This window comes from Paenibacillus sp. FSL H8-0168, from assembly GCF_038592955.1.
In the GTDB taxonomy this organism is placed as follows: Bacteria; Bacillota; Bacilli; order Paenibacillales; family Paenibacillaceae; genus Paenibacillus; species Paenibacillus polymyxa_B.
Window position 1 is genome coordinate 5,626,542 of sequence record NZ_CP151948.1, and the last position, 56,868, is coordinate 5,683,409.

A 56,868-nucleotide genomic window follows, 5' to 3' on the forward strand; every position below is an offset into this window, starting at 1 on the left:
TCCACACTCTTATATGTTCATTAACATTTTTTATTTTGTTATCGTTACCGGGATGGTCTTTGCCTTTGCCCGTCTGAAACAAAAATCGGAGACCATCATGAGCGTTGTCTTCTGGTTTATTTTTATCGGCTTCAAATACTATGATTTATTGTGGACGCTACTGTATAAATCTTTTACGCTGGCGCTACTGGGGATCATTGCGCTCGGAATTACCTGGTGGGCGGATCGGCGAATGGCCCATAGCGGCAAAGCAGCATTCGATACCGACCACCGCAGCTTTAGCTTCATGCGCTTAAGCCCGTTACTCATCGCCATTGTCATCGTGCTACAGCTGGGGATCATCGGCTATCAGACGGCGAGAAGTGAAACCCTGCTCGCCACAGGGGCTTCCATTAAGCTCAAACTGGCTCCTGTAGACCCGCGCTCCCTACTGCAAGGCGATTATGTGGCACTGAATTACGACATATCTACCCCGCCTTCCAAGCCCCTTCTTCAGGAGGAGGAATGGAGCCGAGGCAAGGTCAAAGTCGTTCTCACACCTGATAGCCAAGGAGTATACGTCGCGGATCGCCTATATCAAGATGGTGAAAAACTTGCCAGTCATGAGGTCATTCTAAATGGACAATGGTATGGTTCTCGTATTCTGTACGGTATTGAGAATTATTTCATCCCTGAGGGAACCGGACGTACTGTAGAACAGAACGCACATTTTGCCCATATTCGGGTGAGCCGCAATGGGGACGCGCTGCTGGAACGTTTGGCAGAAAGCTGACCGGATCGGCGAAGGTAGTAAACAAAGCAGGCTGAACCAAGCCCCTCCGTTACTGGAGCACAACTTGGTTCAGCCTGCTTGTTTTTTTTCGGACCATCGTTTATCTCCGTTTATACATCTCTCGTCCATGATGCTATTTCCTCAATATCCAGCGGCTGAGTCCGGCAACAACCGCCAATCAGACGAGCTCCCGCTTCATACCATTGGCGGGCACTTTGTCCGAATGTCTCTGTACAAGTGCTGCCATGCCATGTCTTGGTGACCGGGTCATATTCCTCCCCCAGATTGGGATATACCACCACCGGCTTATCTGTGTGGCTGCGTATTTCGTGAATAAGCGATGGAACGAATTTCGGCAAAGTGCAATTGATTCCTACGGCCGCCACTTGCTCATGCCCATTCAGCCACTCAGCACATGCAGCGGCAGACTCACCATTGCTGATATGCTGTCCATCCTTTGCGCTAAAGCTGATCCAGGCGTACGTGCCAGGAAATTCCTTCAGCAATCGGACGATGGCCTTCGCTTCAACCAGACAGGGTATCGTTTCACAAGCTAAAATATCTGCACCCGCCTCGATCAGAGCTTTCATACGTGGCCTGTGAAACTCCACTAGCTGTTCCTCGCTCAGCTTGTAATCGCCACGATACTCTGATCCATCTGCCAAAAACGCCCCGTAAGGGCCTACAGAAGCCGCGACTAGCGGCTTGGGACGATGTCGCTGACTTGCAGTAGCCATCACGTCAGCCCAAAACTCATCGCGTGCCTGCACAGCAATCCGCACCGATGATTGAATCAACTCCAGCGCCTCATTTTCGCTTAGGCCTCGTTTAACATAGCCTTCAACGGTAGCCTGATAGCTCGCAGTAATCGCACAGTCTGCCCCAGCCTCAAAATAATCTCTATGCACACGCTTGATCGACTCCGGATGCTCATGGAGGATTTTAGCTGACCATAAGCTATCGTTTAGATCATGTCCATGACGCTCCAGCTCGGTCGCCATGGCGCCGTCCAGCACGATCAGCTGAAATTCGTCCAGTATATGTTGTATCGGATTCATGTGGCCCTCCTGCTCGTCTTTTCTATTTAACCCACTAATCAAGTGGGTTTTAATGATTTACATTATAGCACGAATGTTGATGAGCACTCACAAAGCCAAGAAATAATCATTCCGTGAAGACGTCCCCTTTCGTTTCATTTGCCATCTGATGTAATGTATAAATTTTTTAAATTAGTTTCATAAGTTAAATTAATTAGATATTGTTCTTTTTTTCACAAAGTCATTTTACTATAAAAGTGCAAACCAACACTTTGGCCAAAAGATCAGGGAATTGCATCGTCACATTCTGCATCGTCATTTATGTGAAAAAAGGTACAAGAGAGGGTTTTATCTATGTCTTTACTAGAAATGATTACAGCGACCTTAACAGATAACAAAATTGTCAGTTCTATCGCTTCCACCGTTTTTATTATCCTTCTTGGTTTCTTTTGCCGGAAGAAGGGGATTTTTAACGCAGCAGTAGGAAAGATGTTATCCAAGGTTGTTCTAACCGTGGCTCTACCAGCACTAGCCTTTAATTCTTTCATGCAGGATATTAATCCTACAATGTTAAAACAAGGCATGAATGTTTTAATATGGGGAGTTCTAATTTATATTATTCTCATCTTTATTTCTAAACCGTTCTTCCTGAGCTACAACAAGGATAAACAGGATGTTTTGCGGGTGTTAACCATTTTCGGTTCTACTACTTTTTTCGGAATTCCAATTGTCGGAGCCATTTACGGTCCTACCGGAGTGATGTACAGTTCCATTTTTAACATAGGGTACCGCATTTTCTTATACTCCTATGGCTATATCAAAATGAGCGGCTTAAAAATGGAGCTTAAAAATCTCAAAACCATGTTTTTGAATCCCATCGTTATCGCCACGTTTCTAGGCTTGTTTGTTTGGTTGTTTCAAGGTTATTTGCCACAGATGAGTGTAGCTACAGAGGATGGGGCCATTCAGCAGTTCGCCTTTCTAAGAATTGATCAAACCGCTGTCTGGCTGTTCAAGCCCATGACCTACCTAGCTGGACTAGCTTCTCCATTAGCCTGGTTATCGATTGGCTCGACATTAGGGGAGATCAGCTTCAAGTCGGCAGCTACTGATAAGACCTCTTGGTATTACAGCATAGTTAAGGTTTGGCTTGTACCTATTGTTAACATCGTCTTGCTGGCTTTGTTGACTGTATCTCATATTCTGTCAGTCGATTCAGTCGCTTTAGCTACTATTGTCATCATGATGGCTACTCCTACAGCTACCGTAGCCGCAGCCTATGCCATCAGTTTTGATAAGGAAGCCATATTGACCTCCAATGCATCGCTTCTATCAACTATTACTTCTGTCGTCATGATTCCAGTGTGGATCGTTACGCTCAATGTCATTGATAAAATTGGAATTTTCTAAATCAGGGGGAAAATAACATGTTAAAAATCATTTGCTATGGTGTCCGTTCTTATGAGAAACCCTATTTCCAGGATCTCAATAAATATAACTTTCAACTAACGCTGGTAGAAGAGTTGTTAACCACTAGCAATGCAGAATTGGCACAGCATCACGATGCCGTTTTGCTAAGAGGAAACTGTGCTGCCAATCGGGAAAATATCACAAAATTCAATGAATACGGCATTCGATATGTTTTTACCAGAACAGTCGGAATCAACCACATTGATTTGGATGCCTGCAGCGAATTCGGAATGAAGGTGGCACGCGTGCCATCTTACTCTCCGAATGCCATCGCCGAGCTCTCCTTAACCTTAGCAATGATGCTGTTCCGACACACCGCTTATATGACTACCAAAAGCTCGTTCAAAAATTTTATTGTGGATGAGCATACATTCAGCAAAGAGATTCACAATTGTAAAGTTGGGATTATTGGGGTCGGCCGCATCGGTCTGACGGAAGCCAAATTATTTAAAGGATTAGGCGCTTCTGTTATCGGCTATGATGTGTACCAATCGGACGCGGCCAAGGAAGTCATTCCATTCACAACCTTGGATGAATTACTGGCAGAGTGTGATGTCGTTAGTGTGCATGTTCCTTATCTGCCGGGACAGAACGACAAAATGATTAACGCCAGCTTTTTAGCAAAAATGAAAAAGGGATCTATTCTCATCAATACATCACGTGGAGAATTACAAGATAACCAAGCCATTTTGGACGCTTTGCTCAGTAACCATCTGGAAGGCTTCGCTACGGATGTCTTCCCTAAGGAAGATGAATTATTCTTTAGAGCATTTGAACCATGGCAAATGCTCCCGGACCCAACGATCCAGAAGCTTGTGGAGCTGTATCCAAGAGTTTTGGTAACGCCTCATGCTGGCTCGAATACCGTTACGGCGTTATCCAACATGATTGAAACTAGCTACGACAACTTCCATGATATCGTTACAACTCATTCTTCGGATAACCTAGTCCCACTTCCTGTTCTCTCTATGAAATAATTAGGAAGCTCGGTACTCTTGTTGAACAAAAAAGAACCGCTATTTCCAGATTACAATGGAAATGGCGGTTCTTTTATATCAGGATTCAACTGATAGAGCATTAGCGGCCTGCCAACCTTGTGGTATTCTATCGATTCAACCAGAAAGCCATCGTCCACCAGGAACTGAATATATTTTTTTACAGTGATACGGGACAAGTCCACTTCTCTGGCTAACGTTTCAACCGAGAATGGCCCGTCCAGCTCTTGAATACTCTTCAGTATCGTAGTCATGGTCAGTTTGGACAAATTTTTAGACAGGTTTTTCGGTAGATTATGCGATGGATGTTCAACAGGTTTTTTCTTCTCCACACCCGTATACTCTTCTTTATTAAAATAATGGTCAATGACAGCTTGATTAATTCCGTTCCCTTCCTCCATCACCGTGGCTAGGCGCTGGATTTTCTCAACAGCCAGTCTAAAGCGTTCGAATGTAAAGGGTTTAATTAAATAGTCTGCAACACCATAAAAAACAGCTTCCTTCACCGTCTGAATATCTTTTGCAGCCGTAATTAAAATAACCGAAGCATGGTACTGATGCTCCTGCATATGGGATAGCAAGGTTAATCCGCTTTTTCCGGGTAAATACACGTCCAGCAATACCAAATCCGGTGTGTGTTTCTGAAGATAATCCTGCGCTTTCTGGACGGTATCTGCTTTACCTACCACATCCAAGTTGTCCATACGCTCAATAAACTGTTGGTTGAGCTCAGCAACCATGGGATCATCCTCAACAATGAGTACCTTCATTCACTCGTCACCTCCAATGTACAGGGCAACTCTACATAGATACTTGTTCCCAGGCCAGGTTGGCTGTCAATTTCAATGATGCCCTGGTGATTATCCACCATGGTTTTAACCAGATTCAAGCCGTAACCCCTGTCCTCTCCTTTGGTTGAGAAGCCATGCTCGAATATTCTTTGTTGCATTTCGGAATCAATCCCCATACCATTATCCTTCACTTTCAAAATGAACACATTTCCCTCGCACTCATAATTCAATTTTAATTCAATTTTGCCGGGTTGTTTTTTTTGTAAAATGGAGTCTATCGCGTTATCAAAAAAATTGCCCAATATGTGTATAACATCATGAACAATGTCCTGCATCTCTACATTGGAGACATTCGAGCTTTCTTCCAGTAACACCGAAATATTCTGCTCGCGTGCTTCGTTGATTTTCCCCATAATAAAACCTGCTAACGCCGGAACCTTAATTCTCTCTGTTAGAAAGCCTACTTCATTTTGATACCGGTGATTTAGCTGCTGAATATACTGACTGACCTCTTCATATTTCCTCATCTCAATCAGTCCGGAGATCACGTGCATTTTGTTCATAAACTCATGCGTCTGTCCGCGAAGAGAGTTAATATAATATTTGGTGCCACTTAACTGATTACTAAGATGAATCATTTCGGATTGATCGCGCAGTGTGGCAACTGCCCCAAAAAACTCATTTTCAACATGTATAGGGGTTACTGTCGCAATGACTTCTATACCATTCACATAAAACGAGCGATCCTTGATCTTCTTCTTATCATCAAACACTCTCTTGAAGAGCACATTATAAAAGTTGGTATCTAGCTGCTCGCCAATCGGGGCTTTCATCTCTTGGTTCGCCAGTTGGTACTTGGCCTGAGCTTCTTTGTTCATGAGCATAATTTTCTTGTCCGCCGAAATGGCTATAATGCCTTCAGCGACCTCATTTTCAATAATTTCTTTTTCGCGCAATCGTGTTGCTATCTCTTGCGGCTCAAGCCCAAATAAAATCTTTTTGATTTTCTGAGCCAGAATGATCGCCCCCAGAACTCCACTAAAGAGCCCCAGCATCAGTCCTCCAAAAATGGTATACTGCGCCTGCATCAAATCATGATTTAGCGTTCTCATGGTCAGTCCTACACATACAATGCCAATGACCTCATTCTGTTGATTGAATATCGGCGTAAAATAACGGTAGCCTTGACCCAAAACACCGATATTCTCAGAGAAATGTCCCTGACCGGATAGCGCCTTTCTGGCATCATTCAGATCAGAGAACGGCTTGCCAATCATGGTTGCATTAGGATGGGATAGCCGAATTAAATCGTGGTTCAGTATGACTACAAAATCTACATTAACGTTATGCATGACTCCAAGCGAGTAATCCTGGATCTGTCTCACAGGAACTCCTCGCTCAACATTACGAATCACATCGTTGTCACTGGCAACCACCTTGGCAATACCCGAAAGTTTTTCCTTCGTATTATCAAAATGCTTGTTAATCACGAAATTACGAATGAGAAGCAAGGATATAATCAAGGAAATAATAATAACTAAAACAACCAAAATAATAATCATGAATTGTAGCGAAACCTTGAATTGTCGTCTCGGCTTCGACTTACCTATTAACTGCAACCCCATCACCCAGCTTCTTTGTCAAGCTCTCCATTAGGAAGAAGAGCCTATCTCTGTCCCTATATTTCCTTGATATTCGACATCGTTTGACAATTTCCTTCTTATTTCGCAAGCTCTGCGCGCTCCACCGACAACAAACGTAGCCTTTATCTGAAATAAAACGATATGCTGAATAAGGAAAGATCAATTCTCCATAATAAGGACGTACACCTAATGAAATGGAGGATATCGGATGATTGACAATCTCGAAAGCAATTACAACTGCGCTAATGCAGGACAAGACCTTCATCAGCTCAAGCAGGAACTCGCTGCGCTTCAGGAACAAGGTGCGAACGACCAGGCGTCCGAGGAAGCCATTCATCGGCTGGAAAATCAAATTTCGTTCATCTTGAACAAGTGCGATATTAACCATTAGTCGAGTTTGGCTGTTGAGTCAAATAAAAAAGATAACTTTTAGCTACGACCTTTTCCTGGTACTCTGCCGAGAAAAGGTCGTTAATTTTTTCAGGAATCGCTCCTGGTTAAACAGTAAACTGCAAGATCGTCATCAAGTGTCCAGTTTAAAATTGATCTGACATAAACAATATCTTCTTTCTGTAAATAATGTATTGAATACATCTTAATCCATACAGTAAACTCTAAGTTAAAAGCTTGTTAAATCCACCATTAGACTAGGGTATCCCCTTAATAATCAGCTATTAATGCCAGTAATATGGAAATGAATGAAGGATAAAGGTTAGAGTTTACTTTGATGACTGGAGGAGAAAGTGATGTCCACGATTAAAGAAATTTCGGAGAAAACTGGAATTACCCCATATACTCTTCGGTTTTATGAACGGGAAGGAATTCTACCATGCGTCAAGCGCGATTCGAGTGGCAATCGATTGTATGACGAAGAGAGTATGGACTGGTTGAATTTTGTGTTGGCGCTGCGGGCGACGGGCATGCCACTTGCCGAGATCAGGAAATATGTAGATTTATACCAAAAAGGCGAGAACACGCTTAAAATACGTAAACAAATGATGCTTATGCACAAGGAAAAAGTGGAGAAGGACCTCTCGGAAACTATTAAATATTTGGAGCAAATCAATTACAAGCTGGCATTATATGACATGCAGGAAAAAGGATTGACCAAGATGCTGCCCTAGATCGTCTTTTTGCAACATTTCACTCTAAGTGGAGCGCGTTCCCCGGATGGAGAACGCGTCTTTTTTAGCGCATATATTAGAGTAAACTCTAATATATTTCATGTAGTTGTTTTCCGTTTTTTCCTATTTATTATTCTTCATTATCTAAAAAACCACGGATTTGTGGGGATTTTGCCTGTGCGAATTATTAAATCATTGAAGCTTGACTTATATTAAACTCTAATTGATAACCTGGAATCAAGCCAACGATTACTGGCTAATATAAGAACAAAGGGGAAGTACACATGAATACAAAAGTAGCAATCATCACAGGTGCAAGCAGCGGAATGGGAGCGGCAACGGCTAAACTTCTCGCTCAACACAACATTAAAGTCATGCTTGCTGCTCGCCGGGAAAACCGATTACAGCAACTTCAAGAAGAAATCCGTAACGCTGGAGGTGAAGCCAGCTACAAGGTGACTGACGTCACCTCGTTTGCCGACGTGGAAGCATTGGTAGATGAAACCATTAAAGTCTATGGACAAATCGACATTTTGATCAATAATGCTGGGATAATGCCACTTTCGTTCTTCAAAAATTTGAAAGTTGACGAATGGGAGAGAATGATCGATGTGAACATTAAGGGCGTCCTCTATGGGATGGCGGCAGTGTACAAACATATGGAAGAACGTAATGAGGGACATATCATTAATTTCTCGTCCATTGCGGGACATATCATCTTCCCTTCAAGCTCTATTTATAGTGCGACTAAGCATGCCGTACGGATTTTAACAGAAGGTATGCGAACCGAATTAGGACCCATGCAAAATATTCGGACGACTCTCATCTCCCCTGGCGCGGTGGAGACCGAGCTGTACGATACCATCACCGACAACTCGATTTATCCGGCATTGGAGAAATTGGGCAGCCAGGAATGGAGTCAACTTGACCCTAGCGACATTGCGAGAACCATACTGTTTGCGATCCAGCAGCCGACTAACGTAACGATTAACGAACTGATTGTCCGCCCCACGTCTCAAAGCTTATAAAGCTGTCGCTACAGCCGCAGCGGTTCCAATCTTCTCCTCTAAAAAAGATAGAGAAATTACAAGTAATTCCTCTGAGGAAGGCCAGTTTGTACTGATGTTGTCCCGACACTTGTCGAGGACAAGAACATGGTACCGTTGAAAGTCGCTATTAGGTCATATTCCTGTAAAGTAACAGGGCTAAAAGACACTTTGAAGCAGCATCCGTTTCTCGGTATTCAACCGGGGAACGGTTGTTCATTTTCCTGGAATCCACTTTGGTTATACAATGAGATATATTCATATACCTGTTGTTCTGCCTCGGCTAAGGTTTCAGGTTTGCTTATCTGTGCAGGCATTGTCCAGACAGTTTCCTCACCTGGAATGGCATTCGAGGATTCCGAGCTTTTCCCTCTCCAGATTTACATCCTTACTTAGTGTGTCTAGTGTTTCGTTAACGAGGAAGATTGTTTCGTTGTGAAGGACGCCAAGCGACGATTTGCTTCTAAAATCTCAGAGTACTGACGAAAGGCTTGTCTTTTTTGTCCATGAAGAAACCCCTCCGTTCAACAAGATTAAATCCATCTATCTTATCAGATGTCTTTTTTCTCTTGTCTACTTAAAGGGGATAATACCAGTTTTGTATGCTTTTGTTTATGCATAAGCAGATACCAAATTACAAAATTCCTCGTATCTCATCCAATGACTGCACCTTTTCCAGCTGCATCCATTGTTCAAGGCCATGTACCAGCTCAGCCCCTGCATGTAAATGAACAAAATTGTACGTTCCCACCTGAATGGCAGCGGCCCCTGCCATGGTGAATTCAATAATATCCTCCACCGAGCTAATCCCACCCATCCCGATCACCGGAATCGACACCGCCTGTGCCACCTGGTGAACCATGCGCAAGGCAATCGGTTTAATTGCCGGGCCGGAAAGACCTGCATACGTGTTGGCGAAGACACTGCGACGCCGGCGTATATCTATTTTCATTGCAGAAAATGTATTGATCAGCGAAACTCCGTCTGCGCCTTCTTCCTCGCACATAACCGCCATCTGCGTGATGTTCTCAGCATTGGGAGACAGCTTGACAACCAACGGAAGCGCCGTCACATTGCGCACCTGACGCACAACCTCCCGCGCTACCTCCGTCTGGATACCAAATTGCATTCCACCCTGCTTCACATTGGGACATGAAATGTTCAATTCCAGCATATCAACGCCTCTGCGGTTCATCGTGCGACGCTTTTGTGCGTTTTCCGTAATCATCGCTACGGCCTGAACATATTCCTCCAGATTGGAGCCGCCCACATTGGCAATAACAGCCGTGTTCCAGCGTGTCATGTCATCCAGCTCATCCTTCAAAAAAGCGGCAACACCCGGATTCTCCAGCCCCACACTATTGAGCATGCCGGATGCTGTCTCATGTATTCGTGATCCTGTATTACCAGCCTTCGGATGCAGGGTCAGTCCCTTGCCGACGATACCACCCAATAATTCAGGAGAATAAAATTCCGCATATTCACGTCCGAATCCAAACGTACCGGAAGCCATGATGATCGGGTTCTTGAACGGTACACCCGCAATATTACACGCCATGGAGATCATCAAACTCCACCTCCTCCACCGGGAATACAGGCCCTTCTTTACATACCCTACGATTGCCTCCACGGGTACGCATCGTACAGCCCAAACATGCGCCAATACCACAGGCCATGTGTCTTTCAGTTGAAATATATAAGCGGGATGACGTATCCACCGTTTTCATGGCGAGTGCTTGCAACATCGGAGTTGGCCCGCAGGAGAACATATTTGCATAAAGCGTCGGATCGACCTGTTCGACGATGCTTCCCCCTACCTTGACCTGTACAGATGCCGCCACAGCTTCGAACGCTTCAACCCCGAAGGCTTGCTGTGCAAACCCCAGATAAACATGCGCATGCGGGTAATACTTTGCAGCCAACAGCAACGGAGCAGTACCCATGCCACCGCCGATCAAAGCCAAACTACCCTCTACCTGCGGAAAACCGTTTCCGAAAGGTCCTTCTAACTGAATGTCCTGACCAGGCTGTAATTGGGAAAACAAATTGGTCCCCTCTCCAACAACCCGATACAAAAAGGAAATACTCTCTTCCCCGATATCATAAATGCTGATGGGTCTGGGCAGCAGTGGGTAACCTGTCCCGCTGCGCAGCATGTAAAACTGCCCCATGTTCCCTTTAAACTTTCCCTCTATTTTCATCACATAAATGCCCGGAACGAGCGCCACATTCGAAATTACGTTAGCCATATAACCCCTCCACTAACCACTCACTATAACGTAAAAGCAGCAACTATTACGTGACTATTTTCACATTTTCGGGTAACGTTTCGCCCTGCGGCTCGCGATATAAAAAAGCGTACTCCTGTTAGAGAGTACGCTTGTGTATTTAACTAATGGCTTCGCGCTCCGTATTGCGGCTACCCTTGGCATCCTTGCGGATTTGCTTGCTGCGTAGCTGTCCGCAGGCTGCGTCAATATCGACTCCATGCTCCAGCCGAACACTACAGCTAATGCCTTGTTTTTTCAGAACATCATAGAAGCCCGTAATCGACTCCGACTCACTCCGCTGGTATTGACTATGCTCATCCACAGGATTGTACGGAATCAGGTTTACATTGGCCAGATTACGACGATGGCCCACCAATTCAGCCAGTTCGAGCGCGTGCTCCTTACCGTCATTAACATCCTTCAGCAAGATGTACTCCAGCGTAATCCGACGATTTGTTTTGTCCAAATAATAATCAATCGCCTGCATGAGTTTCTCAATCGGAATCGCCCGGTTGATCTTCATAATGCGAGTACGAATCTCATTATTCGGAGCGTGGAGGGAGATCGCCAGATTGACATGCAGGTCGGAATCTGCAAATTCAATGATTTTATCAGCAAGTCCACTTGTGGAAACGGTAATATGCCGCGGCCCAATCGCTAGCCCTTTGTGATCCTTAATGACCCGAATGAAATCGGACAGGTTCACGAAGTTATCAAACGGTTCGCCAATTCCCATCACCACGACATGACTGACTTGGTCGCCCGGACGTTCCTGATCCAGATACAGCTGAACCTTCATAATTTGCTCTACAATTTCACCGCTGGACAGATCACGGCTCTTCTTCAACAATCCGCTCGCACAGAAGCTGCACCCAATGTTACATCCTACCTGCGTAGTCACACATACGGATAAGCCAAACTTATGCCGCATCATTACTGTCTCAATCAAATTACCATCCTGAAGCCGGAACAAGAACTTGACCGTCCCGTCTGCTGACTGTTGCTTCACGTGTTCTTCAAGTGTTTCAATGGAAAAATGCTCGGCCAACAGGCGAGTACAATCCTCATGAACCTCTGCCATCGCTGCAAAATCAGTAACCCGCTTCCGGTACAATGCGTCCCATACCTGCAATGCCCGGGATTTCTTATGTCCATGCTCGATGAGCCATACTGTCAATTGATCTAGCGTTAATCCATAAATGGATTCTTTTTTCATGTTCGATCCTCTTTTCAAAACATTCAAATTCGTCTTCCTCTATATAAAACTAAGCACGCACCATTCGTCTCAACCATCATTGCATCATAGCATGTTTAAGCAATCTGCGCTATTTAAACGCCTCTTCCATTGTCCCAAATTTTAATTATGAACACAAGGGGGCAGGCACATGGTTTCTCCAAAATGTTAGCGTGAAATTATGTCTGTCTTGAAACAAAGTACAAGCCACATTAAACTATGCGACAGAACCTGTTCAACAAGAGCACGCAAAGACAGGATTACAGATACTCCTAATGATATGATTACAAATAAGGAAGGTGATGCGGTTGGAATGGTTGCTTCGGATCAAGAACGCACTCGATCTGATGGAAGAGAGAATGCAGCAGCCACTCGATATCGATGAAATTGCAAAGGCAGCTTACTCGTCTCCTTTCCATTTTCAGCGTATGTTTCATATGATAACCGGCGTTACGGTTGCAGAATATGTGCGCAAACGTCGATTGACCTTGGCTGCTCAGGAATTGAGTCTTTCTTCCGCCAAGGTGCTGAATGTAGCGTTCAAATACGGATATGATTCCCCCGAATCTTTTTCTAAAGCGTTCCGTAAGGTACACGGTATTTCTCCCACTGAGGCCAGAAGCCCTGGGGTGAACCTGAAAGCCTTTCCACGCATCACCTTCCATCTATCGTTGAAGGGAGATCAGGAAATGGATTACAAAATTGTAGAGAAAGCGGCCTTTACGGTCATTGGCAAGTCCATTCAAGTCACCACTAAGAACGGCGATAATCTTCGAGAAATCCCAAAATTCTGGAACGAACTGAATGCGGATGGTACATCGGATCAGATTCATGCCTTGGGAACAGGCGACGATATCCTCGGTATTTGTTTGGACTTCAAACATGGAGAAGAGAAATTCACGTACCTGATTGCTGCAGAAGGCAGCGAAGACGTAGCGACCGCGAATGGGCTGGAATCCAGAACCATTCCGGCTTCAACCTGGGCAGTATTTACATCCATCGGCCCTATGCCTCACTCGATCCAAAAGGTATGGCAAAGAATTTTTCAGGAATGGTTCCCTGCCAGTAATTATGAGCATTCAGGCGGCCCGGAACTGGAAGTGTATACTATGGGCGATTCACATGCTGAAGACTACCGAAGTGAAGTTTGGATTCCGATTAAGAAAAAGTAAACAACGAACCGACTGCGTATCGCAGTCGGTTTTATACCGTACTGCATTTACATCATAAGGTGGCAGAAAACACAACTCCCTGCATACTCCCTACTCTAGCTTAATGCTCCCAGGCAACTCCCCAAGCTCCTGCTTCAACAGAGAGTATAGCCTTGAACCTGCCGGCTTTAGCGGATAGTCTGTTGCTTTGCAAAGAAGGCCGAAGGTCATATCGATCAGGCTGCCACTTAACTCCCTCACCGCTGTTCCTGTCGGGACAGAACTGACCAGAATTTGTGGCACAAGTGCAATACCTAAATCGCTCTCCACATAAAATTTCAGAGCCGTCATGCTGCCAATTTCCATCGTGTTTAATATGGTTATTCCATATTCCTTCATGACCATTTCAAGTTTGCGACGATATGGACAGGTGGCCGACGTAATAAGCAACCGCTGCCCCTGTAAATCCTCCGGCCCAATGTTTTCTTTTTCCGCAAGCAGGTGATTTTCAGGCATTAAAACTACAAATTTCTCCCTAAATAAAGGTTCAAAATATAGCTCTGTGCCCACATCCGGTGCGGAACACAGCGCTAAATCAATATCCCCCTTGAGAACACGCTCGCTTAGATTAGGGGTATTCCCAAACTCAATAGAAACTCGAATGTTCGGATAATGGATTAAGAATCGTTTTAAAATTTCTGGTAGTCGGTAACTGGCAGTCGGTTCGGTCACTCCTATACGAAGGTCGCCTGCGGTTCCTCTTTGCAGATTGTCCATATTTTCCTGCAATTGCTCCATATTCTTTACAATATGTAGACTTTGCTCGTAAAACATCCTGCCCGCTTCAGTTAATTTTATTTTCTTGCCCCGTTCGATCAGTTGAATTCCCATATCGGACTCCAGCTTCTGTATTTGCATCGTCACGGTAGATTGTGCATAATTCAACTCTTCCGCTGCACGCATAAAACTCCCGTAATTCACAATCATTTGAAATGTTTTGAGCGTTTTAATGTCCATTTCCAGTCTCCTATATGCACAATTAATTCAATTTTATTGAATCGTAAATTCAGTTAATTCAATTATACAGAACAAAATACATCCTCTACAATGATACATATCAGATCATATTATTTTCAGACGCAAAATGAACTGGTTGGAGAAGGAGCGAATATATATGGATTTACATCAAAAAGTAGCACTGGTTACAGGTGGAGGTACAGGAATTGGGAGAGCCGCATGTATGGCCTTGGCAGATCGAAAAGCTACGGTTGTCGTAAACTATTCCCGCTCTAAAAACGATGCTGAGGAAACTGTACGTATGATCCTTGAAAAGGGTGGACGTGCTATCGCATTACAGGCAGATGTTTCCCGAGATCAGGAAGTTCGAATTATGGTTGACCAGATTGTCCAGCAATTCGGTACGATTGATATACTTGTGAATAACGCTAGCATTACGTATCACATTCCTATGGATGATCTGGAGGCAGCCACGGAAGAGATATGGGATGATCTATTTAATGTAAATGTAAAAGGCATGTTTTACTGTGCCAGAGCCGTAGCTCCTTTTATGAAGCGTAGTAAGCAAGGAGCTATCGTCAATCTTGGAAGTATAGCAGGACAAACAGGGCTAGGTTCCTCTCTTCCCTATGCGGTATCCAAAGCGGCCGTTCACGGGCTGACCAAATCTTTAGCACGAGCACTGGCACCGGATATTCGCGTCAATTGCATCGTGCCGGGAGCCGTAGCGACAAGATGGTGGGCAGGCCGAGAAGAACAAATGAAGCAACTGTTTCCTCATTTGCTCCTACAGCGCATTTCCACACCTGAAGATATCGCCAGCATGATCTGCTCTGCTTTGGAACAGGAAGCCATGACAGGCCAGATCATTACGGTGGACAGCGGACAAACGCTGTAAAGATACTGGGACTTCTGCGTAAAAACAAGCCGCCTTCTCAGACAAAAGGCGGCTTCTGAGCTATCGTATACCGTCGTTGACTTCGTTTTAGCTTAAAGATACCGCAATTCGTGTACCTTTCACGAATTTAACAAATAAGTACCGAACAAGCGGCCCTACAATTAAGAACTGCAGAGGGAAAGCAAAAATGAAATTCTTAAAAACTAAAGATAAGTAATTTTTAAATAATGAGTCTCCCGAAAGACCATTAAAAAAGTAAGCTGTCCCCAATCCATAAAGTGACATACAAAAAACCATTCCAATGACCATACAGCATGAGAGGGACAGAATCACAAATACCTTTTTAGATTTGTCGTATGGTAATGAGAAGGCTATTGAAGAAACATTACTTTTAGAGATATTGTGCCAATCAAGTCATTTGTATATAGATTATAAAATGTCATGAATACGACCATCCCCAAGCACATCATTAAACCAAAATAAAAATCTTCTTTCTTCGTTGTTGGCAATTCCATCATCCCTTCTGTGTACCTTGGTAATTATATAAATAGTCAAAACCTCCACATAAGTGAACTTTCTGTGAACTTTATAGTAAGCGCTCCCTTTTTTGTATATAAGAAATAGGCATCGTTCATCTCAACGATACCTTGGAATACTGCGTCATGTCCCTCAATGATCTGCTTTTAAATCTAAGCCAAATCTCTTCAGCTCAATAAAAACACCTTCCAGTCGCTTCCCTTTTTCCGTTAACGAATATTCAACACGCGGGGGAACCTCGGCATATACCTTTCTTTCTAACAGGCCGTTATCTTCAAGTTCCTTCAGGCGTAGGGAAAGCGTTTTGGGGCTAATCCCTTTCATGGATTTCTGAAGTTGGCTGAATCTCAGTGTTCCTTCGATAAGCAGGTCGCGGATGATTAAAAAAGTCCATTTCGTTCCGATCAAATCAAGTGTTTGGGCAATAGGACACGGCTTGCCTGGTACTCCTTTGGTCAATTCAATAGGTTCTTGGGCGTGCATAGGAACTCCTCCAAAAAAAATATCTGTTAAACCCAATGGTATCACAATAGTTCCTTTTAAGAAACTATATGAATTAAATATCACTACTTCCCTATATGAACTTACTACATATACAATATCGCTGTAGCAAGTCATGTTTTCTCTAATACGAGGAGGTGAAGAGATGAAAAATATACTAATCATTAACGGTCATCAAAAATATGATTCGTCTGAAGGGAAATTGAACCAAACATTGATGGACAATATGGTGCGTCTCTTAAGTGAAGAGAACAAAATCAAAACAACGTCTGTTCAAAATGGCTATACCCTCAGCGAAGAACAAGAAAAATTTTTATGGGCGGATGTAGTCATTTACCAAACCCCTATCTATTGGTTCAGCGTTCCTGGATTATTAAAGACTTATATGGATGAAGTCTATGCTTACGGTGTATTCTTCACGGGTGCTCATAAATATGGTAGCGGAGGTTTATTAACCGACAAGAAATATATGTTCTCCACGACTTGGAACGCTCCAGAAAAAGCTTTTAATGATCCAAATCAATTTTTTAATGGCGCTAGTCTAGAAGCCGCACTCAGGCATTTGCATTCTGCACATACATTTCTCGGCATGGAGCCTTTGAAAAGCTTTGCATGCTACGATGTTATTAAAAATCCAAATATACCTAAATTTATTACTGATCTTGATATACATCTACAAGCCGTATTACATGATTAACAAATCCAGAGGAACACTAGGAGGGAATCCATTTGCAAAACCAAAATATTGTCATTATTGGTGGAAGCTCAGGTATCGGTTTAGAAACAGCTAAGCAAGTCATTTCGCTTGGAGCGGAAGTGGTAATCGCCAGCCGCTCGGAGGATAAATTGCACAAGGCCAAAGAAATGCTGGGCCCTCGTGCTGCAATATATGTGCTGGACACGTCAGATGAGCAGCAGGTAAAATCTTTCTTCGGAAAAGTTGGGCCCTATGACCATCTTATCGTTAGCGCGGCAGAAACATCAGGTGGGTCATTCCTTCAGTTGGAGACGGATCAAGCCCGCAAGCTATTCGAAAACAAATTTTGGGGCCAGTATTATGCAGCTAAATACGGAGCTTCCCAACTTTCAACCGAGGGTTCCATTACCTTATTCTCAGGAGTGGTGGCATATAAGCCGATGATTGGCTCCTCTGCGCTCGGTGCTGTGAATGCAGCGGTTTCGAATCTTGGTCAAACCTTGGCGTTAGAGCTTGCTCCCATCCGCGTGAATGTCGTCTCACCCGGCATTATTGATACACCTTCACGCAGCAAAATGCCTGAAAATACGCGCAATCAATTCTATGATACGGTCGCGCATAAGCTTCCTGTAAAGCGAGTTGGACTTGCGGAGGATGTTGCACGAGGTGTAATTTATTTGATTCAAAATCAGTTTGTGACCGGAACAGTCCTTCATGTGGATGGCGGACACATTTTAACATAAAAGCTTCGCCTTAAATCTGTCAGTCATTTAACAAAAAAAACGGAGAACGCTCCCGCATCTTTGCTTGGGCGTTCTCCTCCTTTTCTTATCAATGAATGATTTCACATACTTTATCCTAATGATGAATACGACGTTTGTTTCTCAAAATGTTGCGAATCATCTTGTGATTGGGGAGCTGCCTGAACAACATATGTCCGGGATGCGGATTAGCCTCGATAATCCAGATTTGACCGCTCTTTTCAATAGCAAGATCGATGCCCAGCTCGCGAACCGGATGATTTTTATCTATCGTGTCGGCAATGATTCTAGAAAGCTCGATGATCTGGTCCAGAATCTCTTTCATTTTTGTTCTGTCATTTTTAAAGACCCTTAAAAGCACTTTGGACAACGGCGCCGCATGTCCTCCCTTCCGATAGTTGGTAACGACTTTTCGAGGTGCAGCGACACGGCCGGTTATTCCTGAAATGACCCATTCCGATTCCGGCTTCTGCATATACACTCTGGCATCAAAAATCGAACCTTTGTACTTGGCTAACTTAAGTCCTTGCTGTACCAAATAACGACGATGAGGTCTCCGATAGGTTCTAACTGCTCTTCTTACGGCGTGGGATCTAACGACTCTGCGACTGGAGCCACAACGAACCTCATATTTCCTCCCCAGCTTTTTCGCACGTATGATGCCAGTTCCTCCACTCCCATAATTAGGCTTGATGAAGACTGTGCGATAGGTATCCAGCATCCGTAAAGTCCTTGCATTACTGATCCAGCGGGTTTCGGGCAAGTGAGAACGTAAAATGGGATGTTGTCGCATTTCCTTGTATTGAATCATCTTTCCAATGGGCACGAATATCCCTCGATTCTGTTGGGTTTTTGCACACATTACATGAATATGCATCTATATTCTATCTTGGTAACGGCGAATGCCACAGTTTGCTATGAAAGAGGCAAATCTCCTACCTTCTTTAAGGCGAGTCTTCTTTGATTTCAAGAGAGAGATGGACAATGTGTTCTGCATGACGAAGTTATTGTAAATACCTATAAAGTTGATTCCAATAATATATTAGACCAATAAAAATTCTGGTTATATGATGTATTAAAAAATAACGTGAGGAGGAACGTTAATATGTCTATTTATGATTTTCAGGCAACTTCAATTAACGGGAAACCGATTGAATTCTCAGACTACAGAGGAAAGGTTCTCCTCATTGTAAACACAGCCAGCAAGTGTAGCTTCTCCAGTCAATTCGCTGATCTGCAGAGGCTCTACGAGAGACGGAGGGAACAAGGCTTTGAAATCCTTGCGTTTCCTTGTAACCAATTCAATAAAAAAGAGCCGGGTAGCAATTCGGAGGTTCAGGGAATTTGCCAAATTAACCATGGAGTAACCTTCCCACTATTTGAGAAGACGGATGTAAGAGGCTTATCTCCTCATCCTTTATTTCAATATCTGACCCAACAGGCACCATTTCAAGGCTTCGATACCCAGACCAAAGACGGTCAATGGATGGAGGATTTCCTGCGGGATAAGTATCCAGAAATATACGCTGGCGACGGTATCAAGTGGAACTTCTCTAAATTCTTGGTCGATCGCGATGGCCATGTAAAAGGAAGGTTCGAAGTAACAACGGAGCCCTGTGCCATTGATCCTGTCATCGAATCACTATTGTAATTTTCCTGTTCACTTCTTTGGATTCTTTAAAAAAAGAGTATCAAATGACAAAAACGAATATTTGTCATTTGATACTCTTTGTGTTATCCTGACTTCAAGGAGGTGACTCACACGGCATTTGACCGTGTCCCTATGGAAAAATCCTCAGATGTGCTAACCAAGGAAGAGATTCTCATCGCTACAGAAGACACACTTAGACGTTTTGGTGTAGCCAAAACCTCCGTGACCGATGTTGCCAAAGTATTGGGAGTAAGTCATGGCACCATTTACCGACACTTTAAAAGTAAAGCCGAGCTTCTTGAAGGCGTGACCGAAAAATGGCTGAATGAAAAGATTATTGGCCCGTTAACGGAGGTCTGTCAGAATTCATCTATACTGGGAACGCCACATTTAAAACGATATATACGGACCTTGGTCGAACTTAAGCAGTATTATGCCCGCGACGACGAGGAAATGTTTGAGATGTATACGAGGGTCACCGAGCAAGCCGCTGATTTAATCGACCAGCATATCGCCCACATTGTGGATCAGCTCGCTGACATCATTGCACGCGGGGACATCATATCAGATCAGCCAGCCCAACTGGCGCGTACCCTTTTCTATGCCACATCCCGTTTTCATCATCCCGCTCATGCTTACGAATGGAAGAATCCCGTAATTAATCAGGAGTTTTCGGATGTGTGGATGCTTTTAGAAAAAGGAATCATTAAAATAGATATGGAAGGAAGGACAAAACACATATGAAGCATTTGGACGGAAAAACAGCAATTATTACCGGGTCCTCTAGAGGAATTGGACGTGCCATTGCCGAGCAACTGGCTGATCTGGGCGCTAATGTAGTCATCAATTATGCCAGCAGTCCGGACAAAGCCCAAGAAGTCGTGGAGAGCATTATTCAAAAAGGTGGCAAAGCCATAGCACTTCACGCTGATCTGAGCAAAATGAGTGACATTGAGGCATTATTTACAAATACGATTGCTGAATTCGGTAAAGTGGATATTCTGGTTAACAACGCTGGGCTGATGATCACCCAACCTCTGGCTGAGGTATCCGAAGCTGATTTTGACAAACAATTTGCACTGAATGTAAAGGGCACCTTCTTTGCCTGTCAGCAAGCCATGAAATATATGGAAAACTACGGAAGAATCGTGAACCTGTCCACATCCGTGATCGGACAAATGTTCCCGGCCTATAGCGTATACGCAGGTACCAAGGGCGCAGTGGAGCAATTTACCCGCCAGCTAGCCAAGGAGTTCGGAAGCAAGCAAATTACGATTAACGCTGTGGCTCCCGGTCCTGTGAACACCGAGCTTTTCCAAGCTGGAAAAACCGAGCAGCAAATCGAAGGCATGAAAAAAATGAATGCTATGGGTCGGCTCGGGGAGCCGGAAGATATCGCTGATGTGATTGAGTTCCTGGTCAGCGCCAAATCACAGTGGGTTACCGGGCAGACGATTCGCGTCAATGGCGGGTTCATCTAAAAGCTGGAATACATGGAATGGAGGCTATACACGTTCATGCTATTACACAAAGGCGAGACCTTATTTCGACAAGGGGAATCTGGCCCTTTATATCAATTAAAGAGCGGCTTGTTAAAAATTATCCGCGTCCATGAAGACGGATCGCAAATTTTAGTTAATGTAATTGTGCCCGATGAAATCATCCCGCACCACTCCCTCATCAGTCCCAATCCCTATTACGGTACCGCGATGGCGCTGGTCACCTCTGAGGTTGAGGTTCTGTCACAAAAAGAATGGTATCAGGCGCTGGAGCAAGATCCGACTCAATGTCGGGCTATCGCTTTACAGCTACAGGACAAGTTGCGCATGATGCAGCAACGAATTGACCAGCTCACCGAGGTGTCACCTGCCGAGAAGCTTCGGAAGCTCCAACGCTGGTTCCACTCCTACATCGCACCCGCCACGTTAACGGACGTGCTGACGCAGGAGGAAATCGGCCAGTTTATCGGGCTGCGTCGGGAGACGATTAATCGGCTATTGCGTGCTTCAAGCGCTCCTTCTGCAAAAGATGATGACGATAATGCATCTCGATAAGCGCAAACCACTCTCCAGCATTCAACGCGCCGAATCTGGGATGAGAGACGGTAGACGGCCCTGTTGACTTTCCAACGGTCGGCTCAATCTCTCTCATCTTGCGGATCACCACGTTTAATCCCTCCACAATTTCTTCTTTGCTCGTCGGTTGTGGGGGACTGTATTGTGGGGATGGTGGGACTTGGATACGTATGGGTGGGAATCCCCCCAGATTAAAAACAGCCGTACCTGCCTCCGTTTTAACTCCTGTCTCCCCATTAGGTTGTAAACAAACATCAATGTTCTTCAGATGCATATACAGAGCAGAGTTCACCAAATGAAGATACATTTGTCCAAGCGACCATTGATCCTCCTGCGGTGTGTACTGCAATTGCTCCAAGCTAAAGCTGTCCAATTCCAGAAGATAGTGTTGTACCGTTTCTTCAAAACGCTGCAATGTTTCAGTTGTATTCATATATTAGTAAAGCCCCTCTCTATCAAAGTAGCTTTACTATACAAAAATGCTACTGACAGCATTATGTCAGTAGCATTTCAACATTTTTTCCACTTCCGTACGTACCCGCTCCCGGAGCGATTCAGGCTCTAGCACAACCACATCTGCACCCCATCCAAGTATCCATTGCAGTAGTTCCTCCGGCTGTCTGACGCGGAAGAGTACATGCAGTCCATCCGCACGCTCCTCTATGGCCTCCATATAAAAGTTGTTCGCTTCCTTCACCTTATCTGCAATATCTGAACTTGCTAGTATGCGAACAGTTACATGACGGTCATCGGTTTGCTTGTAATCCTGCAAATGAAAATCGACAGGCAACTGAAACCTGTCCTCCAACACGATAAGCTCGTCCATACGTGATAGACGGAAATGGCGAAGTTGCTGCCGCAATTCGCATTGCCCAATTAATACCCAAGAACCACGGAGCAGTACAAGGCCATAAGGAGCGACCACACGCACACTTTGACGATTCCCGTCAGCCTCTGGCATTCTTTTGGAGTAGCCAAACTGTACTTTCCGTTTTTCCAATACAGCGAGACGCAGCATTTCCAAACAGGCTTTCTCGCTATGGTTTGTCCCCTCACCCACCGCAAGCAATCTGATGGTCGTGCGCACCCGGGAAACTTCCCTGCGAACGCTCTCCGGTAAAATGGCTTCAATCTTTCTGCGGGAAGCTTGCGCCTTGATCCCGTAGTCTGTATCAAATTTTTGTTCGATAAAATCCGTCCCAATTAGCAACGCCACAGCTTCTTCTGCGGTAAAGCTCACTGGGGGCAGAAAGTACCCCTCCATCAAGGAATATCCAATGCCCGGTGCTCCTACAATCGGTACGCCCGATTCACTTAGAGCCTGAATATCCCGATAGATGGTTCTCACACTCGTTTCGAATATGGCTGCCAAATCCTCGGCTCGTAAAATATCCTTACGCTGCAACTCTAGCAAGATCGCTAGCAAACGATCTGTTTTGTTCATACCACGGCCCCTCTCTGGAAGGATCTAAAATGCAGAAATACAAAAAAGCAATAAGGGCAGTACAGTCACTGCGACTTATTGCTCTTTTTTTTCACACGGAAGTTACTTCATTACTTAAAAAATACTTTTTCGACGTTATATTTAGCCTTTTGTGTATTGATGATGTAGGTTTCATAAATTTCTCGCTCTACCGCATCTTCCACAATACAAACCTCAATAATCGCTACTTCATTTCGCTTGTCCTTGATCGGTGATACGTTATCTTCAAAATGCTTTTTGATTCTTGGTCTTAGCTTTCTTGCTTTACCAACGAACAGCAATTCCTCCTGCGCATTGTAGAACATAAAGATACCTGCCTTATCCCTAGGGATCAGGTGAAAGTCGGTAAATCCGTAAATATGGCTGAGCTCAGGGTTGACCTGCTTGCTAATCGTGATATCCGGAGTTGGAATTGTTATATTAATCACTATGTCACTTCCTCATTCTATATAGGTGTAAATATTATCACAAATCCCGTGGTAACACCATTTAATAATCCTTACCCATCCCCTAAGCAAAGATACTCGAGGATTGAAATAAAACCCATTCCAACCCAAAACAAGATGGTAGAAATTTTATGAATTACCTACTATGCGTGTACGTCGGTTTCCGTTACAATATGTCAGTGTGATTCTGGCATCGGCAGATTGACGCGTACTTGAACATTATTGGAGGCTTCTATTTTTTCATGCAAAATGAATCTCATTCTAACGTAAAAATCATAACGGCCGATCCGAGTGCGATTGGCCTGTTTGGCTTGGCTATTGTAACGCTTGTGGCTTCATCCCAAAAGCTTGGTCTCACTGACGGCTTAAGCTTCATCATCCCTTGGGCTATATTTCTCGGTGCTTTTGCGCAGCTGTTTGCCTCCATTCAGGATGCGAAACACAACAACACCTTTGGCATGACGGCATTTGGTGCTTACGCCTTCTTCTGGTTAGCCGTAGCTAGTAGCTGGATGATTAAAATGGGCGTATTCGGCTCAGAGCTGGCATCCGCTGTAGATGGCAAACAGCTCGGCTTTGCCTTTGCGGGCTATCTCATCTTTACGCTCTTCATGACTATTGGAGCGATGGAGACGCATAAGGTTCTATTCTTTATTTTTGTGTTGATTGATTTTCTGTTCCTCGGTCTTAGCTTCGATGCATTCGGCGTTGCACCAGAGATATTCCATACCATCGCCGCTTATGCTGAAATGGGCATTGGTCTACTCTCACTGTATGGTACAGGAGCTGCCGTTCTGAATGCTCATTTTGGCCGTACATTCCTGCCTGTCGGACGTCCTTTCGGCATTTTCAAGCCACGTCCTTAGCTGTATATGTAAACCTACAAAGCCGCCTTTCGCGCCGATCCGCGTTAAGGACGGTTTTGTTTCTTTTCCATCACTCCCTCCGTATCAAAAAAATACTAAAGAGAGTCGTTTAGTGAATATAAAAGCCCACAATGATAACAATATACATAAATTGTAATCAAAGGGGTATTTGTAAAAATGACACAAGGCGAATCTCGTACCACATTTCCGCAATTTCCCGAATCATATTGGTTAGCTTCAACTGACATCCCCAACTTTCCCAAGCTTAGTGAAGATATTCAGGTGGATGTTGCCATTGTAGGTGCGGGGATTACTGGTATTACCACTGCTTATTTACTTTCTAAAAAAGGACTAAACGTCGCAGTCGTCGACGCAGGGCGGATACTTCATGGAACAACGGGCCATACGACCGCCAAAATTACCGCACAACATGATTTGATCTACAGCGAGTTTCTTTCACATTTTGGCAAGGAAAAAACCCGGCTCTATTACGAAGCCAACCGTGATGCTCTTCAATTTATCAAGCAAACGGTAGAAGAGTTTAATATCGATTGTCAATTTACAGAAGAAGATGCCTACGTTTATACATGTGCGGATACGCATGTGGAAAAAATCAACGACGAATATAAAGCCTACGAGGAACTTGGCATCCCGGGAAGTTATGTCGAACAAACGCCTCTGCCGTTTTCAACTAAAGCAGCTATTAAGATGAATAAACAAGCCCAATTTAATCCGGTACCTTTCTTAAGATATTTGGCAAACCAAGTCATCCGTCAGGACGGGAAAATTTATGAACAAACCACCGTTGTAGGTGTGGAAAAAGGGAACCCTGCCATCATTACAACAAGCGACGGGCACAAAATCACCTGCAACTATGTCGTATCCTCCTCGCATTTTCCGTTCAATGATCCAAACAGTCTTTATTTTGCGCGATTGCATGCCGAGCGGTCTTATGTACTAGCGGTCAAGACGGACAAAACCTATCCGGGTGGTATGTACCTAAGTGCGGAAACCCCCAAACGTTCGCTTCGCTCCGTAATGGTTAACGGAGAACCGATGGTTATCGTCGGTGGGGAAGGCCACAAAACGGGACAAGGAATCTGTACTTTCCAGTACTATGAAGCTTTAAAAAAGTTCGCAGAGCAAACATTTGGATTAAAGGAAATTGTTTATCGCTGGTCGGCTCAAGACTTGTATACGCTAGACAAACTCCCTTATATTGGGCAGGAACTATCTAACACTTCTAACATCCTCGTTGCTACGGGGTATAGAAAATGGGGGATGACCACAAGTGTAGCGGCAGCTTTATTAAATACGAATCTGATTACCAGAGAGGAAAGCCCGTATCAGGATCTTTTCTCCCCTTCAAGATTTCATATGGACCCCGACATTAAAACATTTGTGACTCAAAATGCGAATGTGGCTAAACATTTGATTGCTGGGAAATTGGGGATCAACTACAAAAAAGCCGAAGAACTGCAGCACGACGAAGGGGCGGTCATTCGGGTGAACGGCAAAAGAGCGGGCGCATACCGAGACCCACAAGGAGCATTACACCTAGTGGACACAACATGCACCCATATGGGTTGCGAAGTCGAGTGGAATGAGGCGGAAAGAACATGGGATTGCCCTTGTCATGGCTCACGCTTTTCATATCAAGGCGAAGTCATTGAAGGTCCGGCCAAAAAATCGCTTGGCAAGGTTGAAGGGGAATAGCACCAACCTTTGTATGCTTAAGGAGACTCAAGAGCACAGGCCTTACTGGAATCGCTCGCTGTTCTTCCAAAAGAGTCCCCCTCGTTCGGTAACCCAACCTTTTCATAGCTCTGAATAAACATAGTTACGCTGGACAACATACCTTTGAGAATCATAAAAGAAAGGTGATCCTATGATAAGCCAACAGTCTGCATTAGCGGCGCATGAGTCTCTAGAGATCCACGAAGCGCTTAATTTTAAAACGTTATGCTTAGCTAAGTCCAAATTAATGCAGGGCTTGGTATTCGATCAAGAGCTAAAGGATTTAATGGAAAAAGATGTTCAGCAATCTATACAAGCTATTGCCGATTTGCAAGCATTGTATGTTAAAGCACCGTTTCAGGCACCTGTTCCAGAATTCCGACCAACACCAATTTTAAATTGAGGTGAATGATGTGACATTAAATCAGACCCAGTCCGCAAGAATGGATTATGTGGATCCAAAAAACTCATTAAATATGCCGGAAATGGCAGACATGACATTTGCGATGGACTTTCTGATTCGCGTCAAGGAAGGGGTTCGAAATACAGCCATAGCCTTGACGGAAACCGTCTCTCCAGATGCTAGAACTCTGTTGCGCAATCAATTGCATCAAGGCATCGCGTTTCATCAGGAAATCACTGATCTTATGGTACGAAAAAAATGGTTTCATCCCTATGATCTGCAAAAGCAGTATCAATTGGATCAACTATCAGCCAACAAGACGGTGGACATCAGTAAAATGAAACTGTTCCCAGACGATACCACCCGCAAGGGTATGTTTGATCGCACGCCGGACGAACATATGGGAGGAAACCAGGCATGAAAGCAGTGACCTACCAAGGTATCAAAAACGTTGTGGTTAAAGATGTTCCGGACCCGAGTATTCAAAAAGCCGATGATGCGATTATCAGACTGACAACAACCGCTATTTGTGGTTCAGATCTGCATCTCATTCATGGAATGATTCCGAATCTACAAGAGGATTATGTAATTGGGCATGAGCCGATGGGGGTTGTAGAAGAAGTCGGCAGCGGCGTAACCAACTTGAAAAAGGGAGACCGCGTGATCATTCCGTTCAACATAGCGTGCGGTGAATGCTTTTATTGTAAAAACCAATTGGAAAGTCAATGTGATCATTCTAATGAGCATGGAGATATGGGCGGTTTTTTCGGCTATTCAGGAACAACTGGTGGATATCCGGGTGGACAAGCTGAATATTTACGTGTGCCTTTTGCCAACTTCACTCACTTCAAAATTCCGGAGAGTTGTGAACATCCTGACGAGAAGCTTTGCCTGATTGCTGATGCCATGACTACTGCATTTTGGAGCGTCGATAATGCAGGAGTGAAGAAGGGGGATACTGTCATTGTTATTGGCTGTGGGCCGGTAGGTTTGTTAGCGCAAAAGTTCGCCTGGTTCAAAGGGGCAAAACGAGTCATTGCGGCAGACTATCTGGATTATCGTCTGCAACATGCGAAGCGCACCAATCACGTGGAGATCGTTAATGTGGAATCGCAAGAAAACGTTGGCAACTACCTGAAGGAGATGACCAAAGGAGGCGCGGACGTAGTTATTGATTGCTCCGGCATGAGCGGTAAAATGTCTCCGCTGGAATCCTTGGCTTCTGGTCTCAAACTTCACGGTGGAGCTTTAGGAGGATTGGTCATAGCCACACAAGCTGTCCGCAAAGGCGGGACCATTCAAGTTACCGGGGTATACGGCGGACGATATAACGGTTTTCCTTTGGGAGACATTTTTCAGCGAAATGTTAATTTACGTACGGGACAGGCTCCCGTTATTCACTATATGCCATATATGTATGAGCTGATTGATACGGGAAAGGTGGACCCAGGAGACGTTGTTACACACGTCATTCCGTTAAGCGACGCCAAACGTGGATATGAAATTTTCGATACCAGACAAGACAATTGCATCAAAGTGGTGCTTAAACCTTAACTATATATTGGAGTATTGGAGGTAAACGTCATATGGTGTATGGCCTGCACGAAACCCTTGAAGTCCATGAACTGTCAGCGTTCAAAACAGTATGTCTTACCAAGTCCAAAACAATGCAAGCATTGATCTCTGATCCGACTCTCAAAGCTATATTACAGCAGGATGTTGACTTATCGACCCGCCAATTACAAGAACTCGGCACCCTCTTAGATCAAGCCAGTTCACAGGAGGTTAAGCCATGAATACACTATTGGAGCATTTGACCGGACTGAATACCTTAACGGACCAAGTCATTGCAGCCGATTTTCTGAACGCGGCCAAAAGCGGTGTGAGAAATTACGCTATGGCCGTAACAGAAGCGGGAACTCCAGAAATTAAGGAAATTCTTACAAAGCAACTGGATGAAGCTATTGATACGCATGAGCAAATTTCCACATACATGATTGAACGCGGCTGGTATCACCCTTGGAATGTAAAAGAGCAGCTTTCGATGGATCTGCAAAATATCAATACTGCATTGCAAGCTCCCGTTTTGTAAAAAGAAAAAGTACGTTCTTGCTAATCTATGAAACCCACAAAGCCGCCTTTCACGCCGATTCGCGTGAAAGACGGCTTTGGGTTTATCTCATTATCTTCATTATTCAGCTTGCCAATTCGGCATCCGTTCTGCAGGATAACGAAGGCCTGCTGCCATTCCTTTGGGGATGATTGCGTTAATAGCTTCCATTTCCTGTGCGGATAAAACCACATCGACGGCTCCTGCATTTTCCTCTAAATACGTAACCCGCTTGGTTCCTGGAATCGGTACAATTCCCTCTTGCGCAAGCAGCCATGCCAACGCCAGTTGAGAAGGTTTGACCCCTTTTTGGGCAGCAAGATCCTTAACATGCTGCACGAGATCCAGATTTTTCTGGAAATTCTCAGGTTGAAAACGTGGCACAGAGCGACGGAAATCATCTTCTGCAAAATCATCAAACTTCTGAATTTGCCCGCTCAAAAAGCCGCGTCCAAGTGGACTGTAGGCCACAAATTCGATGCCCAGTTCCTTACACGTTGGTATAACTTCATCTTCCGCTTCCCGGCTCCATAAAGAGTATTCCGTTTGCAGGGCTGTAATCGGATGTACCTTGTGAGCGCGTCGAATGAGCCCAGGAGAAGCTTCGGACAGCCCCAAATAGCGGACTTTTCCCGCCTGAACCAGGTCACTCATCGCACCCACCGTTTCCTCGATAGGTACATTCGGATCAACACGGTGCTGGTAGTACAAATCAATCACATCTACTCCTAGTCTTTGCAGACTGCGGTCACATGCCTCTTTTACATATTCGGGACGGCCGCTTACCCCCATAAATGCGCCATCTTCCCCACGCATAATAGAAAATTTAGTAGCTAACACCACTTCGTCACGGCGGCTCTGCAAAACTTGGCTAATCAGTTTTTCATTTTTCCCCACACCGTAGACATCGGCAGTATCCCAGAAGTTTATCCCTAGCTCCAGCGCACGATGAAGCGTTTTGATCGACTCCTGATCATTCAACTCACCGTAATATTCGGACATTCCCATGCAGCCCAGACCCATTGCAGATACTTGAAGGGCGCTGTTACCCAGTTGTTTCTTTTTCAATTTGTATCACTCCTCAATTGTCAGAATAGTCATCGCATTTCCTAATCACTACGTCACATTCCGTATGTTACTACTTAAAGTTAACTTGAAGTCAAGCATTGTCTGGTTTGAAAGGAGAATTATTATGTATGAACAGAAGCGCTTCAGTAGCTTCTGGACGGTAGGGGAATTCATTTACAAAGCTAAGGCCTCTTCCGTAATCTTTTTGATATCAATGGATGAGGGCGTTTCTTCCTTGACCATATCGGGCAGGATATTTTCCAAAAAATAATTAACGCAGTGTAATTGAATATTCTTGATTTTCACAAGTGCATTACGATACATGACTATAAATTCCTTTTCCGTATTGCCCCGCTGAAGCTCAGCAAATGCTTCGTACACCTGATCCATTTTGTCCGCAACTTCAAGGATTAACCCTTCTACAGAATCATCTTTACCTTCCCTTAGCTGTTTGCGAAAAATGGCTTTAAAATCCTCGGGAATATTCTCTTCAATAAAATACTCAACCATACCTTCTTCGACCTGCTGGATTAATAATCGTAGTTCCTTAGAGGAATGCTTAACTGGCGTTTTGATGTCTCCAATAAAAATCTCCCCGTAATCGTGACTGCTCGTAATCTCGTATAGCTTTTTCCAGTCAATACTGACACCATTTCTTTCTTCAATATCAGCCAGCGTTTTGGCATATTGCACCACTTTCCAGGAATGAGCCGATACGCTGTGTTCCTCAAATTTAAACTTACCTGGACAACGGATGATTCTTTCCAGCTCATTTAGCGACCGAAAATACGTGTGAATCCCCATCATTGCATCCATCCTTTAAAATATATGAGATAGTCAATATAAACCCACTATAAACCTCAACTATTAACAGTAGATTATCGCAATATCAAGTTGAGTCCACCATGTAGCACATACACAATTTTTGCTATACACTTTATAAAAGAGGAGTTTGCAAAATCCAATAAGCGACTGGAATCGAATTTTTCAAAATCCTAAAAAAAGTAAAAAGTGGTGAAATCGTTGTTCAAAATCTTACTAATTGAAGATGATGAAACTTTGTTCCATGAAATGAAGGATCGGTTAACTCAATGGAACTATGATGTGTATGGCATCCAGGACTTTAATAAAGTCATTCAGGAATTCACAACGATAAAGCCTGATCTGGTCGTGATAGATATTCAATTGCCGAAATTTGATGGGTTTCATTGGTGTCGAATGATTCGATCCCACTCTAACGTCCCCATCCTTTTCTTATCGTCACGGGATCATCCTACGGATATGGTGATGTCGATGCAGCTTGGAGCGGATGATTTTATCCAAAAACCGTTTCATTTTGATGTACTCATTGCAAAATTACAGGCGACACTCCGCCGCGTATATAATTACAATACAGAACCCGTCTCCCTGAAAACATGGTGTGGAGCGACGGTCGATTATGAAAAAAATGTAGTAGCCAATGAGGCTGGCTCCATCGAATTAACCAAGAACGAGATTTTTATTTTGAAGTTGCTAATCGAACAAAAAAATAAAATTGTCGCACGAGAAGAATTAATTAAAAGCCTCTGGGATGATGAACGTTTTGTCAGCGACAATACCCTGACCGTCAACTTGAACCGCCTGCGTAAAAAATTAGACGAGCTGGATTTGGGCCGTTTCATTGAAACGAAAGTCGGGCAAGGCTACATGGCTATAGAAGAGGCACCTTCCTATGATTAAAAAATATCTTATAGAGAGGCGGAGCTGGATTCTACTGTTTGTATGCCAGCAATTTCTGATCCTGTTCATTGCTTATGTGGATGCAGCAATTCCGTTAATGCCCATCCTTTATATCGTCTTCTTATCCATGATGATTTTCTTGGTTTTTTTAATCATTCGCTATCCCAAGGAAACCAAATTCTATATAACACTAGAAGAATGGAGGAGCCCTCTTGAACTAACGGGTATAGGCGAACCGGAGAGTCCGTTTGAGCAAATCATTGAACAAAAAATCACTGACCAGACCGAACGGTTACAACAGATCATCTCGCAAAATCAATTGACACTTGAACATGAAAAAGATGAACTATTATCCTGGATTCATGAGGTAAAAACGCCTTTGACCACCATGCATTTGATGATTGAGCGGTTGGACGATAAGCCCCTAAAAGCTCAGTTAACCTATGAATGGCTACGAATCCACTTACTGCTGGATCAGCAGCTCCATCACAAACGCATATCCTTTATTGAAAATGATCTGTATGTCGAGCAAGTGAATTTAAAATCTCTGGTTTTTAATGAAATCAAAGCATTACAGTCATGGTGCATCCAAAAAGGGATCGGTTTTGACATCCAATTGGAGCACATGGAAGTGCTGAGTGATGCCAAATGGTTGGCCTTTATCATCAGACAGCTCTTAACTAATGCCATCAAATATAGCGATGCCAGTGATATTATCATTCACAGCTATGAACAAAGGGATCGAATACAGCTTGAGATCCAAGACTTTGGGCGCGGTATTGATCCGAAGGATATACCCCGTATTTTTGAGAAAGGTTTTACCTCCACAACCCAACATTCTGATCATACTTCAACGGGCATGGGGTTATATTTAACGAAAAAGGCAGCCCAGTCCTTGCTCATACATATAGATGTGCACTCCAAACCGAACGTGGGTACAACCTTCACTTTAATTTTTCCCAAACGAAATGATTTCGTGAGCATGGTGAGCATGTGACAGAGATGTCACATGCTTTTATGCATTGTTCGCCCAATCAAAGGAAAAACATCGGCTCTATTTTTATAATAAGGCTACAAGAACAATAAGGAGTGCATCGAAGTGAATATTTTAGAAGCCCATAAAATTCATAAAAGTTACGGTAATAAGTTAAATATGCAGGAGGTTTTGAAGGGAATAGATATCCTTATTGAAGAAGGGGAATTTGTCAGTATTATGGGAGCCTCCGGCTCAGGTAAAACCACACTGCTGAATGTTCTTTCCTCTATTGATAAAGTGAGCCAAGGGTCCATTAAAATCAATGATATCGAAATGACGAAAATGAAAGAAAAGCAACTGGCTGAATTTCGCAAAAAGCATTTGGGCTTTATTTTTCAAGAGTATAATCTGCTGGATACGCTAACCGTGAAGGAGAACATCCTCTTGCCCTTATCCATCACCAAAACGCCTAAAAAAGAGGCCAACCGAAAATTTCAGGAAGTAGCTACAGAACTGGGAATTTATGAGCTCAAGGATAAATACCCAAATGAAATTTCGGGTGGACAGAAACAACGTACATCTGCAGCTAGGGCGTTTATTCATGAGCCCAGTATTATTTTTGCCGATGAACCTACGGGTGCGCTGGATTCCAAGTCGGCTTCCGATTTATTAAATAAGCTGGGCCAGTTGAACCAAAAACGCAAAGCCACCATTATTATGGTCACACATGATCCTGTCGCAGCCAGCCATTGCAGTCGGGTCATTTTTATTAAGGATGGACAGATGTATACGCAGCTTCATAAAGGCGAGCAGGAAAGACAAAGCTTCTTCCAGGATATCATGAAAACCCAAGGGGTCTTAGGCGGGGTCCAATATGAACATTAATCTGCTCATTCTAAAGAATTTGAAAAAAAACCTGAAAAATTATTACCTTTATGTTTTTGCTCTCATTTTTAGTGTTGCGCTCTATTTCGCTTTCGTCACATTACAATACGATCCTTCCATGGACGAAGTGAAGGGTTCTGTTAAAGGTGCAGCTTCCATAAGGGCAGCTTCCGTTTTACTGGTCGCCATTGTCTGCATCTTCCTTTTATATGCTAATAATATCTTTATAAAAAGGCGCAGTAAAGAAATTGGCCTATTTCAATTGATCGGAATGACCAAAAATAAAATTTTTCGCATCCTGAGTGCTGAAAACTTAATTCTATACTTCAGTTCCCTGTTTATTGGAATCGGAGTTGGATTTTCCTTTTCCAAATTAGTGATCATGATCTTATTTAAAACGACGGGCGTCGAAGCCATTGCCACTCTATATTTCTCTAACCAAGCACTTATTCAAACACTCATCGTTTTTTGCATCATCTACCTGTTGATCATGCTCATGAATTATTCCTTTATCAAAAGACAAAGTATTTTGTCTTTGTTCAGAGTGAACTCAACCACCGAAGGGAAAATCAAGAAAATAACGATCTATGAGATGATCATCGGGATCATTGGCATCTCTCTCATCGCTTTAGGTTACTATGTTTCCTCCAAATTATTTGGCGGAGACTTTACATCCATGAATGAATTGTTTATGGCTATGGTGTTTATTTTGGGCACTGTCATCATCGGAACACTACTTTTTTATAAAGGATCTATCCGCTTTATTTCCAATATCATCAGAAAAAGTAAAGGCGGCTATTTGAACATTAATGAGGTGCTATCTCTCTCATCCATTATGTTCCGCATGAAATCCAATGCTTTGTTGTTGACCATTATTACAACAGTATCGGCACTTGCCATCGGTTTACTTTCCTTAAGCTATATCGCCTATTATTCTGCGGATCAATCAGCTGAGGACAATGTACCTTCCCATTTTGCAATGACGAATGAACCGGATGCTGAGAAATTCAAAACGTTACTTCAGGAGCATGATATAAAGTATCGTGAAAAGAAAATTGAAGTGATTCAAGTCAGTGTGAAGACAGCGCAAATTATGGAGACTCCTCTGGAACAATTAAATGAGGGTACGGATTCCATGACACTGCCTGTCGTAAGCGACCAATCTGTGGAGGGTACGGATGTATCTCCAGGCCAAGCGGTTTTAACGGGCTATAATGATATGTTACAGAAATTCATGTCCTTGAAAGACTTTGGACCCTTAGATTTGAAAGGGAAAACAGAAGTCATACCTCAACAATATTTGGGTCTAAAAAAGGAGTATGTGATTCCCTACTATTTTACAGCCGGGGGACTACCCACTGCCATTGTAGACGAAACCATATTTGAGCGGTTAAAGAAAGATGTAAATCCTGAGATTCAAAAGAAATCATCCTTATATATTGGAATTGATATGATAAATGCAGAACAGATTGAAGAAGCGAATCGTCTCTTTGCAGCTGCGGATTTTAATGATCAACAAACATCACGCCTTGAAATGAGCAGCAATCAGAAGCGGAACATGGGAGTGATCATGTTTGTAGTTGGATTTTTAGGACTCACCTTTCTCATTACATCAGGCTGTATCCTTTATTTTAAGCAAATGGATGAGAGCGAAGACGAAAAAGCCAATTACACCGTGTTAAGAAAGTTAGGGTTCACTCAAAGTGACCTGCTTAGAGGCATTAAAATAAAACAACTCTTTAACTTCGGCATCCCATTAGTGATTGGCCTTTCACATAGCTATTTCGCCGTCCAATCCGGCTGGTTCTTGTTTGGAACTGAAATTTGGATGCCTATGATCATCGTTATGGTGCTGTACACCGCCTTATATTCCATTTTCGGAATACTATCCATCCTGTATTATAAAAAGGTCATTAAATCAGCATTGTAATCGGCAAAAAGAAAAAAGCCCCGGGCGAAAGCGCTGGGGCTTTTCCAAATATTTGAGCATTTTCGTTCCTACATGTACAATAAAATAACTATCATCGTAACCCCAAAGGGGGAGAGCTTATTTTATTATTACTCATCAATGGCATCGGCATCGTAGCCAATATCATACTCGGTTCCTTTATAGGCGTGGCTATTTTTATGGGAATCGTTTTTTTCCTGATTGGCTTGCCTGAGTTTAAAAAATCGCCCAAGCTCACCAGAGAGGCTAAAAAGGATATCACCTATATTATGTCCACATTGTTAACCCTTGTTGTATTCATGGTTATCGTTTTCTGGAATATCCGTGCCTCAGGTGATTTGATGCTAGCAGGTCCGCTAACACCGCAAATGAAGTTTCACTGGGGACAAAAGGTGTTGATGCTAGGGTTACTGGAGGGCTTATGGTCTGTCATCACCCTAAAATGGCTATTACCCATCTTTTTTGATCCGCTGGATCTCAGTAAAAAGCAAATCCTCGTTTTAGTGAGCGGGATTGTATTTAGTGTGGGTTCAGGTATTTATGCCATACTTGGAGCTAGTTAATGGTTCGCCTCTACAGAGGTCGTGTGAATGCTTAACGCAAAGGTTCAAAATCCTCTGCTTGCTTCAGAATCCGCTCAATTTCCGCGCATGTCTCCGGTTGCAGCGTCACTTCGACTGCTTTTACATTTTCCTCAATTTGTGCCGGTTTAGTAGCCCCAATAAGTGCAGCGCTGATACCCGGTTCTCTCAGAATCCAGGCAAGCGCGAGCTGTGACAGGGTGATACCCAAATCCTTCGCCAGCTTATCCAGCTCCTGGACACAGTTTAGAACGGTATCGTTCATGTAACTGCTGATGACATTATTGACCGAGGCATCAGCCCCACGGCTACCCGTCGGTAAAGGTTGTCCAGGCTTGTATTTACCCGTGAGGATACCTTGGGCCAGAGGCGAAAATACAATTTGGCCGATACCTACCTGCCCGGATACAGGAAGTACCTCATGTTCGATATAACGTTCGAACATATTATAGATCGGCTGATTGGCAATCAGCGGGCGCAAATTCAGCCTTTTTCCAATCCCATGGGCATCCGTGAGCTGGGCAGCACTCCATTCACTGACAGCAGCGTACAGGATCTTACCCTGAGCCTGAAGGTCATCGAGCGCTCGCAACGTCTCTTCCAAAGGAGTATCCGAATCATAACGATGACAGAAGTACATGTCGATATAATCCGTACCCAGACGCTTCAGACTCGCTTCGCATTGCTCCATAATGTGCTTGCGTGACAGTCCCCTGTCATTGGGACCGGAGTCCATAGGGAAGTACACCTTGGTAGATAACACATAGCTCTCTCTTCGATAAGGCTTCAAGGCGGCTCCCATAGCCTTCTCGCCTTCTCCCCGGTTATACGCGTTCGCGGTATCAAAGAAATTAATCCCGAGTTCAAAGGCTTTGGCAATACAGGTATGAGCTGCTTCCTGCTCGGCGGCTGTACCGTACGTTAACCAGCTCCCTAGACCGATTTCACTAATTTTAAGACCACTGTTGCCCACATTTCTATATTTCATATCTACTCCTTCTTTCATAAGAAGATCATATTTTTATATTTTAACATGTAAACCCTTTCATTAAAACAAATGAGGATTTTGTAAAATCCAGAAATAATAAAGGATTCATGTGGAGTTACATGAAGGATATCCACCACCCTGACTGTTAGGGTGGTAGATGCTTATAGCCTCACAATCTCAAATCATATCTACTTGCTTCCTACAGGAAAAAGCGCATCATATGCAGGACAAGGCAGTTTGTCGAGAAACTCCTGAAGCTGCTTCGGTTTATTTTTGTAAATATCCTTTAAGGATGTTCCATTATAAATATTGCCGATGACCACAGGATGGCATAGCTCACAGATCAGGATGTCCCCGTTCCCGTGAAGATGGAGCTGTTTTTTACCATCAACACAGTTGGAAAAATAAACACCCGGCTGCTCCTTGAAGCCCAGTGCTTCTGCAAAACGGTCCATACAGGTGAAATACAACACAGTATCGTCCTTTTTATGTGCAATCAGGTCATGAACGGAACGAATGAGCGCTTCCTTAGTAGAAATAGCGTTCCAGTTCGTATGATCCATCACGATACTGTTTTGGATTTCATGGATGCGCACACCGAGTTCATATACCTTTTCGCTGATAGCTGGCATGTTGTTCTGCGTCTCCGCAAACAGCAACGTCTCCAGCACCGTTTCCAGCTTGGCCTCGGTACATAACCGGATATTTTGGACGATTTTCTCATACATGCGAGGATGAACATGATAATAGGCTGCATATTTATCGGCATCCGTGAAGTTGAAGGAGATATGAATGTTGGAAAGACCTGCATCACGCAGTTTCTCAATTCGTTCAGGGCTGAGCAAGCTGGCATTGGTATTAAGTTGGGTTGCGATGCCCTTGCTTGAACAGTGATTCACGATGTCCAGACAATCCTCATATTTCAAGGTCACTTCTCCCCCGGACAGTCGCACACGTTTTAACGTTGGAATGTCATCGATAATATCAATGACTTCTTTGCTGCTAATGCATTGCCCATCGTTCCGCTGATACGCGCAGCAGTAATCACACTTGAAGTTGCAATTAGAGGTGACCCCGACTTCCAGTCCCTCCAGCTCGTAGATGCCCGGCTTTTCCAGTTCAAGTGCTTTATATTTGTTCTCTATACTCACTTTCTCATGATCCTCCCAATCTCAGGCTTAAGTCTTGAATCCCCTTGAGATTATACAGAATAGGAGCGGTTTGTAGATATGACATTGGTAACGGCGGGGCCAAACAGATACAACAGCGATAGCGACCTTGGAATCCGCCTATCAGAGCTAAAAAAATTAATTTGACAAGCACTGCCGAACTTTAGTAAATTCATATTAGTTAAGCACTTAACTACATTTATGGTGGTGATCGTTTGAAAGATCTACAGGATTACGTACTTGATTTGCCGCTGCATTCTCTGGTTTTCTTTTCACTGGTGGAAACGACAGCTGGATTAGTTGATGTCTCAGAAAAATACTGGCATTCGAAGGGAACCAATGGAGCCAGAATTCGAATTCTGGTTGAAATCATGAAGGAAGGAGGCACAATTCTCCCATCTGTGCTCGCCCAAAGGATCGGTGTCACCAAATCAAATATTAGCCTGCTGCTCACCCCGCTCGAAAACGAAGGGTTCATTCGCCGGGAAGGCCATCCCATGGACGGCAGAAAATCAGTAATTTCTATCACAATCGAAGGGCAAAGCCTCCTGTTGCGTAATTTACCCGAAAACCGGCAGAGGATTGAGGAAAAAATGCAGGTGTTGAATGATCAGGAATTGAAGCAGCTCCTTTCCCTGCTCAACAAATTAAAGAGGACGTAATACAGCTTTTTTACTCAATTTGTTAAGCCCTTAACTAAAATCTCATTTGTATAAAAGGAATGATATTCCATGTCGATCGTTATTACTGGAGCCAATGGTCAATTGGGGAGCTTAATCATACAACAGCTCCTGCAAAAAGTCTCACCTCATGAAATTACCGCTTGTGTTCGCCACCTTGAAACCGGAAAACACTATGAGGCACAGGGAATTACAGTACGCTTGGGTGACTACGATCAACCTGATTCACTTGAGCAAGCATTCGCGGATGCTTCCCAACTGTTGTTGATTTCAAGTTCACATCCCGACGATACGATTCGTATTCGTCAACATACCCATATCATAGAAGCAGCTAAAAAATGTGAAGTAGAACACATTTTATACACCAGCTTTGCCTTTTCTGAAGCCAGCTCCATCCCCCTCTCCAATCTGCATTTGGCTACAGAACACGCCATTTGTACTACCGGAATTCCTTACACTTTTCTACGGAACGCTTTGTATACCGATTTTGTCAAAACTCTCGATCTAAACACCGCCATAGCGAAGGGCGCACTCGATATCTACCCTGGGGACTGGAAGTTTAACACTGTCACGCGTTGGGATCTTGCCAGAGGGATTGCAGCAGTGCTATCCGGTCCAGACCGCCATAAGAACAAGAAATATGAATTCGTCACCTCCAGTCCCTGGACCTTTTCAGATTTGACAGCAGCTTTGACCGAGCTTACAGGCAGATCCGTCTCCCTCTGTCATAACCCCCAAATCAAAAATTGGATATTTGGGTTTTTAGGCAAAATAGATACGCGCTCCACGTCGGATGATTTGGAACAGTTGATCGGCGGTCCGCTCACTACGCTCAAAGAAAGCATCCGGCCCTTTATCTCCAAGGGAAAGTAACGCTAAAAACTTTTCTTGCCAACAACCCTCTCCATAATTGTGATCAATATGTGAACTGGGCATAGTTCTCATTCCAAAATCCATACTGAATATATCTGTTGGTAATGGAGGCGGGAATTGTGGATAAAAGGATGAATCTGCTTATGTTCAGCGGCGATTATGATAAGGCAATGGCTGGACTGATCTTGGCGAATACAGCTCGGGAGCTGGATGTGGATGTGACGATGTTTTTTGCGTTCTGGGGATTATCACTGGTTCGTGATCCCGAGAAGATGACGCTTGAGGATAAGACGATTTACGAGAAACTCATGGACTTGATGACGCCCAAAGGGCCTGAATCCTTACCACTATCCAAAATGAATTTTAGCGGCCTTGGCAAGCTGATGCTGACGGAAATGATCGAAGATAACGAAGCCCCGAAGCTCATTCATTTCCTGAAAGGAGCGCGGAAGAAAAATGTGAAATTTTATGCCTGTAAGCTATCAGTCGAAATTATGGGTTTTAAACCGGAAGAATTTATACCTGAACTGGAAATTATCGAGGCCAAAACGTATCTAAAAGATGCGCTCGAATCCGATATGCAGTTGTTTATATAGGATAGACTTGCGCCTTATCCGGCTATTGGATGAGGCTTTTATTGTGACTAAATGATGACACTCGCCTATTTTTTTTAACCCATTCGGACCTACCTACGTACCCTAAGAAGACAGAACGACTTGGGAGGCGCCGTATGCTCATGGCTCGAATTGGAAGCAGTAATTGTAGGTATCAGCCTTCTAACGAGGCTTATTTCCAAAGGTATCGCGAAAGTACAATCGGATATCACCAGACCTTTGAATCTCCATATGGGCAAAAAAAGCTGATTTATGCGGATTGGGCAGCCAGTGGCCGTCTGTATGGACCCATCGAGTCGAAAATAGCAAAAGAATTAGGCCCTTTTGTGGCGAATACGCATACGGAGTCTAATTTGACAGGAACTCTGATGACCCAAGCCTATGAAGAAGCGAAACAAATCATTAAGGGCCACGTTCATGCCAATGAACATGATATCATCCTGTTCGCCGGGTCAGGTATGACAGGTGCAGTGAATAAGCTTCAGCGGCTGTTAGGATTGAAAATACATGAAAAATTAAAGCCCCTCTACCCCATTGCCGAAAAAGATCGCCCCGTTATTTTCGTTACACATATGGAGCATCATTCCAATCATATTTCCTGGGCAGAAACCATTGGAGACGTTGTGTGTCTTCCTCCAGGTCCCGGCGGAATTGTCGATCCAACTCATCTCGAACGACTGCTGCTTCAATTCCGGCATCGCCCTATCAAAATCGGCGCCTTTACCGCTTGCTCCAATGTTACAGGGTTCGAGGTACCGATTTACCAGCTAGCCCGCAAAATGCATGAACATGGTGGCGTTTGTTTCGTTGATTTTTCGGCAAGCGCACCTTACGCCGAGATCAACATGCACCCCACAGATCCGCTTGAGAAACTGGACGGGATTGTATTTTCACCCCACAAATTTCTTGGGGGTCCCGGTACAAGCGGCGTTTTAATTATGGATTCGAGGCTGTGCCTCCATTGTGCTCCAGATCAGCCCGGAGGGGGCACAGTTAGCTGGACCAATCCTTGGGGTGGATACGAGTATAAAGATAATGCTGAAGCCCGTGAGGATGGAGGGACGCCTGCCTTTCTACAAGCCACTCGAACCGCGCTCTGCATTCGGCTAAAAGAACAGATGGGACAGAAGCGTCTGTTGGAGCGCAAAAAGGAACTGACATCATTATTACTAAAGAGCTTGAGTACCATACCAGGGCTACACATTTTAGGAGGAAGCAGCCAAGAGCGAATGGGAATCGTTTCTTTCGTTGTCGGCCATATTCACTATAACCTGATTGTAAAACTATTGAATGATCGGTTTGGCATTCAGGTCCGGGGCGGTTGCTCTTGTGCCGGCCCCTACGGACATTATTTGCTGGGCATCGACCCACAAACATCTAAACAAATGACAGACCTGATCCATGCGGGAGACTTATCTCGAAAACCCGGCTGGGTGCGTCTGTCGCTCCATCCCATGATGACGAATCAGGAAGTCTCCTATATCGCCTCTTCCATACGAGCAATCGTGGAAAACATCACGACCTGGCAAAAAGATTATATCTATCAACCAGATACGAATGAATGGCGATCTATGAATGAACATCACAAAATAGACATCAGCAAATGGTTTAATTTTAGTGATTAAGAGACTCCTGTCCGTTCCCTTCTTTCAAAACTCTCATAAGATACACTGTAAATTACTATATGAGGAAAGAAGTGACGACAATGGGTCTCAATTTTCGCAACAGTACTAGTGCGGCTATCTTTGTGGTCTTCGCCTACCCGGACTTCAGCTGTACTCCTGTTAACTACTCTAAAACAGGCTGGTACCGCGTTAACCCCGGACAGACTGTTCAGTTGTGGAGCGGCTTCGCAGGAGGTAATACGTTCTTTTATTACGCTGAAGATGATTTTGGACGCGAATGGCGGGGTTCATATTTCACTCAAGTTCCTGAGAATGCCTTCAATTGGTGCTGGGATACAGGCTGTACCACTTGTAGAAGCGTGGGACTGCGGAGAATCGCAGTTAGCCCGTTCGTCTTCGACTATACTATCAACTTTGTAACGAGCAGCAGTCAAAGAAAACCTGCATCTTCCACACTCCGCATGACATTGCCTTCCAAAGCAACCCAAGAGAAACCTATTTTGCGCAGAGTTCCTGCAACACCTAAGAGACTAAAACAAGGGAAGCCTCAATTACAGAAACGCATCACGCATAAAAAACGGACAAAATAAACAACGATCTATCAGCTCACATATAGTTTTTTAGAACCCAAAAAAGGAGCGACCTCACCCCCATGGCCTGCTCCTTTCTCTTTTATCTATGAGGTAACCCGCTTATTTACTCTCGGATTCCCACTTGGATATCTCTTCACGCACCCGTGGTGCTACCTCTGTTCCCAATAGCTCAATAGCTCTCATGACATCATCATGCGGCATCGTCCCAACGGGTACGTGGAGCAGAAAACGTGTAATGCCTACCTGTTTACGCAGATGGATGATTTTCTTGGCAATCGTGTCGGAATCTCCTACATACAACGCTCCTTCAAAGCTGCGTGCGGCATCGAAGCTGGAGCGAGTGTAAGGACCCCAACCCCGTTCACGCCCAAGCACATTCATGCTCTGTTGGGTGGAAGGGAAGAACTTATCCGCTGCCAGCTCAGTCGTCTCTGCGATAAAACCATGTGAGTGTGATGCAACCGGAAGCAGCGATGCATCATGACCAGCATGCCTAGCGGCTTTTTTATACAGTTCCACCAACGGGGCAAACTGTACAGGACTACCCCCAATAATCGCCAGAACCAGCGGCAATCCGAGCAAGCCTGCACGAACCACAGATTCCTGATTGCCCCCACTTCCAATCCATACGGGCAACGGATTTTGAACTGGACGCGGATACACGCCCAAATTGTTGATTGCCGGCCGATGTCCGCCTTTCCAGGTAACTTTCTCGGATTCCCGTATTTTCAATAATAGCTCCAGCTTTTCATCGAATAACTCATCGTAGTTATCCAAATCATACCCAAATAACGGGAACGATTCGATAAAAGAACCCCGGCCTGCCATAATCTCAGCTCGTCCATTCGAAATGCCGTCTAGTGTAGCAAAATCCTGAAACACACGTACGGGATCATCCGATGAAAGCACCGTAACTGCACTGGTTAACCGAATTCGTTGGGTCTGCGCAGCAGCAGCAGCGAGGATAACAGCCGGAGCAGATGCTGCATAATCTTTACGATGATGCTCCCCCACGCCGTACACATCCAGCCCTACCTGATCTGCAAGCACAATCTCCTCGACAACTTCACGTATTCGTTGTGCATGACTGATGACCTCACCCGTTTGGGGATCCGGCGTTGTTTCTACAAACGTGCTTATACCTATCTCCACTTGTTCTACCCCCTATTTTCATGCCCTATTCTCATACGGCTGCTCTCGAAGCCAATCATTTTAAAAACCGATATCTTTATATTGAACCTTTTTTGCATCTTTTTCAAGCTCTCTTTTTCTGAGTCTGAAAACCAGCCAAGGGAAGTGTCTAGATTCGCCGCAGGAAAAGAAGTCTCTTTGTCGAATATTTTATGGAATAAAGAAGATTCCCATCCCACAACATGAATACAACAAGGAGGGCACATACATTTATGGCTTTTGTCATTAACAATTTAAAGGATAACAGCAATGTTGCCATCACTGACCAATTAGGCGGATTTACGGTACTGGAATACATAACAGATTTGAGTTCCACCTCGGTGGAGGCTGCGAAAAACAATTACTATATGAGCAAAAGTAATATGCGCCGCAAACAGCTCATGATCGAAATCAACAATAGCGAGATTATGATGAAGGCGGGAGCCATGCAATATACTGTGGGTAGCATGGAAATGACTACCGGTGTAAAAGGCGTTGGAGGCTTAATGCGAAACTTGGTGTCCGGTGCTGTAACCGGGACAGGTGCCATTAAACCACACTATAAAGGCACGGGTACCATCATGCTGGAGCCTACCTACCAATATATTTGGCTTATTGATGTGGACAATGATGATATTGCCATCGAAGACGGCTTGTTTTTGGCTTGTGACACGACGCTAGACATATCCGTCGTTGCACGTAGTAATCTTTCCTCTGCTGCACTGGGTGGAGAAGGGTTATTTAATTTAAGCGCCCGCGGAAAAGGAGTGCTGGCACTTCAAGCGCCGATCCCTTCCGAAGAAGCGGTCGTTATAGAATTGCAAAATGATGTACTGAAGGTGGATGGTAACTTTGCCCTCATGTGGTCCAATACCTTACAGTTCACCGTCGAAAAATCCGGGAAAACCAAAATGGGCTCGGCTGCTTCCGGCGAAGGGCTGGTAAATGTGTACAGGGGAACAGGAACCGTATGGTTAGCACCATTATAAACATAAAAAAGGAGAAGCCCTAGGCTTCTCCTTTCTTGCATTTTAATTCTTTTTTACAAACTCCGATTTTAGCTTCATTGCTCCAAAACCATCAATTTTGCAGTCAATATCGTGATCGCCATCCACCAGACGGATGTTTTTTACTTTGGTCCCGATTTTCAAGACGGATGAGCTTCCCTTCACTTTAAGGTCTTTAATGACCGTTACAGAGTCACCATCCTGCAGGATGTTACCATTCGCATCTTTGACGACCTTTACGTCTTCACTGCTTGCTTCTGACTCGGTAGACCACTCATGAGCGCATTCCGGGCAAATGAAAAGACTTCGATCCTCATAAGTGTACTCTGAATTACATTCAGGACAATTTGGTAAATTAGACATGGTATTATGTACTCCATTCATTTTCAAATTCTACTGCTATGCTAAGCTTCCTTGATAGACCAAGCTTGCTCCAAGTCTCCCTTGGAGTTCCCTACAAGTATATTGGATAAACAGTCACGATTCCACTCATGGATAAAATTAATCTGAGTTTTGTACCGATACATAAGCGCCCTGCCTCTGAAAATACCCCGAGGGTGAACATGTAACTAAAACGGATGCTGACCTCTCTAGGCAGCATCCGTTTTAGACATAAGCAGTATCATATGTTGAAATTGTACTCTACGGCACGTTTATTAAGCTTGGGTTTGCTTGATCAGTTCACTCATTCCTTGGCTAAGCGGCGTAAGGGGGCGTTTCAACAGCTTCTCGAAATCGTTGCTTACGACATCCAAGGCTCCTTCACGAATCGCTTGTTGAATACCGACCACAATAGGGATTGCACCTTCCGGGACTCCCGCACCGAGCATAACCTCGGCATACGTAGCATCATCCACCTGCTGTACAGGAACGTCTTTGCCCAGAACCTCAGCCAGTATCGCTGCAAACTCTTCTTGGGTAATCGGCTTACCGGAGAGCTCGTATATTGTATTCTGATGCCCTTCGCCAGACAAAACGGTTGCAGCTGCTTGCGCATAATCTGCACGGGTAGCCCAACCTACTTTACCGGACCCTGCCGAGGTTAGCCAAGGAGCCCCCGCGAGTACGGATTGGATCGTGCCTGCCTCATTCTCCAGATACCAATTATTACGCAGGAAGGAGTAAGGAATACCTGACTCACGAATGAACTCCTCCGTGATACGATGTACGGGCGCAAGGAATAGAGTGCTGTCAGCGGCATTGGCAGCACTAGTATAAACGATGAAGCCTACTCCAGCACGCACAGCAGCATCAACAGCCGCTTTATGCTGACGGATTCTAGTCTCATTATCCCCGTCTGCGGATATAATCAGCAGTCGATCTACTCCAGCAAACGCTTGATCCAGCGTCTCCGGTTTATCAAAATCGCCATGACGAACGTCAACACCACGAGACCGTAAGTTCTCTGCTTTTTCTGGATTTCTTACGCTAACAATAAGGTCGTTTGCGGGGACGGAAGTAAGCAACGTATCTACCACGATGGAACCCAGTTGCCCCGTTGCTCCTGTTAATGCGATTTTCATATGAAATCCTCCATTCAAATTGTATTCACTTTTATATAGTAACTAAAAATATAACACATGTCTAATTTTGAGTCTAAAGGTCTGCTTTTCGGGTATGAGTGGGTAACTCAAACTTTCCCCAGAGAAAGGAACCTGTATATGAAGAAAGCTATGATCATTGTAAATCCCTCTTCTGGCAAAGAGGAATCCCTCCAACATGTCAGAAGCGTAGAAGAAATTCTACGTGATCAAGGATACGTTGTTACGGTTAAAGAGACGGCAAAGGAACTGGACGCCACCCGTTTTTGCGTTAATGCGTGTGAGGAAGCTTGTGACCTAGTCGTTTCCATCGGTGGGGATGGCACACTTCACGAAACCATCAACGGCTTCATTGATCAAGACCACCGTCCAAGGCTGGGTGTCATCCCCCTGGGGACAGTCAATGATTTTGCCCGTGCCTTGCAAATTCCGCTAAGTCCCGAGCTGGCGATCCGTACACTGACTTCTACCCGCATGAAAAACGTAGATATGGGTCTCTTAAACGGCCGGATGTTTGCCAATGTGGTTGCCACTGGTTCGCTTGCTGAATCGCTCTCAGCTGTATCATCAGACGATAAATCCATGTTTGGCACGTTTGCCTACTTCAAAGAAGGCATGAAAGAGCTTATCAGCCATCCTGCCCACTCACTTATCGTCCGCTATGATGACAAGACCTGGGAAGGCAAATCCCCACTCCTTTTGGCTACGTTAACCAACTCAGTTGGCGGATTCGAGAAACTGGCGCCCGATGCGGCTGTTGACGATGGTCTGCTTCACTGCTTTATTTTCAAAAACCTCAATATATTGAACACCGTGACGGCCAGCATATCCTTATTTTTAGGCAACCTGAAGGATCATAGTGATATCGTTTACTTTACCGCAAAGCATGTAAGTGTCAGCTCCGCAGAACCGGTCAGTACGAATGTAGATGGTGAGGAAGGGCCGTCTTTGCCTATCGAGCTTGGTATTTTACCGCGTCATATCGAGGTAATTGTGCCGGAAGAGGTTTAAGTAATGCGGTACTGGTCCTCAAGCTTGAGGATCATACTCGCTCAATTTCCCCTCGTAGATCAAATGGAATCGATCACTTTGACGAAAATCATCTGGCGTAACGAGAGCGGGCAGTTTGTTCCATATTTTTATACCGGATCGCTGTAAAATTTCCGCGACGAATTGGGAACAAAAATAAGAATTGCTGAACTCGACTGGTTCTTTGAGTGCAATACCAATCAAACCCAGTAAGTTATACATATATTTTTGACGACTTCGGATAAATACATGTAAAACTCGCTTCATTTTTTCAACTTCACGGTCGGTTACTTGAAGCTCGTAGATAACACATGTTGTATTCGGAAATCTGCTGTATGTACCTGTCTTAATATCCTCTTTCACGAAACCACCATCCAGAGGGTTATTCGGGGTCTTTCTCCCGAAGCTGTATAACTCCGAAAGTTCCCGGTTGAAGGAAATGGAGGCGTGATTGTATGGCGCTCTCGTATAGCTTTTAATGACTCTCGTAAGAAACGTTCCCGTATTCGTAAGCAAGATAAAGACGGATTGATCTGCTACCATTTACGAAATTTCCCCTTATCAAGTTTGAATTATTCCTTCATAATAACATAGGAACCCTAATGGAACCCTATTTCGCGATAAGTTGGTGAGTGGTAATGGACAGTTCGCTATTAACGTTAATCCTTATTTTTACAGCCCTATTGGTCATCCATCTAATTTACATAGTAGTAGTCAAAACACAGCCAGACAAAGACTATGCAGCTATTGGGCTTCGCATCAAGACATGGTGGGGTATGTTCTTTATCTTTTGCTTGGCAACTCTTTTCAATCCGATCGTGTCACTGCTTTCCTTGATGGCACTCACCTTTTTTGCGCTAAAAGAATATTTTTCCATGATTAGATCCAGAAAAGCTGATCGCAGATTGTTTCTATGGGCATACTTGGCGATTCCCGTACAATTTTATTGGATTTATATCGGGTGGTACGGAATGTTTATTGTCTTTATCCCTATCTATGTATTCTTGCTGCTACCGCTTCCGCGATTGATCAACAAAGGAACGGTTGGTTTCCTGCGCAGTGTCAGCTCGACCCAATGGGGACTCATGCTGATGGTTTTCGGGTTGAGTCATCTGGCCTATTTTCAGTTTGCTACGCCGCAATACGGAGCGAAACTTGTACTTTTTCTAGTGGTACTGACGCAGCTCAATGATGTCGTACACTATCTAGCATCACTCTATTTCGGAAAGCGGAAAATCGTCCCGACATCCAATCCCAATATAACTTGGGAAGGCTTTGCACTCGCTTTTCCCGTAACTATAGCGGCTTCCTATTTCATCTATCCCTACCTGACGCCGTTTGACCTGAAATTTGGAATTATTTTCGGTATGCTGATCAGCTTGAGCGGTTTCTTCGGCAGCTTAACGGTTTCCGTACTGAAGCGGGATTTATTAATCGGTGATGATGATAAGTTCGATGCTTTGAAAAAAAGCTATTTAAGCCGGGTGGATAGCTTGACCTACACCTCGCCCGTCTTTTTTCATGTAATCCGTTATTTTTTTGACTTTATGTAGGATTACATGGCTCAAACCTCGTATGAACAGTGATCATGGAACACGATATCTTGTTATGAAAAGGGCAGCCTATCCTCACCTAAGGATAGGCTGCTTTTGAGTGTACTACCGTAGCAGGGCATTCCTAATCCTGCTAACCCCTTCACGAATTTCATTTTCCTTTAGATGCCCGTAGCCCATTAGCAGTCGATTCCCTTCGAGCTGTGCCGCAAATACATTTTCGCTACGGAGATGTTCTAGCAAATTCTCTCGGAGTGGGAACTGAAACTCTGCTACCAAATGTAAACCAGCCGATCGGCCACATATCCGGTATTGCCCTGTAAAATGCTGTTCCAGGCTATCAAGCAGGACCTGACGACGCTTGGCGTACACTTTTTTCATCTTATGTACATGCTTATGAAGGAGTCGCTTCCTGATATACCGACTCAACACAATTTGTTCCAGGCTCGCTGTCTGGTAATCCGCCAGTTGCTTTAAACGGATAAAATCAGCGACTCGTGACGAGGGAAGAACAATATAGCCGATCCGCAGCGCAGGGAACAATATTTTGCTAAACGTCCCGACATATAGCACCTGTTCTGGGTCCAGACTCTGCAAGGAGTGGACGGGCGCCCCGTCATACCGGAACTCACTGTCATAATCATCTTCGAGCAGAAGACATCCTGTCCGGGCTGCATACTGAATAAGCTCGATCCGCCTTTGGATCGGCAAGATACCCCCCAGCGGGAACTGGTGCGAGGGTGTCAGATATGCCAGTTTGGGGTGTCTCTTTTGCGGCAGATCGGCTGTTATAACTCCCGAATCATCAACAGGCATACTCCGCAATGTGGCTCCTGTGGCCGCCAGAATGCTTTTTAAATCTTCATTTGTCGGTTCCTCTACCAGGGCTTCGTCTCCAGCTGACAGTAACAGACGGGTGACAAGCTGAATCGCTTGTACTGCTCCGCTAGTGATTACAATATGTTCCGGGCTGGCTTTCACTCCTCTGGTGTGAACCAAATAGTCGGCCAGCTCCCTGCGTAACTCAGGCTCTCCAGCAGGATCGCCATAACCTAGTGCCAGATCAGGAGCCTCTTTGCATACGCTCTGAAGCAAGTCGGCCCATGATTTGCGCGGGAACAATTCCAATGCGGGGAGGCCTGTCCGGAAGGATATTACCGACACCTCATTTGAATATGAAGTATTCATTGCAGACGCAGACGCCTCGATAGGCGGTGCGGATACATAACCTGGAAGGACGGCCCCTTCCGCTACATAGGTACCTGAACCCGAGCGCGCAATGGCTAAGCCTTCGGCTAGCAGCATTTCATAAGCTTCGAGGATAACATTCCGGGAAACATTCAACTGTAAGGCCAGCACCCGAGTCGAAGGAAGTTTATATCCTGCATGCAGTTCTCCAGCTAAAATACGGTCCCGTATCGCTTGATACACCTGACGCAGCATCGGAACTGTCACATTCTTATCGATAGATAACCACATAGGTCGCCCCCTCAAGCGGTACTGTCAAAAACCTCTTCAACTGGATCTACAAGTGCCCAGTTTCTATTGCTACAGTATATATCAATATCTGTACAAGAGGTGAGATGAAATGAACAAACCAACCTTTTCGACTTACATGGAATTAGTGATCGCAACCTCCATTGTCGGCAGTTCTGTAGTAGTCGGTAAACTGGTCGTGATGCGGCTGCCTGTTTTTTTATCGCAATCTGCCAGTCTGGCCGTTGCCCTTCTGTTCTTGGTACCCATTGTATTCATCAAGAAATATTCACTAAGGATCAGCAAACGGGATGCCTTAATCCTGTTCATTCAGGCCCTGATCGGCATGTTTCTCTTCCGCGTCCTAATGCTGTACGGGATGGCCTACGCCTCTGCTTCCGAAAGCGGAATTTTAACTAGCTTAACCCCAGCTATCGTTGCACTTCTTTCGTATGTGCTGCTGAGAGAAAAGATTACGCTCCGCCCCGGTCTCGGGATTGCCTGTTCTCTGCTCGGTGTTTTGGCGTTGCAAGTGCCTCACATATCGGCGCTCTGGTTCAATGCTCCCAACGCAACCTCGTTCATTGGCATGCTGCTTGTTCTGTCTGCTGTGTTCGGAGAAGCGGCACTGACGGTATTACGCAAGATGCTATCCAGCCATGTCTCTTCCCTGCTTGGAACCATGTATATAACACTCTTTTCATTCTTCATGTTCCTGGCTTGTTCATTTGTGGAGGCCCAACAGTTCAACTTTAACCACGTTGGTGTAGGGGAGATTGGGCTAGTCTTATATTATGGTATCTTTGTCACCGCATTAGGCTACGTATTATGGTTTCGGGGCGTATCAAGAGTACCGGCTAGTACAGCAGCTGTATACACGGGTTGTATTCCCGTCAGTACATTGCTGCTGTCCTATATCATCCTCCGTGAATCCTTCTCATTTGCTCATCTGGCTGGTGCAGGCTTTGTGTTTCTGGGCATCATGCTCATGTCACGCGGTGAACACCGCTGACTTACGCAAAGACCTTCTCAAAAAAGAGGCTCCCGGCTAAAACTTCGGGAGCCTCTTTTCTTTGATTCAAGTTCTTATCGCTTGGAATTAATGCACCTGATCCAGCAATTGATATGCTTCTTCCTTCGTTTTAACCGCCAGGAGCGCTTCTCTGAAATGATCATCCATCAGCTTACGCGATAACATTTGCAATACTTTCAGATGCGCATTTTCCTTGCTGTTGCGCGGTACGGCAATCATGAAGATCAGTTTTGCTTCACTTCCGTCTGCACTATTCCAGTCAACACCGCCCTGCTTGATGCCGAAGACCACGCTTGGCTTCAGGACCGCTTCCGATTTGCCATGAGGAATGGCAATATTCATTCCAATGCCTGTGGAGCCTTCTTCCTCTCTGGCTAATATCGCCTGTTTGAAATCACTGGCAGAGCTTACGGCTCCAGTTCTCTCAAGTACTCCGATCATTTCATCAACCACAGCATCTCGTGTCGTTCCTTCCAGATCCAAATTAATCAGATCCATCGTTACAATATCCGTCAGTTTCTCAATGTGAATGGCTTGTGGAGAAACGGCTGGCCCATTATTTGTAACAGTTGTTGAAGCAGATGACTCCATAGCGTCCGTTGTAGTAATCGCAGATTGTCCAGCTTCCCCAGCAGCATCTGGAGTTACAGTTGCTGCAATATCTTTTTTCAGCAAGCTCACCAGGACAACCGATACGGCTACGCCGACAATAACGGCGATGAAGAACATAAGCACATGGTCCACTGCACCAAGTACAGCTACAATCGGTCCACCGTGAGCTACCTTGTCACCTACATTCCCCAACATCGCAATGACTGAACCGACCATGGATCCTACCATGATACTAGGAATAACACGTAGTGGATCTTGCGCCGCGAATGGAATTGCACCTTCGGTAATACCGAACAACCCCATTGTGAATGTTGCCTTCCCAGCCTCGCGTTCCGCAGGTGCAAATTTACGTTTGTTGATCATCGCTGCAAGTCCCATCCCAATCGGTGGAATACAAATCGCAACGGCGATTGGCCCCATAATTTCATAATTCCCTTCGCCGATCATGGCCGAACCGAATAAGAAAGCGACTTTGTTCACAGGGCCGCCCATATCAAAGGAGATCATCGCACCTAGAATCAATGCCAGTAGAATTGAGCTTGTACCTTGCATACCTGCAAGCCAACCTGTTAAAGCTTCAAACAATTGTGCGACTGGAGCACCGATTACAAAGACAAAGATTAATCCAACAATTAACGATGCCAATACAGGGATAATAATTATAGGCATGATCGGCTGTAATGCTCGGCCAACCTTGATTTTCCGAATCCCAAGTGCAACATAACCGGCCAGGAAACCGGCGATAATGCCGCCGATAAATCCAGCCCCCGCCTCACTTCCATAAAAGCTGCCGTTCGCAGCAATGAATCCGCCAATCATACCCGGTGCAAGCCCCGGTCTATCTGCAATGCTCATCGCGATAAATCCGGCGAGGATCGGTATCATAAAGGTAAACGAAGCCGAACCGATATCCTGAACCGTCTTCCAGAATGAACCGTCCGGTATAACCAGACCGCCTGGTGTCTTCTCACCGCCAATCGTCAACGCAATGGCAATGAGCAATCCCCCAATGACGATGAAGGGTACCATATAGGATACACCGTTCATCAAGTGGCGGTAGATGGGATTTTGTTTCGGTTTGTTCTCCTGTGAGCTACCTTCGGCAGAACGTGACTCTGCTTGGTACACAGGTACATTACCCTTCATCACCCGCTGGATCAATTCTTCTGGACGGCGAATGCCATCCTGTACGCCAACGACCAGTAGTTTCTTACCGACGAAGCGGTCTTTAACCACCGTTTTATCCGCTGCAATAATAATGCCATCTGCCTCACGGATCTCCTGCTCGGTCAGTTGATTTTCGACTCCAATGGAGCCTTGTGTCTCGACCTTCATCTCGACGCCCAGTTTTGCTGCTGCCTTTTGCAGATTCTCAGCTGCCATATACGTATGTGCAATTCCGTTAGGACATGAGGTAATCGCCAGTATCTTCATAGTCATTCCCCTTCTCTCTGTTGTTTCCGCTTACATTGATAGTATAAACGCCTATCTTGCTGTTATCGGACGAACTTTTTACCGGAACTTTCGGAAAAAAGGAATTATACCGGCAAAAAACAGGACTTATCTATAAGTCCTGTTCCAGAGCACAGCTTTTTAGTTTATCCCTTCATTCTCCCTAATAATCTCATCGCATCGGTCTCTTTAGATAAGGCATGAACCAAAGCAGGTTGCTCACTGATCAGGGACAATTCCTTAAATAACTGGCGCATTTCTTCCCGCCCATCCTGTTTGACCGCAAGCAAGAACACAAGCTCTACTTTCTCGGTTCCCCAGGTAAGCGGCTGCTTCAAAGTAGCGATTACAATAGAGGACTGCCTTATCCACTCAGAACCGCCATGCGGGATGGCTATGCCTCCCCCAATCGTCGTGGCCGACATTTTTTCTCGCTCCAGTACGCTGTCCACATAACCAGGCTCCACATATCCTTTGTCCTCCAGTATTTGCGCCAGCTTGGAGATCAATTGTTCCGGATGCTGCACTTCCTGCTGGGGAAAGACCAAAAAAGGTGTTGTATATTTAAAAAATACCGATTCTTCTGCTGCCCTATGTTCCGGCTCATCCAGTCGTCGGATCACTTGCTCCAGTCGACGTTCGTCCTTGGCATCCAGCAAGGGAGAGACGAGAATGTGCGGAATGTTCATCTCTGGGAGATCTACAGTGGTAATGACGAGATCCACCTCCTGGGCTGCCAGATAGTCCTGGACTTCTGCTTTGGAAAGGGTTGTCTCCACATGTACAGCCGGAAATTTACGTTCCACCTTGGTGCGTAGCAGTTGGGACATACCGATGCCCATGTGACACACGATGATGGCTCTCTGGGGATGACTCTCTTTCTGGTGCAATCGCTCCACAGAAGCCTGAAAATGCAGCGTTAAATACGCCGCTTCCTCCTCGGGGAAGGATAGCCGGGTCCATTTCCCCACCTCTTCCAGTGTAATAATAACTCGGTCGAACATGTAGGGGTACATCTTCTTGATCTCGGCCAGCATAGGATTGGACACGGTCAACCCATATTGAAGACGGTTCAGGGTCGTATATAAATGGACATTCAACCCTTTCAACAACATCTTGTCCTTGGAAAAGGCAATCATATTCAGCTCGGACATCCGCCGGACTAACTGCTCAATCAACTCAGGTAAAAGCGGGTGGCTATCTACCAGCTCACCTTGTTTTCCCGTTCTTTCCTCTTGCTGGTAACGGAACTTCCCGCTAAGCAGATGCAGAGTTAAATACGCCGTCTCTTCCTTGGAAAAAGGCACGGCAAACAACTTTTGCAACTGCTGCAAAAAAGACGTAGCCCATGTAAATTCGCGTCTCTCCTGCAAAAAGGAAATGTCCTGCTTGGAGAGGGAAATGGGCTGTCCCATCTTGGTTCGTTTGACCATTAAGAGGATATGCAGCATTAGAGCTTCGAAAGCTTCGTCAGTAAAGCTGAGCTCATAGCGTTTTTGAAATGCTTTTAATTCATGATTTATGGTTGTAATCTCGTGCGATTCAAACTGTTTGCGCATCATCTGTCCTGTTAACTCAGGACTGTCAATCAGCTGGTTCATCCGCGCCAAAGCGATTCGCTTATTTTTCTCAGATCCTTGAATGGTCAAGCCTACGCGCTGCTTGGTAATCAAGGCTAGATCAAAGCTATGCAGCCAGCCATCAATCTTCTCCATATCTCTACGGATCACCGTCTTGTTCACATAATACTGTGAAGCTAGATCCTGGATGGTCACAGGCTTGGCATTCATCAAGAGCCGATAGGCGAGATGCAGCACCCTTTCCTCATCCGACTCATGTTGGGCTGTACTCTCGTCCGCATACAGTCGATGGAACAATTCATTCTGATCCGCTTCACCCATCTCCAGATAAATGCCGCGTCCCGGCCTTCTCACCAGATTGGCATCAGAATGCTTAACGATATAATCTTCAATTACTTTCAGATCGTTGCGGATCGTCTTTTCAGAGCAGTCGGTCAGATCCGCCAGATCCTGCGCTAACCACAACCGGTCCGGTTCAGTTAACAACATGCGTAAAATTTCCATTTGCCTTTTATTCATTCCATTCTCCCATCTTCCAAAATAAAGAATGTCCAGGGCATTTCGAGCTATATTTTTGCTGGTTTTGTGTTGACTTTAAGTATACTCCAAGTAGTACATTTAAAGCATGGTGGCCGCCAAATTTAAGAATAATGAAAAGAGGAATCGCTCATGACCATTGGGAAAACAGTTCTTATTACTGGGGCCAACAAAGGCATCGGGTATGAAACAGCCAGACAATTGGGGGGTATGGGTCTTACAATCCTGATTGGCTCACGGAATGAGCAGAGCGGCCGGGAAGCGGTGGCTAAGTTGGCTAATGAGGGAGTAGAAGCCCGATTGATTTTGTTAGACGTGACGAATCAAAGTACGATTGATTCCGCAGTCCAACAGATCAAACAAGAATTCGGTTCCCTTGATGTACTCATCAACAATGCCGGCATATCTTTGGGAGGGGCTACTCCTCCAAGTCAGTTCTCTTTGGACGATTTAAGAGAAACGTATGAAACAAACTTTTTCGGTTTGGTCGCGGTGACGCAAGCTATGCTGCCTTTATTGCAAAAATCTCCTTGTGGTAGAATCGTTAATTTGTCGAGTGGCCTTGGTTCGTTAACCTATAATAGCGATCCTGAGCATGAGCATGCACAATTTAATTTGCTTGCCTACAATAGCAGCAAAGCAGCGGTTAATATGTTCACCGTCACCCTTGCCAAAGAATTCAAAGACTCACCTCTCAAAATTAATTCGGCTGACCCTGGCTTTACCGCTACTGACTTAAATAGCTTTACAGGACCAGGTTCGGTACAACAAGCTGCTGCTGTCGTTGTTCGTTTAGCTACTTTAAATAGTGACGGGCCGTCAGGAGGGTTTTTCGACTCGACTGGAGAAGTGCCTTGGTAATCGTTACAATTAAGGAGTGGGATACTTTGCAGGAAATTCCGGAGACCATAACCTCTATTAGTCAAGCTGCAGAACTAACAGGTTTAACAGAAGATACTATACGCTATTATGAGCGAATTGGCTTACTGCCTTATGCTGAACGAAAGGCTAACGGACACAGGTTCTACAGTAGAGATCAGATTCTGGGGATTATCTTTTTAACCCGATTAAAAGCCACTGGAATGACTATAGAGGAAATGAAGCATTATCGAGAACTTTCGATGCAAGGCAACAGCACCATTCCGATCAGACACTCCTTACTTGAGAAACATAATCAGAAGATTCAACAAGAAATTTCCAAACTTATGGAAACCCAAAAAATTATTGAATATAAGCTCAACCATTATCGTGACCTCTCTACCAATCCTGATCTTAGCGACACGAATTGCAACCCTACAACACCCAGCACCAAACCCCTTTTTTAAGGGGTTATTTTCATTTTCAGTGGGAGATTGATGGATCTCCCTTAATTCCCTATAATCCAAATATAGATGAATTTCTAGGGGGAATAACGGTGATCACCTATATGAGATGCAATGACGTC

The 56,868-nt window shown here is 44.6% G+C and carries 61 protein-coding genes and 1 pseudogene (2 of these 62 running past the window's edge); 38 read left to right on the forward strand and 24 right to left on the reverse strand.

From position 1 onward, the window contains the following. Positions 1-772, forward strand: partial view of a GDYXXLXY domain-containing protein gene (locus tag MHI21_RS24900; RefSeq protein ID WP_342420247.1) — the end only. 1,499 nt of this gene lie to the left of the window's left edge; the window shows 772 of its 2,271 coding nt (coding positions 1,500-2,271); its start codon lies beyond the left edge, outside the window; the stop codon is at positions 770-772. Positions 773-882: 110 nt separating this feature from the next. Here the strand turns inward: MHI21_RS24900 and mmuM are convergent, their stop codons facing one another. Beyond that, on the reverse strand, positions 883-1,830 hold the full coding sequence (mmuM, locus tag MHI21_RS24905) for a homocysteine S-methyltransferase (protein WP_342419093.1): 948 nt from the start codon (positions 1,828-1,830) through the stop codon (positions 883-885). A gap of 333 nt (positions 1,831-2,163) precedes the next feature. On the opposite strand from mmuM, the gene MHI21_RS24910 reads away from it, so the two are divergent. Beyond that, positions 2,164-3,219: an AEC family transporter gene (locus tag MHI21_RS24910; RefSeq protein ID WP_069290688.1), complete on the forward strand. Its 1,056-nt coding sequence runs from the start codon at positions 2,164-2,166 to the stop codon at positions 3,217-3,219. Positions 3,220-3,236: 17 nt separating this feature from the next. After that, positions 3,237-4,256, forward strand: coding sequence for a 2-hydroxyacid dehydrogenase (locus MHI21_RS24915; RefSeq protein WP_075154953.1), 1,020 nt, complete (start codon positions 3,237-3,239; stop codon positions 4,254-4,256). A 50-nt stretch (positions 4,257-4,306) separates the two neighbouring features. Here the strand turns inward: MHI21_RS24915 and MHI21_RS24920 are convergent, their stop codons facing one another. Next, positions 4,307-5,044, reverse strand: coding sequence for a response regulator (locus MHI21_RS24920; protein ID WP_342419094.1), 738 nt, complete (start codon positions 5,042-5,044; stop codon positions 4,307-4,309). Beyond that, positions 5,041-6,690 (reverse strand): ATP-binding protein, encoded by a 1,650-nt coding sequence (locus MHI21_RS24925; protein WP_342419095.1) that lies wholly within the window; start codon positions 6,688-6,690, stop codon positions 5,041-5,043. The genes MHI21_RS24920 and MHI21_RS24925 overlap by 4 nt, the downstream gene beginning before the upstream one ends. Before the next feature lie 226 nt (positions 6,691-6,916). Between MHI21_RS24925 and MHI21_RS24930 the strand changes: the two genes are divergently transcribed. The 3 genes from MHI21_RS24930 (at position 6,917) to MHI21_RS24940 (ending at position 8,860) form a co-directional block, all read left to right on the forward strand. Then, on the forward strand, positions 6,917-7,099 hold the full coding sequence (locus MHI21_RS24930) for a hypothetical protein (protein ID WP_013312637.1): 183 nt from the start codon (positions 6,917-6,919) through the stop codon (positions 7,097-7,099). Between the two features lie 355 nt (positions 7,100-7,454). Continuing rightward, complete coding sequence (locus MHI21_RS24935; RefSeq protein WP_165178152.1) at positions 7,455-7,832, forward strand: MerR family transcriptional regulator; 378 nt, start codon at positions 7,455-7,457, stop codon at positions 7,830-7,832. Between the two features lie 284 nt (positions 7,833-8,116). After that, positions 8,117-8,860 (forward strand): SDR family oxidoreductase, encoded by a 744-nt coding sequence (locus MHI21_RS24940; protein ID WP_165178154.1) that lies wholly within the window; start codon positions 8,117-8,119, stop codon positions 8,858-8,860. Positions 8,861-9,512: 652 nt separating this feature from the next. On the opposite strand, the gene MHI21_RS24945 is transcribed toward MHI21_RS24940, so the two are convergent. The 3 genes from MHI21_RS24945 to rlmN form a co-directional block, all read right to left on the reverse strand. Further along, the gene (locus MHI21_RS24945) at positions 9,513-10,445 is read right to left on the reverse strand and encodes a dihydroorotate dehydrogenase (protein ID WP_342419096.1); all 933 of its coding nucleotides are present in this window, start codon (positions 10,443-10,445) and stop codon (positions 9,513-9,515) included. Then, positions 10,426-11,127, reverse strand: coding sequence for a dihydroorotate dehydrogenase electron transfer subunit (locus MHI21_RS24950; protein ID WP_341162730.1), 702 nt, complete (start codon positions 11,125-11,127; stop codon positions 10,426-10,428). Before MHI21_RS24950 ends, MHI21_RS24945 begins: the two co-directional genes overlap by 20 nt. Positions 11,128-11,266: 139 nt before the next feature. Continuing rightward, entirely contained in the window at positions 11,267-12,364 is a 1,098-nt protein-coding gene (gene rlmN / locus MHI21_RS24955; RefSeq protein ID WP_341162729.1) for a 23S rRNA (adenine(2503)-C(2))-methyltransferase RlmN, read from the reverse strand. Between the two features lie 320 nt (positions 12,365-12,684). On the opposite strand from rlmN, the gene MHI21_RS24960 reads away from it, so the two are divergent. After that, on the forward strand, positions 12,685-13,554 hold the full coding sequence (locus MHI21_RS24960; RefSeq protein ID WP_342419097.1) for an AraC family transcriptional regulator: 870 nt from the start codon (positions 12,685-12,687) through the stop codon (positions 13,552-13,554). A gap of 90 nt (positions 13,555-13,644) precedes the next feature. Here MHI21_RS24960 and MHI21_RS24965 read toward each other — a convergent pair whose 3' ends face one another. Beyond that, positions 13,645-14,550 carry a LysR family transcriptional regulator gene (locus MHI21_RS24965; RefSeq protein WP_342419098.1) on the reverse strand — a complete coding sequence of 302 codons (906 nt, stop codon included), beginning with the start codon at positions 14,548-14,550 and terminating at the stop codon, positions 13,645-13,647. Positions 14,551-14,707: 157 nt separating this feature from the next. Between MHI21_RS24965 and MHI21_RS24970 the strand changes: the two genes are divergently transcribed. After that, entirely contained in the window at positions 14,708-15,448 is a 741-nt protein-coding gene (locus MHI21_RS24970; RefSeq protein ID WP_341162726.1) for an SDR family NAD(P)-dependent oxidoreductase, read from the forward strand. 87 nt (positions 15,449-15,535) lie between these two features. On the opposite strand, the pseudogene MHI21_RS24975 reads toward MHI21_RS24970, so the two are convergent. Both MHI21_RS24975 and MHI21_RS24980 read right to left on the reverse strand, forming a co-directional pair. After that, positions 15,536-15,957 (reverse strand): annotated as a pseudogene (locus tag MHI21_RS24975) (hypothetical protein). A gap of 160 nt (positions 15,958-16,117) precedes the next feature. Then, entirely contained in the window at positions 16,118-16,468 is a 351-nt protein-coding gene (locus MHI21_RS24980) for a helix-turn-helix domain-containing protein (RefSeq protein ID WP_103744503.1), read from the reverse strand. Between the two features lie 163 nt (positions 16,469-16,631). Between MHI21_RS24980 and MHI21_RS24985 the strand changes: the two genes are divergently transcribed. Continuing rightward, complete coding sequence (locus MHI21_RS24985; protein ID WP_342419099.1) at positions 16,632-17,183, forward strand: NAD(P)H-dependent oxidoreductase; 552 nt, start codon at positions 16,632-16,634, stop codon at positions 17,181-17,183. Between the two features lie 32 nt (positions 17,184-17,215). Further along, the gene (locus MHI21_RS24990; protein ID WP_342419100.1) at positions 17,216-17,926 is read left to right on the forward strand and encodes an SDR family oxidoreductase; all 711 of its coding nucleotides are present in this window, start codon (positions 17,216-17,218) and stop codon (positions 17,924-17,926) included. 115 nt (positions 17,927-18,041) lie between these two features. On the opposite strand, the gene MHI21_RS24995 is transcribed toward MHI21_RS24990, so the two are convergent. Then, on the reverse strand, positions 18,042-18,770 hold the full coding sequence (locus MHI21_RS24995) for a YheC/YheD family protein (protein ID WP_342419101.1): 729 nt from the start codon (positions 18,768-18,770) through the stop codon (positions 18,042-18,044). Positions 18,771-19,049: 279 nt separating this feature from the next. Here MHI21_RS24995 and MHI21_RS25000 point away from each other — a divergent pair, with 279 nt between their 5' ends. The 4 genes from MHI21_RS25000 to MHI21_RS25015 all read left to right on the forward strand — a co-directional run bounded on the left by MHI21_RS25000 (position 19,050) and on the right by MHI21_RS25015 (position 21,649). Next, complete coding sequence (locus MHI21_RS25000; RefSeq protein WP_342419102.1) at positions 19,050-19,595, forward strand: glutathione peroxidase; 546 nt, start codon at positions 19,050-19,052, stop codon at positions 19,593-19,595. Between the two features lie 132 nt (positions 19,596-19,727). Beyond that, entirely contained in the window at positions 19,728-20,339 is a 612-nt protein-coding gene (locus MHI21_RS25005; protein ID WP_342419103.1) for a TetR family transcriptional regulator, read from the forward strand. Further along, a complete protein-coding gene (locus tag MHI21_RS25010; protein WP_342419104.1) occupies positions 20,336-21,076 on the forward strand; it encodes an SDR family oxidoreductase in 741 nt (246 codons plus the stop codon). Before MHI21_RS25005 ends, MHI21_RS25010 begins: the two co-directional genes overlap by 4 nt. Before the next feature lie 36 nt (positions 21,077-21,112). Beyond that, a complete protein-coding gene (locus tag MHI21_RS25015) occupies positions 21,113-21,649 on the forward strand; it encodes a Crp/Fnr family transcriptional regulator (protein ID WP_342419105.1) in 537 nt (178 codons plus the stop codon). Here MHI21_RS25015 and MHI21_RS25020 read toward each other — a convergent pair. The 3 genes from MHI21_RS25020 to MHI21_RS25030 form a co-directional block, all read right to left on the reverse strand. Beyond that, positions 21,582-22,103: a DinB family protein gene (locus MHI21_RS25020; protein WP_342419106.1), complete on the reverse strand. Its 522-nt coding sequence runs from the start codon at positions 22,101-22,103 to the stop codon at positions 21,582-21,584. The two genes, MHI21_RS25015 and MHI21_RS25020, sit on opposite strands and share 68 nt — an antisense overlap. A 66-nt stretch (positions 22,104-22,169) precedes the next feature. Continuing rightward, a complete protein-coding gene (locus tag MHI21_RS25025; RefSeq protein ID WP_342419107.1) occupies positions 22,170-23,114 on the reverse strand; it encodes a YafY family protein in 945 nt (314 codons plus the stop codon). A 110-nt stretch (positions 23,115-23,224) separates the two neighbouring features. Then, complete coding sequence (locus MHI21_RS25030) at positions 23,225-23,581, reverse strand: nucleotide excision repair endonuclease (RefSeq protein ID WP_342419108.1); 357 nt, start codon at positions 23,579-23,581, stop codon at positions 23,225-23,227. Between the two features lie 260 nt (positions 23,582-23,841). On the opposite strand from MHI21_RS25030, the gene MHI21_RS25035 reads away from it, so the two are divergent. From MHI21_RS25035 to MHI21_RS25065, 7 genes are all read left to right on the forward strand, one after another. Further along, a complete protein-coding gene (locus MHI21_RS25035) occupies positions 23,842-24,465 on the forward strand; it encodes an acetate uptake transporter (protein WP_341162715.1) in 624 nt (207 codons plus the stop codon). A gap of 177 nt (positions 24,466-24,642) precedes the next feature. After that, positions 24,643-26,181 carry an FAD-dependent oxidoreductase gene (locus MHI21_RS25040; RefSeq protein ID WP_342419109.1) on the forward strand — a complete coding sequence of 513 codons (1,539 nt, stop codon included), beginning with the start codon at positions 24,643-24,645 and terminating at the stop codon, positions 26,179-26,181. A gap of 172 nt (positions 26,182-26,353) precedes the next feature. After that, a complete protein-coding gene (locus MHI21_RS25045) occupies positions 26,354-26,605 on the forward strand; it encodes a hypothetical protein (protein ID WP_061829797.1) in 252 nt (83 codons plus the stop codon). Between the two features lie 40 nt (positions 26,606-26,645). Then, complete coding sequence (locus MHI21_RS25050) at positions 26,646-27,026, forward strand: spore coat protein (RefSeq protein ID WP_235306746.1); 381 nt, start codon at positions 26,646-26,648, stop codon at positions 27,024-27,026. Continuing rightward, on the forward strand, positions 27,023-28,159 hold the full coding sequence (locus MHI21_RS25055; RefSeq protein ID WP_160788324.1) for a zinc-dependent alcohol dehydrogenase: 1,137 nt from the start codon (positions 27,023-27,025) through the stop codon (positions 28,157-28,159). The genes MHI21_RS25050 and MHI21_RS25055 overlap by 4 nt, the downstream gene beginning before the upstream one ends. Positions 28,160-28,191: 32 nt before the next feature. Then, positions 28,192-28,401 carry a hypothetical protein gene (locus MHI21_RS25060; protein WP_238807980.1) on the forward strand — a complete coding sequence of 70 codons (210 nt, stop codon included), beginning with the start codon at positions 28,192-28,194 and terminating at the stop codon, positions 28,399-28,401. Next, the gene (locus tag MHI21_RS25065; protein WP_342419110.1) at positions 28,398-28,697 is read left to right on the forward strand and encodes a spore coat protein; all 300 of its coding nucleotides are present in this window, start codon (positions 28,398-28,400) and stop codon (positions 28,695-28,697) included. The genes MHI21_RS25060 and MHI21_RS25065 overlap by 4 nt, the downstream gene beginning before the upstream one ends. Positions 28,698-28,796: 99 nt before the next feature. On the opposite strand, the gene MHI21_RS25070 is transcribed toward MHI21_RS25065, so the two are convergent. Together MHI21_RS25070 and MHI21_RS25075 are read right to left on the reverse strand one after the other, a co-directional pair. Next, a complete protein-coding gene (locus MHI21_RS25070) occupies positions 28,797-29,783 on the reverse strand; it encodes an aldo/keto reductase (protein ID WP_342419111.1) in 987 nt (328 codons plus the stop codon). Positions 29,784-29,957: 174 nt separating this feature from the next. Then, positions 29,958-30,587 carry a YfbR-like 5'-deoxynucleotidase gene (locus tag MHI21_RS25075; RefSeq protein ID WP_069290707.1) on the reverse strand — a complete coding sequence of 210 codons (630 nt, stop codon included), beginning with the start codon at positions 30,585-30,587 and terminating at the stop codon, positions 29,958-29,960. Positions 30,588-30,806: 219 nt separating this feature from the next. Between MHI21_RS25075 and MHI21_RS25080 the strand changes: the two genes are divergently transcribed. The 5 genes from MHI21_RS25080 to MHI21_RS25100 all read left to right on the forward strand — a co-directional run bounded on the left by MHI21_RS25080 (position 30,807) and on the right by MHI21_RS25100 (position 35,874). Beyond that, positions 30,807-31,502: a response regulator transcription factor gene (locus MHI21_RS25080; protein ID WP_342419112.1), complete on the forward strand. Its 696-nt coding sequence runs from the start codon at positions 30,807-30,809 to the stop codon at positions 31,500-31,502. Continuing rightward, positions 31,495-32,499 carry a sensor histidine kinase gene (locus tag MHI21_RS25085; RefSeq protein ID WP_341162709.1) on the forward strand — a complete coding sequence of 335 codons (1,005 nt, stop codon included), beginning with the start codon at positions 31,495-31,497 and terminating at the stop codon, positions 32,497-32,499. Before MHI21_RS25080 ends, MHI21_RS25085 begins: the two co-directional genes overlap by 8 nt. Before the next feature lie 102 nt (positions 32,500-32,601). Next, complete coding sequence (locus MHI21_RS25090; RefSeq protein ID WP_103047138.1) at positions 32,602-33,363, forward strand: ABC transporter ATP-binding protein; 762 nt, start codon at positions 32,602-32,604, stop codon at positions 33,361-33,363. Then, complete coding sequence (locus MHI21_RS25095) at positions 33,353-35,293, forward strand: ABC transporter permease (RefSeq protein WP_341162707.1); 1,941 nt, start codon at positions 33,353-33,355, stop codon at positions 35,291-35,293. The genes MHI21_RS25090 and MHI21_RS25095 overlap by 11 nt, the downstream gene beginning before the upstream one ends. A 197-nt stretch (positions 35,294-35,490) precedes the next feature. Continuing rightward, on the forward strand, positions 35,491-35,874 hold the full coding sequence (locus MHI21_RS25100; protein WP_342419113.1) for a hypothetical protein: 384 nt from the start codon (positions 35,491-35,493) through the stop codon (positions 35,872-35,874). Positions 35,875-35,905: 31 nt separating this feature from the next. Here MHI21_RS25100 and MHI21_RS25105 read toward each other — a convergent pair whose 3' ends face one another. Both MHI21_RS25105 and MHI21_RS25110 read right to left on the reverse strand, forming a co-directional pair. Then, a complete protein-coding gene (locus MHI21_RS25105) occupies positions 35,906-36,880 on the reverse strand; it encodes an aldo/keto reductase family protein (RefSeq protein WP_342419114.1) in 975 nt (324 codons plus the stop codon). A 188-nt stretch (positions 36,881-37,068) separates the two neighbouring features. Then, positions 37,069-38,031, reverse strand: coding sequence for a radical SAM protein (locus MHI21_RS25110; protein ID WP_342419115.1), 963 nt, complete (start codon positions 38,029-38,031; stop codon positions 37,069-37,071). A gap of 233 nt (positions 38,032-38,264) precedes the next feature. On the opposite strand from MHI21_RS25110, the gene MHI21_RS25115 reads away from it, so the two are divergent. The 5 genes from MHI21_RS25115 (at position 38,265) to MHI21_RS25135 (ending at position 42,431) form a co-directional block, all read left to right on the forward strand. After that, positions 38,265-38,711: a MarR family winged helix-turn-helix transcriptional regulator gene (locus tag MHI21_RS25115; protein WP_165178206.1), complete on the forward strand. Its 447-nt coding sequence runs from the start codon at positions 38,265-38,267 to the stop codon at positions 38,709-38,711. A gap of 69 nt (positions 38,712-38,780) precedes the next feature. Then, positions 38,781-39,602 carry an NAD(P)H-binding protein gene (locus MHI21_RS25120; protein WP_342419116.1) on the forward strand — a complete coding sequence of 274 codons (822 nt, stop codon included), beginning with the start codon at positions 38,781-38,783 and terminating at the stop codon, positions 39,600-39,602. A gap of 119 nt (positions 39,603-39,721) precedes the next feature. Then, positions 39,722-40,198, forward strand: a complete 477-nt coding sequence (locus MHI21_RS25125) for a DsrE/DsrF/DrsH-like family protein (RefSeq protein ID WP_250240978.1) — start codon at positions 39,722-39,724, stop codon at positions 40,196-40,198. A 134-nt stretch (positions 40,199-40,332) separates the two neighbouring features. Beyond that, positions 40,333-41,841, forward strand: coding sequence for an aminotransferase class V-fold PLP-dependent enzyme (locus MHI21_RS25130; protein ID WP_342419117.1), 1,509 nt, complete (start codon positions 40,333-40,335; stop codon positions 41,839-41,841). A gap of 80 nt (positions 41,842-41,921) precedes the next feature. After that, a complete protein-coding gene (locus MHI21_RS25135; protein WP_254326390.1) occupies positions 41,922-42,431 on the forward strand; it encodes a DUF1036 domain-containing protein in 510 nt (169 codons plus the stop codon). Positions 42,432-42,533: 102 nt separating this feature from the next. On the opposite strand, the gene MHI21_RS25140 is transcribed toward MHI21_RS25135, so the two are convergent. After that, positions 42,534-43,586 (reverse strand): LLM class flavin-dependent oxidoreductase, encoded by a 1,053-nt coding sequence (locus MHI21_RS25140; RefSeq protein ID WP_342419118.1) that lies wholly within the window; start codon positions 43,584-43,586, stop codon positions 42,534-42,536. A gap of 251 nt (positions 43,587-43,837) precedes the next feature. Here MHI21_RS25140 and MHI21_RS25145 point away from each other — a divergent pair, with 251 nt between their 5' ends. Further along, positions 43,838-44,593, forward strand: a complete 756-nt coding sequence (locus MHI21_RS25145; protein ID WP_068939217.1) for an AIM24 family protein — start codon at positions 43,838-43,840, stop codon at positions 44,591-44,593. A gap of 42 nt (positions 44,594-44,635) precedes the next feature. On the opposite strand, the gene MHI21_RS25150 is transcribed toward MHI21_RS25145, so the two are convergent. Both MHI21_RS25150 and MHI21_RS25155 read right to left on the reverse strand, forming a co-directional pair. Beyond that, positions 44,636-44,974 carry a zinc ribbon domain-containing protein YjdM gene (locus tag MHI21_RS25150; RefSeq protein ID WP_013312677.1) on the reverse strand — a complete coding sequence of 113 codons (339 nt, stop codon included), beginning with the start codon at positions 44,972-44,974 and terminating at the stop codon, positions 44,636-44,638. 293 nt (positions 44,975-45,267) lie between these two features. Then, on the reverse strand, positions 45,268-46,134 hold the full coding sequence (locus tag MHI21_RS25155; RefSeq protein WP_342419119.1) for an SDR family oxidoreductase: 867 nt from the start codon (positions 46,132-46,134) through the stop codon (positions 45,268-45,270). Positions 46,135-46,272: 138 nt separating this feature from the next. Here MHI21_RS25155 and MHI21_RS25160 point away from each other — a divergent pair, with 138 nt between their 5' ends. Then, a complete protein-coding gene (locus MHI21_RS25160) occupies positions 46,273-47,163 on the forward strand; it encodes a YegS/Rv2252/BmrU family lipid kinase (protein WP_342419120.1) in 891 nt (296 codons plus the stop codon). An 18-nt stretch (positions 47,164-47,181) separates the two neighbouring features. Here the strand turns inward: MHI21_RS25160 and MHI21_RS25165 are convergent, their stop codons facing one another. Further along, positions 47,182-47,724, reverse strand: a complete 543-nt coding sequence (locus MHI21_RS25165; protein WP_023991046.1) for a hypothetical protein — start codon at positions 47,722-47,724, stop codon at positions 47,182-47,184. Between the two features lie 95 nt (positions 47,725-47,819). Between MHI21_RS25165 and MHI21_RS25170 the strand changes: the two genes are divergently transcribed. After that, the gene (locus tag MHI21_RS25170) at positions 47,820-48,734 is read left to right on the forward strand and encodes a phosphatidate cytidylyltransferase (RefSeq protein ID WP_342419121.1); all 915 of its coding nucleotides are present in this window, start codon (positions 47,820-47,822) and stop codon (positions 48,732-48,734) included. Between the two features lie 105 nt (positions 48,735-48,839). On the opposite strand, the gene MHI21_RS25175 is transcribed toward MHI21_RS25170, so the two are convergent. Continuing rightward, positions 48,840-50,213, reverse strand: coding sequence for a PLP-dependent aminotransferase family protein (locus tag MHI21_RS25175; RefSeq protein WP_342419122.1), 1,374 nt, complete (start codon positions 50,211-50,213; stop codon positions 48,840-48,842). A 109-nt stretch (positions 50,214-50,322) separates the two neighbouring features. On the opposite strand from MHI21_RS25175, the gene MHI21_RS25180 reads away from it, so the two are divergent. Next, entirely contained in the window at positions 50,323-51,222 is a 900-nt protein-coding gene (locus MHI21_RS25180; RefSeq protein WP_342419123.1) for a DMT family transporter, read from the forward strand. An 87-nt stretch (positions 51,223-51,309) separates the two neighbouring features. Here the strand turns inward: MHI21_RS25180 and MHI21_RS25185 are convergent, their stop codons facing one another. Together MHI21_RS25185 and MHI21_RS25190 are read right to left on the reverse strand one after the other, a co-directional pair. Beyond that, positions 51,310-53,289 carry a PTS fructose transporter subunit IIABC gene (locus MHI21_RS25185; protein ID WP_342419124.1) on the reverse strand — a complete coding sequence of 660 codons (1,980 nt, stop codon included), beginning with the start codon at positions 53,287-53,289 and terminating at the stop codon, positions 51,310-51,312. 164 nt (positions 53,290-53,453) lie between these two features. Further along, positions 53,454-55,406: a BglG family transcription antiterminator gene (locus MHI21_RS25190; protein WP_342419125.1), complete on the reverse strand. Its 1,953-nt coding sequence runs from the start codon at positions 55,404-55,406 to the stop codon at positions 53,454-53,456. Positions 55,407-55,556: 150 nt separating this feature from the next. Between MHI21_RS25190 and MHI21_RS25195 the strand changes: the two genes are divergently transcribed. The 3 genes from MHI21_RS25195 to MHI21_RS25205 form a co-directional block, all read left to right on the forward strand. Then, the gene (locus MHI21_RS25195; protein WP_342419126.1) at positions 55,557-56,285 is read left to right on the forward strand and encodes an SDR family oxidoreductase; all 729 of its coding nucleotides are present in this window, start codon (positions 55,557-55,559) and stop codon (positions 56,283-56,285) included. A gap of 26 nt (positions 56,286-56,311) precedes the next feature. After that, positions 56,312-56,749, forward strand: a complete 438-nt coding sequence (locus tag MHI21_RS25200; RefSeq protein ID WP_342419127.1) for a MerR family transcriptional regulator — start codon at positions 56,312-56,314, stop codon at positions 56,747-56,749. Positions 56,750-56,850: 101 nt separating this feature from the next. Next, positions 56,851-56,868: the 5' portion of a GNAT family N-acetyltransferase gene (locus tag MHI21_RS25205; RefSeq protein ID WP_342419128.1), read on the forward strand. It continues 372 nt past the right edge of the window; the window shows 18 of its 390 coding nt (coding positions 1-18); its start codon is at positions 56,851-56,853; its stop codon lies off the right edge, out of view.

Coding starts and splice junctions, on each gene's coding strand:
- mmuM (WP_342419093.1), bottom strand. CDS start 1,830: ATGAATCCGATACAACATATACTGGACGAATTTCAGCTGATCGTGCTG.
- MHI21_RS24910 (WP_069290688.1), top strand. CDS start 2,164: ATGTCTTTACTAGAAATGATTACAGCGACCTTAACAGATAACAAAATT.
- MHI21_RS24915 (WP_075154953.1), top strand. CDS start 3,237: ATGTTAAAAATCATTTGCTATGGTGTCCGTTCTTATGAGAAACCCTAT.
- MHI21_RS24920 (WP_342419094.1), bottom strand. CDS start 5,044: ATGAAGGTACTCATTGTTGAGGATGATCCCATGGTTGCTGAGCTCAAC.
- MHI21_RS24925 (WP_342419095.1), bottom strand. CDS start 6,690: ATGGGGTTGCAGTTAATAGGTAAGTCGAAGCCGAGACGACAATTCAAG.
- MHI21_RS24930 (WP_013312637.1), top strand. CDS start 6,917: ATGATTGACAATCTCGAAAGCAATTACAACTGCGCTAATGCAGGACAA.
- MHI21_RS24935 (WP_165178152.1), top strand. CDS start 7,455: ATGTCCACGATTAAAGAAATTTCGGAGAAAACTGGAATTACCCCATAT.
- MHI21_RS24940 (WP_165178154.1), top strand. CDS start 8,117: ATGAATACAAAAGTAGCAATCATCACAGGTGCAAGCAGCGGAATGGGA.
- MHI21_RS24945 (WP_342419096.1), bottom strand. CDS start 10,445: ATGATCTCCATGGCGTGTAATATTGCGGGTGTACCGTTCAAGAACCCG.
- MHI21_RS24950 (WP_341162730.1), bottom strand. CDS start 11,127: ATGGCTAACGTAATTTCGAATGTGGCGCTCGTTCCGGGCATTTATGTG.
- rlmN (WP_341162729.1), bottom strand. CDS start 12,364: ATGAAAAAAGAATCCATTTATGGATTAACGCTAGATCAATTGACAGTA.
- MHI21_RS24960 (WP_342419097.1), top strand. CDS start 12,685: ATGCGGTTGGAATGGTTGCTTCGGATCAAGAACGCACTCGATCTGATG.
- MHI21_RS24965 (WP_342419098.1), bottom strand. CDS start 14,550: ATGGACATTAAAACGCTCAAAACATTTCAAATGATTGTGAATTACGGG.
- MHI21_RS24970 (WP_341162726.1), top strand. CDS start 14,708: ATGGATTTACATCAAAAAGTAGCACTGGTTACAGGTGGAGGTACAGGA.
- MHI21_RS24980 (WP_103744503.1), bottom strand. CDS start 16,468: ATGCACGCCCAAGAACCTATTGAATTGACCAAAGGAGTACCAGGCAAG.
- MHI21_RS24985 (WP_342419099.1), top strand. CDS start 16,632: ATGAAAAATATACTAATCATTAACGGTCATCAAAAATATGATTCGTCT.
- MHI21_RS25000 (WP_342419102.1), top strand. CDS start 19,050: ATGTCTATTTATGATTTTCAGGCAACTTCAATTAACGGGAAACCGATT.
- MHI21_RS25005 (WP_342419103.1), top strand. CDS start 19,728: ATGGAAAAATCCTCAGATGTGCTAACCAAGGAAGAGATTCTCATCGCT.
- MHI21_RS25010 (WP_342419104.1), top strand. CDS start 20,336: ATGAAGCATTTGGACGGAAAAACAGCAATTATTACCGGGTCCTCTAGA.
- MHI21_RS25015 (WP_342419105.1), top strand. CDS start 21,113: ATGCTATTACACAAAGGCGAGACCTTATTTCGACAAGGGGAATCTGGC.
- MHI21_RS25020 (WP_342419106.1), bottom strand. CDS start 22,103: ATGAATACAACTGAAACATTGCAGCGTTTTGAAGAAACGGTACAACAC.
- MHI21_RS25025 (WP_342419107.1), bottom strand. CDS start 23,114: ATGAACAAAACAGATCGTTTGCTAGCGATCTTGCTAGAGTTGCAGCGT.
- MHI21_RS25035 (WP_341162715.1), top strand. CDS start 23,842: ATGCAAAATGAATCTCATTCTAACGTAAAAATCATAACGGCCGATCCG.
- MHI21_RS25040 (WP_342419109.1), top strand. CDS start 24,643: ATGACACAAGGCGAATCTCGTACCACATTTCCGCAATTTCCCGAATCA.
- MHI21_RS25045 (WP_061829797.1), top strand. CDS start 26,354: ATGATAAGCCAACAGTCTGCATTAGCGGCGCATGAGTCTCTAGAGATC.
- MHI21_RS25050 (WP_235306746.1), top strand. CDS start 26,646: ATGGATTATGTGGATCCAAAAAACTCATTAAATATGCCGGAAATGGCA.
- MHI21_RS25055 (WP_160788324.1), top strand. CDS start 27,023: ATGAAAGCAGTGACCTACCAAGGTATCAAAAACGTTGTGGTTAAAGAT.
- MHI21_RS25060 (WP_238807980.1), top strand. CDS start 28,192: ATGGTGTATGGCCTGCACGAAACCCTTGAAGTCCATGAACTGTCAGCG.
- MHI21_RS25065 (WP_342419110.1), top strand. CDS start 28,398: ATGAATACACTATTGGAGCATTTGACCGGACTGAATACCTTAACGGAC.
- MHI21_RS25075 (WP_069290707.1), bottom strand. CDS start 30,587: ATGGGGATTCACACGTATTTTCGGTCGCTAAATGAGCTGGAAAGAATC.
- MHI21_RS25085 (WP_341162709.1), top strand. CDS start 31,495: ATGATTAAAAAATATCTTATAGAGAGGCGGAGCTGGATTCTACTGTTT.
- MHI21_RS25095 (WP_341162707.1), top strand. CDS start 33,353: ATGAACATTAATCTGCTCATTCTAAAGAATTTGAAAAAAAACCTGAAA.
- MHI21_RS25100 (WP_342419113.1), top strand. CDS start 35,491: ATGGGAATCGTTTTTTTCCTGATTGGCTTGCCTGAGTTTAAAAAATCG.
- MHI21_RS25105 (WP_342419114.1), bottom strand. CDS start 36,880: ATGAAATATAGAAATGTGGGCAACAGTGGTCTTAAAATTAGTGAAATC.
- MHI21_RS25120 (WP_342419116.1), top strand. CDS start 38,781: ATGTCGATCGTTATTACTGGAGCCAATGGTCAATTGGGGAGCTTAATC.
- MHI21_RS25130 (WP_342419117.1), top strand. CDS start 40,333: ATGCTCATGGCTCGAATTGGAAGCAGTAATTGTAGGTATCAGCCTTCT.
- MHI21_RS25135 (WP_254326390.1), top strand. CDS start 41,922: ATGGGTCTCAATTTTCGCAACAGTACTAGTGCGGCTATCTTTGTGGTC.
- MHI21_RS25145 (WP_068939217.1), top strand. CDS start 43,838: ATGGCTTTTGTCATTAACAATTTAAAGGATAACAGCAATGTTGCCATC.
- MHI21_RS25150 (WP_013312677.1), bottom strand. CDS start 44,974: ATGTCTAATTTACCAAATTGTCCTGAATGTAATTCAGAGTACACTTAT.
- MHI21_RS25155 (WP_342419119.1), bottom strand. CDS start 46,134: ATGAAAATCGCATTAACAGGAGCAACGGGGCAACTGGGTTCCATCGTG.
- MHI21_RS25160 (WP_342419120.1), top strand. CDS start 46,273: ATGAAGAAAGCTATGATCATTGTAAATCCCTCTTCTGGCAAAGAGGAA.
- MHI21_RS25165 (WP_023991046.1), bottom strand. CDS start 47,724: ATGGTAGCAGATCAATCCGTCTTTATCTTGCTTACGAATACGGGAACG.
- MHI21_RS25170 (WP_342419121.1), top strand. CDS start 47,820: ATGGACAGTTCGCTATTAACGTTAATCCTTATTTTTACAGCCCTATTG.
- MHI21_RS25175 (WP_342419122.1), bottom strand. CDS start 50,213: ATGTGGTTATCTATCGATAAGAATGTGACAGTTCCGATGCTGCGTCAG.
- MHI21_RS25180 (WP_342419123.1), top strand. CDS start 50,323: ATGAACAAACCAACCTTTTCGACTTACATGGAATTAGTGATCGCAACC.
- MHI21_RS25185 (WP_342419124.1), bottom strand. CDS start 53,289: ATGAAGATACTGGCGATTACCTCATGTCCTAACGGAATTGCACATACG.
- MHI21_RS25190 (WP_342419125.1), bottom strand. CDS start 55,406: ATGAATAAAAGGCAAATGGAAATTTTACGCATGTTGTTAACTGAACCG.
- MHI21_RS25195 (WP_342419126.1), top strand. CDS start 55,557: ATGACCATTGGGAAAACAGTTCTTATTACTGGGGCCAACAAAGGCATC.